The following is a 57333-nucleotide window of genomic DNA, read 5'->3' on the forward strand; positions in this document are numbered from 1 at the left end:
GGGAAGGCGGTGGCGACCTCGCCCCTGATGCGCGCGGCGATGGTGCGGCGCTGCCCGTCCGGGCGGAACTCGGCCAGGATGCGGGCGGGCTCGGGGTTCTCGCGCACGCGTTCGACATTCGCGCGCATGCTGCGATCGCTGCTGCGCAGCAGCGGGACCATCTCCACCGTCGCGCCGTCGCGCAGCCGGACCCAGCCGGCGGAGGCGACCGTCACCTGGTTCAGCTGCGCCGTCGCGACTTCCGCGTCGCTGATGGAATCGCCCTGGAGGTTGTACCAGGCGACGTAGTCCACCGCCTGCACGCGGTCGGTCGGGCTTGCCCGCACGCGCCAGGCGCCGCGCAGGTCGAGCACGACGCCATCCGTCGCCGCTTCCACCCCCCAGGCGTGGAACAGCCGGTCGAGGTTGGAGGAGGTCTGCGCCGGCGGCCGGCCGCCTGGGCCGGGGCGCCCGGCCTGGCCTTCCGAATGCGGATCGACGAAGGCAATCAGCTTGCCGCCGCGCATGACGAACTGGTCGATGGCGTACAGCGTCGCGTCGGGCAGATTCTGCGGGTGGATCACCAGCAGCACCTGGATGTCCGGCGCGATCACCTGCGCGTCCAGCGCCACGTCCTGCACAGTGTAGAACTGCCGCAGCGTCTGCATCACGGCATAGGGCTGCGCGGCCGGATTGCCGCGCATCATCATCATCATGCGCGGGTCGCCGTTGACCGGCAGGCTGGACAGCACGCCGATGGCCGGGCGGCGCGGGTTGGACAATTCGTAGACGAGGCGCGTCAGGTCGAATTCCAGGAAGCGCTCGCGCTCCGGCTGGAAGAACGGGATCGTGCGCTCATCGTCCAGCAGGTTCACGCCGGCCAGGCCGAAATAGATCTGCTCCCCGGACTGGTCGACGGGCACGCCCTGCAGGCCGAAGGCCAGCGCGCGGTCCTCGGTCTCGCTGAAGGGCTCGGGGTCGAAGACCTCAAGCCGCACGCGGCCGCCGGAGACGGCGACATATTCCTCGAGCATCGCGCGCACGCGCTCGGCATAGGCGCCATAGGCCGGCACCGCCGTGCCCAGGCGGCGCGAATAGAACAGCCGCAGCGTCACGGGGTCCGTCAGCCCCTGCAGCACGGACCGCGTGCCGTCCGACAGGGTGTAGAGCCGCTGCTGCGTCAGGTCGATGCGCGCCCGCGGCGCGACCCGGTCCACCAGCATGTTGACGCCGATGGCGAGCAGCGCCGCGGCGAGCACGCCGAGCGCCGAGGACCAGATGCGCCGCGTGCCGGGGCGCGGGGTGGGGGTGCCGCTCATCGTTCAGTCCGCCTTCCGGTGGTCGAGCACGACCGCGTTCACGAACAGGAAGAAGCCCATGAAGGTGGCGAAGAAGACGATGTCGCGCAGCGCGATGACGCCGCGCGTGATGCCGTTCAGCCTTTCCGTCAGCGACAGCCCGCGGGCGATCTCGGCCAGCATGGGGATGCGCTTCGAGAGGAACTCCGTCACCACCGGCGAACCCGCCGCGGCGAACAGGAAGCAGACCGCGACGGCGAGGACGAAGGCGATGACTTGGTTCTTCGTCATGGCCGACATGGCCGCGCCGATTGCGAGATAGGCGCCCGCGACCAGCAGGCAGCCCGCATAGCCCGCCAGGATCACGCCATTGTCCGGGTCGCCCAGGTAGTTGACCGTCAGCACCAGCGGGAAGGTCAGCACCAGCGCGATGGCGCAGAAGGCCCAGGCGGCGAGGAATTTCCCGACCACGGCCTGCCACTGGGGCAGCGGCAGCGTCAGCAGCAATTCGATCGTGCCCAGCCGCCGTTCCTCGGCCCACAGGCGCATGGTCAGCGCCGGCACCAGGAACAGGAACAGCCAGGGCACGAAGGTGAAGAAGGGCCCGAGGTCGGCCTGCCCGCGCTGGAAGAAGCCGCCGATGGTGAAGGTCAGCGCGCCCGACATCATCAGGAAGATGACGATGAACACGTAGGCGACCGGGGTGGCGAAGTAGGCGGCGAGTTCCCGCCGCGCGACCGCGATGGCACCCATCACGCGGCCTCCGCGCGCTTCGTCGTCAATTCGCGGAACACCTGTTCCAGCGTCTTGCCCGGCGCCTCGAGCGCCTTGGGCGTGGAATCCGCGAGCACCTTGCCATGCGCGATGATGATCGCGCGGGTGCAGACGGCGTCCACCTCCTCGAGGATATGGGTCGAGATCACGATCGCCTTCTCCGGCGCCATGCGGCGGATGAGTTCGCGCACCTCGTGCTTCTGGTTCGGGTCGAGCCCGTCGGTGGGTTCATCGAGCACCAGCACGGGCGGGTCGTGCAGCAGCGACTGCGCGAGGCCGACGCGCCGCTTGAAGCCCTTGGAGAGCGTCTCGATCGGCTGCAGCCGCACGCCTTCGAGCTGCGTCATGGCCATCGCGCCGGCGATGCGGTCCGCGGCCTCGCCGCCGCGATAGCCGCGGATGCGCGCGACGAAGCCGAGGAAGGCGGCGACCGTCATCTCGGGATAGGTGGGCGCGCCTTCCGGCAGGTAGCCCAGCGCGCGCTTGGCCGCGACCGGCGCATCGACCACGTCATGGCCGCAGATGCGCGCGGTGCCGGCGGTGGGCGTCACGAAGCCGGCCAGCATCTTCATCGTCGTGGACTTGCCGGCGCCGTTGGGGCCGAGGAAGCCCACGACCTCCCCGCGGCCGACGCTGAACGACACGTCGTCCACGGCCGTGAAGGCGCCGAACCGCTTGGTCAGGCGCTCGATCTCGATCAAGGCGGCCAAGGCCGGATCTCCCCTTTGATTGACCGTTCCGGACAGAAGCCTCGTCGGGCGGCGGGCGATTTGACGCGCCGGGGCCCCGGATGCAACCCCCCGGGACCGTTCTCAGCCCGCGTCGAGCGGCGCCATGCTCATGTCGTGGCCGAACAGCGCGAGCAGCTGGCGCGCCGCGCGACCGCGCGGGCCGGCCAGCGCCGGGTCCTTCTGGAGCAGCAGTTCCGCGTCGCGATGGGCGATGTCCACCAGCCGGGCATATTCCTCCGGGTCCTCCCGCGGGTCGAGCAGCCGCGCCCCCGGCAGGCCGGCCTGCCGCGCGCCGAGCGCATCGCCCCCGCCGCGCTGGCGCAGATCCTCCTCGGCGATCACGAAGCCATCCTCCGAATCGCGCAGCACCAGCAGGCGGCGCTTCTCTCCCTCGGTCAGGCCGGGGGAATGGACGAGCAGGCAGGAGGATGGGCGGGTGCCGCGCCCGACCCGCCCGCGCAGCTGATGCAGCGCGGCAAGGCCGAAGCGTTCCGCCTGCTCGATCAGCATGATCGTCGCCTCGGGCACGTCCACGCCGACCTCGATGACGGTGGTCGCGACCAGCAGGCGGGTGCGCCCCGCGGCGAAATCGGCCAGCGCCGCTTCGCGCACTTCGATGTCCTGCATGCCGTGCGCCAGGCCCACCACGCCCGGGAAGCGGGCCGAGAGTTCCGCGAAGCGATCCTCGGCGGCGACGGAGTCGTCGCGCTCGGACCCGCTGATCGCGCGCACCACCCAATAGGCGCGATCCTCCCGCGCCAGCGCCTCCCCCAGCCGGGCAACGATGTCCGCCAGACGGTCCTGGCTGACGATGCGTGTCGTGATGGGCTGGCGGCCCGGCGGCTTCCCGGCCAGCCGGCTGACCGCCATCTCCCCCCATTGCGTCAGCAGCAGCGTGCGCGGGATGGGCGTCGCGGTCATCACCAGCAGGTCCACCGCCTCGCCCTTTTCCGCCAGCATCAGGCGCTGGGCGACGCCGAAGCGGTGCTGCTCGTCCACCACGGCAAGGCCGAGGTCGCGGAACAGCACCCCTTCCTGGAACAGCGCATGGGTGCCGAGGACGAGCGGGATCGACCCGTCCGCGAGGCCGGCCAGCACGCGCTTGCGTTCCTTCCCCTTCACGCTGCCGGTCAGCAGTGCGACGGGCACGCCCGCCGCCCCGCAGAGCCTTTCGAAGGTGCGCAGGTGCTGCCGCGCGAGCAGTTCCGTCGGCGCCATCAGCGCCGCCTGGGCGCCGGCTTCGGCGGCGCGCAGCATGGCCATCAGCGCGACCAGCGTCTTGCCGGCGCCGACATCGCCCTGCAGCAGGCGCAGCATACGGCGGGGCGCGGCGAGGTCCGCGTCGATCTCCCCGATCGCCTGCCGCTGGGCTTCGGTGGGCGGGAAGCCGAAGGCGGCGAGCGCTTTCGCCCGCAGCGCGCCGTCGCCGGACAGCGCGCGCCCCGGCCTCTCCCGCGATCTCCGCCGCACCAGGCCGAGCGCGACCTGGCCGGACAGCAGCTCGTCATAGGCAAGGCGCTTGCGCGGCGGCTCGCCCGGCTCGGCGTCCGGCGCCTGCAAGGCCCGCAGCGCGGCGGCGAAGCCGGGCCAGCCTTCCCGCCGCAGCAGCGGCGCATCCTGCCATTCGGCGAAGTCGGGCAGCAGCGGCAGCGCGGCCCCCATCGCACGCGTCACCTGCGGCAGCGTCAGCGCGCCGGTCAGCGGCCAGACCGGCTGGACGCGCGGGATCGTCTCCTCCCGCGCCGCGACCTGCGGGTTGACGATGACCCAGTCGCCGTCCTCCTCCTCCTTCAGCGTGCCGGCGAGCCAGCGCGCCGAGCCGACCGGCAGCGCCTTTTCCGCCCAGGGCTTCTGCCAGTTCATCAGGAAGGCGGTGAGCCGCTCGCCGCCCGCCTCGCAGCGCACGCGGACATAGGGGCGGCCCTGCGCCGACCGCCCCGCCTTGTGGGATCCGATGACGGCCTGGACCAGCACCTCCCCGTCCGGCATCGCCTGGGACGGGCGCTCGATGCGCCGGCGCAGCAGGTAGCGCTCGGGCAGGTGGAGCAGAAGGTCGAGCACGCGCGGCCCGCCGGCCGCCTTGGCGATCAGCCGCGCCTCGTTCTCCTTCACCCCCTTGAGCGCTGCGATCGGGGCGAGCAACGGCGCCAGCGCATCGGCGCCCTGCGTCCGTTCCGGGTCTGGCTGGGCTGACACGATTCCCATCGGCCTCTATATGCCAGCGCGACCGCCATGCCCGAACCCCAGGATATCGACCCGCGCCGCCGCCGCCTCGTGTTCCGCGCGCTTCATCGCGGCACCAAGGAAGCCGACCTGATGATCGGCGGCTTCGTCCAGCGCAACATCGCCAGCTTCACCGAGGCCGAGCTCGACGAGATCGAGGCCGTTCTCGAACACTGGGATGTCGACCTCGCCGACTGGCTGTCCGGCCGCCGGCCCATCCCGCCGGAGGCCGACACGCCCATGCTCCGCCGCATGGCCGCCGAATGCGGGCGGACGGGCGCCGGCGTCCCGCCGGGGGCGGCGCGGTGAGGGCCGTTCCGGTCCACGGCGCCCCCGAAGGATTCGACGCCCTTCTGCTGTGCCGCCGCCGGGCGGAGGTCGCCGAGCCCGTCGTGCATGTCTGCCGCGACGACGCCCGCATGGCCCGGATGGCCGAGGCGATCGGCTTCTTCGCCCCCGAGGCCGAGGTGCTCCGCTTCCCGGCCTGGGATTGCCTGCCCTATGACCGCGTCTCCCCCAATCCGGAGATCGTCGCCGAGCGCGTCGCCACGCTGACAAGGCTGCTCGAGCCGCCGCCTCGGCCGCGCATCCTGCTGACGACGGTCAACGCGATCGCGCAGAAGGTGCCGCCGGCCGCGACCTTCCAGGGCGCGACGCTGCATCTGAGGAAGGGCGGGCGCGTGCAGCCGGAAGCGCTGACCGCCTTCCTCGAGGCCAATGGCTACCACCGCACCGGCACGGTGATGGAACACGGCGAATACGCCGTGCGCGGCGGAATCGTGGACCTCTATCCGGCCGGGGAGAGCGACCCGGTGCGGCTCGACCTGTTCGGCGACGAGATCGAGGACCTCCGCCGCTTCGACACGGCGACCCAGCGCAGCGGCAAGGTCGTGCCCGAGCTCCGCCTGCGGCCGGTGGGGGAGGTGTTCCTCGACGAGGCCTCCCGCGCCCGCTTCCGCACCGCCTATCGGGAGCTGTTCGGCGCGGCGGCCGCGGACGACCCGCTCTATGTCTCGGTCAGCGCGGGCCGCAAGCATCCCGGCATGGAGCATTGGGCGGGCCTGTTCCACGAGGGCATGGCGACGCTGCTCGACTACCTGCCCGGGGCGAGCGTGAGCTTCGACCACCAGGCCGAGGATGTCGCCACCGCGCGCTTCGAGATGGTGGTCGACCATTACGAGGCCCGGCGCGTGCCCGTGCGCGTCGCGGAAGGGGAGGTTCCCTACCGCCCCGCACCGCCAGCCACGCTGCATCTCGACCGCGAGGGGTGGGACGCGATGCTCGCCGGCGGCCCCGTGCTGCAGTTCATTCCCTTCGCGAAGCCGGAGGGCGGGACGGGGATCGAGGCCGGCGGCCGCCCCGGCCCCCTCCTGACCGAGGCGCGCACCGCCGGGGAGAACGTGTTCGCCGCCTATGCCGCGCTTGCCGCGGGCCAAGTGAAGGCCGGGCGCCGCCCGCTGCTCGCCGCCTGGACCAAGGGCTCGCGCGAAAGGCTCGCGAACCTGCTGCGGGAGAACGGCCTCGCCGCCACGCCGGCGGAGGATTTCCACGCCGCGCGGAAACTGCCCGAGGGTGTCGTCGGCCTCGTGGTGATGGGCCTCGAGCGCGGCTTCGTGGCCGAGGGCCTCGCGGTCACGGCGGAGCAGGACATCCTCGGCGAGCGCATCGCCCGCCCGCCGCGCCGCCGCCGCCGCGCCGACCAGTTCATCGCGGATGCGACCGAGATCGCCGAGGGCGACCTCGTGGTGCACCAGGACCACGGCATCGGGCGCTATGAAGGGCTCGTCACCATCGAGGTGAACGGCGCGCCGCATGACTGCCTGAAGCTGACCTACGATGGCGGCGACCGCCTGTTCGTCCCGGTCGAGAACATCGAGATCCTCTCGCGCTTCGGCACCGAGACGGCGGGCGTGGCGCTCGACAAGCTCGGCGGCGTCTCCTGGCAGAACCGCAAGTCCAAGGCGAAGGCGCGCATCCGCGACATGGCGGGCGAGTTGATCCGCACCGCCGCGCTGCGGCGGATGAAGGACGGCGTGCTGGCCACGCCCCCGGAAGGGCTGTGGGACGAGTTCTGCTCCCGCTTCCCCTTCGCCGAGACCGAGGACCAGTCCCGCGCCATCGCCGATGTGCTCGAGGATCTGTCCGCCGGGCGCCCGATGGACCGGCTGATCTGCGGCGATGTCGGCTTTGGCAAGACCGAGGTCGCGCTGCGCGCCGCCTTCGTCGCCGCCATGTCCGGCAGCCAGGTGGCGGTGGTGGTGCCGACCACGCTGCTCGCGCGCCAGCACGCGCGAACCTTCACCGCGCGCTTCGCCGGCTTCCCGCTGCGCGTCGCGCAACTCTCCCGCATGGTCACCGCGAAGGAGGCGGCCGAGGTGCGGGAGGCGCTGAAGGCCGGCGAGGTGAACATCGTCGTCGGAACCCACGCGCTGCTCGCGAAGGGGATCGAGTTCGACAATCTCGGCCTCGTCATCGTGGACGAGGAGCAGCATTTCGGCGTCAAGCACAAGGAAGCGCTGAAGTCGCTCAAGGCCGACGTGCATGTGCTGACGCTGACCGCCACGCCCATCCCCCGCACGCTGCAACTCGCGCTGACCGGCGTGCGGGAGATGAGCGTGATCGCGACGCCGCCCGTCGATCGGCTCGCGGTGCGCACCTTCATCATGCCCTGGGACCCGGTGGTGCTACGGGAGGCGATCCAGCGCGAGCGCTTCCGCGGCGGGCAGGTCTTCTGCGTCGTCCCGCGCATCGAGGACATGGCGAAGGTCGCCGAGCGGCTGGCCGAGATCGTGCCCGAGGCTCGAACCATCCAGGCGCATGGGCGGCTGTCGCCCACCGAGCTCGAGCGCGTCATGACCGAGTTCGGCGACGGACGGCACGACATCCTGCTGTCGACGAACATCGTGGAAAGCGGACTCGACATGCCGGCGGTGAACACGCTGCTGATCCACCGCGCGGACATGTTCGGGCTTGCCCAGCTGTATCAGCTGCGCGGGCGCGTCGGGCGCGGCAAGCTGCGCGGCTATGCCTACCTGACCTGGCCGGAATCGCACCGGCTGTCGGGCGCGGCGCAGAAGCGGCTCGAGGTGATGCAGACGCTCGACAACCTCGGCGCCGGCTTCACCCTCGCCTCGCACGACCTCGACATCCGCGGCGCGGGCAACCTGCTGGGCGAGGAACAGTCCGGCCAGATCCGCGAGGTCGGCATCGAGCTGTATCAGCAGATGCTCGAGGAGGCGGTGGCCGACATCAAGGCCGGGCAGGGGAAGGATGGCGGCGCGTCGGAACGCGACTGGACGCCGCAGATCAACCTCGGCCTGCCGGTGCTGATCCCCGAAGCCTATGTCACCGACCTGCCGGTGCGCCTCGGCCTCTATCGCCGCATCGGCGCGCTCGCGTCCGACGCCGAGACGGATGCGATGGCGGCCGAGCTGGCCGACCGGTTCGGCCCGGTGCCGGCGGAGGTCGAGAACCTGCTGGCCGTCGTCGCGATCAAGCGGCTCTGTCGCGCGGCGGGCGTCGAGAAGCTCGATGCCGGCCCGAAGGGCGTGGTGCTGTCCTTCCGCGGCAATCGATTCGCCAACCCCGGCGGGCTGGTCGCCTGGGTGCAGGGGCAGAAGGGTGCGGTGAAGCTGCGCCCGGACCACAAGGTCGCGCTGCTGGCGGAGATGGACCTGCCGCAGCGGGTGAAGGCCGCGCGACAATTGCTCGCGGCCCTGGTGCGCGTCGCGCAGCAGGCGAAGGCGGCCTAGGGGCGCGGCCGGTCTGCTGGCGGCGGCGCGCGCTGCGCCGGAACCGCATCCATGCCGCCGGAGGGCGGGTTGCCAGCGGCCGGGTGGGGCCCTAAGCCAAGGACCGTTCCGACAGAGGCCCGCGCATGACCTTCACGTTGCCCCCGGCCGCCCGGCATCTTTCGCTCGTGGCCGCCGCCATCCTGCTCGCCGCCGGGGGGCCTGCGCCCGAACGCCGCACCGTGCCGCGCGCGCAGGTCGCACCTGCCGCCGCGGCCGCTCCGGCCTCGGAGCCCGCGCCGGTGCCGGGGCCGATGACCGTCGCCGCGCCCGCCGCCGCGACGATGGCGACGCCGGATCTCTCCGGCCTGTCGCCCGGGGACCGGGCGCGCGCCCTGGCCGATGCGCGGCGCTGGTCGGGGACGCTGTTCGTCGGATCCTCCGTCGCGGACGGCAAGCTGCGCGACCTGGTCGTGGCACCCTGGACCGGGTCCTGGGGCGACGACACGCTGCTGGGCGGCGCGGTGCAGTACCGGCTCGGCCGCTTCTGGCGCTTCTTCATGGTCGATCTGGAAGCCGGCGCCGCCTATCGCTTCGGCGACACGGAAGGCGGCGAGTTCTGGGGCGCGGTCTACCTGCGCTACGACGGCTTCCCCTGGACGGACTACGTGTACACGACCTTCGGCCTCTCCATGGGTCCGGACTACGTGACGCGCCTGCCGCGCGTGGAGCGCGGCACGGATCTTCGGCCCGAGCCGAACCAGTCCAACTGGCTGAACTTCTTCTCGCCCGAGCTCACCGTCGCGCTGCCGGACTACCCGCAATACGAGCTGGCGTTCCGCTACATGCACCGCAGCGGCATCTTCGGGACGTATAACGGCGTCTATGAAGGCGCGAACAGCTTCGTGCTGGGCTTCCGCTACCGCTTCTGAACGCCCGCGCGGCGCCGCGGCAAACACCCGACGGATCGCGGCGCTGCCGTGATCCGTGCGCGGGCGCGACCTGACCGCCAGTCGCCTCAGAGGCTGCGACGCGTTTCGCGACGGATGCGGACCGCAGGGCCTCTCAGGATAAGGGCGAGCCCACCAGAAGGATCGCGACGGACGGATCGAGTCCGCGCCTCGAGGCGCGCGCACGAAGCGCGACCGCGCCCAGCCCGACCGTGATCGGCAACGCGCCATGCGAAGGCCCGCGAATGCGGGCCATGCCGGCTTCCAGGGCACGTGAGAGCGCACCGCCGGGCGGTGCAAACGGATCGAGGCGAAGCCTGGATGCGCGACCGCGCCGAGGCCGTCCGTGGTCGCCAGCGCGTCATGCCAAGGCGCGCAGCCAAGCCCCGCCAGGCGGGTCGCGCAGGCTTCCAGGAGAAGCGAGCGCGTGCCGGCAGGCGCTGCAAAACGGATCGAGGCAAAGCCTCGATCCGCGAGCGCGAAGCGCGACCGCGCCCAGACCGACCGCCGTCGCCAACGCGCCATGCCGCGGCGCGAAGCCAAGGCCCGCGGATGCGGGCCGCCCGGCGTCTGAGGGATAAAGAGAGATGGTGGGCGCACGTGGGATCGAACCACGGACCTCCTGCGTGTCAAGCAGGCGCTCATACCACTGAGCTATGCGCCCCCGGTCCCGGAGGGGCCGCCTGATTAGACGCGCGCGGCCATGTGCGCAAGGCCCCCCGAGTCAGGCCTCTGCCATCGCCACGTCGATCAGCCTTTCGAGCACTTCCGGCTCCTGCGCGCCGGCGATCGCGTGACGCCCGCCCATCACGAAGCAGGGCACGCCGTTGATGCCAAGACGATGGGCGCGGAGATTCTCCGCATGCACCGCATCGGCTTCCGAACCCGAATCCAGGAAGCGGCGGACCTGCACCGGATCCAGCCCGACGCGCGCGGCAAGCGCGACAAGCGCGATGTCGTCGCCGAGGTCGGCACCCTCGGCGAAATGCGCGTGGAACAGCGCGTCCACCATCGGCTCGGCCAGCCCGTCGCGGCTCGCGAAGCGCACCAGGCGATGCGCGTCGAGGCTCGAGGGCATGCGGCGGATGCGTTCGAAGTGGAAGGGCACGCCCTCGGCGACGCCGAGTTCGGCGATCGTCGCGTGCAGGCGCCGGGCGCGCTCCTCGCCGCCGAACTTCCGGGTGAGGAATTCGTGCCGCGGCAGCCCGCCCGCCGGGATGTCCGGATTGAGCAGGAACGGGCGCCAATGGAGGTCGGCCACGATGTCGGGCCGTGCGCGCAGCGCCCGGCGCAGGCGGCGCGTGCCGAGGTAGCACCAGGGGCAGACCAGATCGAAGACGACCTCGATCTGCAGGCGCGAGCGGGGCGGGACGAGCAGGTTCACCCGCGCAGTTTAGCGCACAGCCGTCACCGCGTCTGCCGGGGCCGGCACGGGGCGCGGCCGGCGCGGGGGCGGGGGCGGGGCGGTCTCGATCGCGTCGCCGCCCTTGGCCCGCGCCAGGGCCAGCGCCGCCTCCGCCGCGGCCATCGCTTCCTCGAGCGCCGCGGGGGCGGCGCCGTCCCCGATCTCGGCGATGGCAAGGCTGACCGTGCTGCGGCGGCCATCCATGGCCGGGTGGGGCAGCCGTGCCGCGGCCCGCGCGCGGACGCGTTCGGCGACCACGCGCGCCGCTTGCCGTCCGGTGCCGGGCAGGCAGGCCATCAGGCTGTCGGGCGCGAGGTGCCCGGCCAGGTCGCCGGCCCGGGTCGCGTCGCGCAAGGCATCGGCGAGCCCGCGGAGCATGGCCTCGGCGGCCGCCGGCCCGTGGAGGGCGGCGATGTCGGCCAGCCCGTCCGGCGTCGCGGCGACCAGCACCATCGGGCTTCCGTCCCGCCGGCAACGCGCCAGGGCGGGCAGCAGCAGCGGCGGCAGGTGCAGGCGGTTCGGCAGGTCGGTCGCGGGATTGACCCGCCGCGTGCGGGCGGCGCGGATCCGCGCGGCATCCTGCCGTCGGACGATGCGGAGCAGGATGAGGATGACGACCGGCAGGGCGGCATCCGGCAACAGTGACAGCCAGCCGTGCCAGGCGGCCGGCGGCGCGGCGAGGGTGGCGAGGTCCAGCGCGCGCGGCAGCCCCGACAGCAGGATCACGCCGGCGCCCGCCAGCGCCAGGGCGAAGCGGCGCGGGCGCTGGTGCCAGAGCAGCGCCGCGCGCAGCGCCACCCCCGCCGCCGCGATGATGAGCAGCAGCAAGATAGCCTGCAGGCCGTGATGGAGCGTGCCCAGGTCGAACATGTCGAGACCGTAACGCAAAAGCGCGAAGATTGCGTTCATGGCGATGCGTCGACGCGACGCGTGTCCTGAAACGCTTCAGCGTGAGGGTTGCGGCCCTTGGTCGCCGCCACGGTCCGGGCTGCCCGTCTTCCAGCTGGCGACCGCGGGCCGGACCAACCGCAAGCCCCGCGCCGCAGGGCAGGGATCGCGCGGCTCGGCGCTGAGGCGGCAAGGCGGGGCGCGCGCCGGTGCCCGGGGCGCGGGGTGCGCGGAGACGGCTTGTGACGCGGCGCGGCTGCCTGCCGCCGCGGCCGCCGAGGGCGTGAGGCGCGCCAGCGTTCCGGCGACGAGGAAGGAACCTTTCGACCGGCCGGGCAGCGGATGAGGGTGTCACGAAAACGAGAGGAATGCCCGCCTCGGCCGCCATGCCGCCGGACCGCGATAACGGGACCGAAACTCTTCCGCGATCATTATGAGTGATCCAATCCGGGACAAATGAGGATCCTGATGGTGAAGAAGATCGGGGCCGCCTCGATCGGCCGCGTGGCGACCGTGCTCGCCTCCCTGCTGGCGGCTATCGCCCTCATGCTGGCGGTGAAGCTCGTTCTCGAACGGGTCCAGGAATGGCGCGACGCGGATCGCCAGCGGGTCGTCTCCGTAGCTGGCACCGTTCTGACCGACGCGCTCATCGAACTCTCGACCGAGCGCTCCGTGATCCAGCTGAGCCTTGGCCAGCCCCATCCGATCCTGCCCACCTACCGGGAGATGGTGGAGACCCAGCGTCGGCGTGCCGCCGAGGGCTTCGCCGCGGCGCGCGGCCTGCTCGAATCCCTTCGCACACGGGAAGCGCGCGACCTTATCGAACAGCTCGACCGCCGTCTGGCCGCGCTGGCCGCGCTGCGTGCGGCCGCCGACGCGGAGCTCGCGCGCCCGGAGGCCGAGCGTGACCCGAACATGCTGCCGCGCTGGTCGAACGAGGTGCCCGCGCTGATCTCGAGCATCGGCAACCGACGCGCGGCGATCCGTGGACCTGACGACCTGCTGCCGGCCCGCGTCGGCCTGCTCGAGGAAATCCAGCTCGCGGGCTGGGCGCTTCGCGAATACAGCGGCCGCGACCGCACCCTGCTCGCCTCGGCGCTCGCCCGCGGCGCCCCGCTCTCGCCCGCCGCGATTGCCGCCATGCAGGGCTTCCAGGGCGCCGTCACCCGGCGGCTCGAGATGATCGAGGCGCTGGCCGAGCGACCCGGCGTCACGCCCGACATGGCCGCCCGCATCCGCGAGACGCTGGAGCGCTATCGTGGGGATCATGCCTCGATGCGGCGCGCGCTGATCGAGGCGGCGGCCGCGCGCGCGCCCTATCCGGTGACCTTCGATGCCTACTTCGCGGCGACGAACCAGACGCTCGCCATGGCGACCGCGCTGGCGCGCGCGGCGGGCGAGATGAACCGGAGCTTCTGGGACGCGACGGGGCGGCAGACGCTGCGCGCCGCGGTCTTCGCCGCCGCGGTGGCGACGCTCGCCCTGCTCGGCGCCGCCTGCCTCGTGTGGTTCGTGCGCCGCCGGGTGTCGGCACCCGCCGAAGCCCTGGCGAATGTGGTCGAGGAGATCGCGCGCGGGCGCCTCGACGCGCCGGCGCCCGAGGGCACGCTGCCGGCCGAGATGGCGCGCCTGGCCGGTGCCGTGGAAGTGCTGCGCGGCGCGCTCGCCGCCGCCCGCGAGACCGAGGCCGAGGCGGCGCGCGAGCGTGAGCAGAAGCTCCGCCGCCAGCAGGACACGGAGCGCTTCACGGCCGACTTCGCGACCGTGATCGGGGCCGTGCTGGATGATTTCGGCGCGGCGGCCGAACGGATGCGCCATTCCGCGCAATCCATGGCCGGCCTGTCCCGCGTGACGCGGGAGGAGGCCGGTGCGGTCCATGTCGCGAGCGAGGAGGGCGCCGAGGGCCTCGCGCGCGCGGCCGAAGCCGCCGAGCGGCTTGAGGAGAGCACGACGGAAGTCGCGGCCGGCATGCGCCGCACGACGGAGGATGTCGCGGCCGCGGTCGCGGCGATGGCGGGGAGCGAGCGACTTGTCGCCGACCTGTCCACCGCGACCGAGGAGATCGGGCGCGTGGTGGAGACGATCCGGGCCATCGCCGACCAGACCAACCTGCTCGCGCTGAACGCGACGATCGAGGCGGCGCGCGCGGGGGAGGCGGGCAAGGGCTTCGCGGTCGTGGCGAGCGAGGTGAAGGCGCTGGCCTCGCAGACCGCGCGCGCGACCGAGGATGTCGGCCAGCGGATCATGACGGTGCAGGCCACCGCGGCCGAGACCGCGGCATCGATCGCCCGCATCGCCGGATCCATCAGCGCGGTGCGCGAGGCGGCCGAGGTCATCGGCGCCGCGATGCGCCCGCAATCCGAGGCGATCGGGCTGATCGCCGAGCGGATCGGACGCACCGCGGAAGGCACGCGCCACGTCCTGGGCCGCGTCGGGCGCCTGAACGGCAAGGCCGACGAAGGCAGCGCCGCGGCGGAAACCGTGCTGGCCGCCGCGGGCGACCTCGGCACCCGTGCCGCCACGCTGCGGGGCGAGGTTCAGCAGTTCCTGGTCGCGCTCGAACGCGCCGGGGAACGGCGTCGCTTCGATCGCCACCCGGTCGAGTGCCCGGTGAAGGTGACCTGGCGCGGCCAGGAGATGGCGGGCCGGGCGCGGGACCTTTCGGGCGGCGGCGCCGGCCTCGACTTCACGCTGCCGGTGCCACCCGGGACGGAAGTGGCCATCGCCTTCGATGGCGGCCGCGCGCACCCGGCGCGTGTCGCGCGCCACGGCCCGGCCGGCAGCGCGCTGTTCTTCACCGCTGCCGAAGCGGCGGTGCCGGATGTGGAGCGCCTCCTCGGTGCCACGCGCAAGGCGGCGGCCTGAGGGAAGGGGCGGCGGCTGACGGGCTCGAGCGGCCTCCGCGCCGCGGGATCAGCGCCGTGACGCCGAGAGGGCATCCGCCAGGAGGTCGAACACCAGTCGCACGCGGACGCTCATGTGCAGTTCGCGATGCGTCGCGAGCCAGATCGGGAAGGTGAGCGGCGGTTCCTCCCGCAGGACGCGCAGTACGGCCGGCTCCGCCTCGCCCAGCGCCTCCGTGATCAGGCCGATGCCGAGGCCCTGCCGCACCAGGGCCCAATGCACGAGGTGGCTGTCGGCCTGGACCGGGAAGTTGCGGCGCGTCAGGTGCAGGCCCAAGGCGCGCATTCCCTCGATGAGCAACTCCGTCCGGTCGAAGCCGACGAACGGTGCTTCGGCCAGGTCCGCCCAGCGGCGAGGGCGGCCGAGGCGGCGCAGGCACTCCGGCGTGGCATAGGCCCGCGCGCGGTCATCCGCGACCTTGCGCACGATGAGCTCGGCGTCGCGCGATTCGAAGTTGCGGACGGCGATGTCGGCCTCCCGCCGCAGGAGATCGGCCGGGCGGTTGGTGGCGATGATCTCGACCGTGATGCCGGGATGCGTCTCGCGCAGCCTGGCGATGATCGGCGGCAGCAGATGCGCGGCATAGACCTCGCTCGCGGTGATGCGGATGGGCCCTTCGATGGCCTGCGACCGCCCGGCGGCCACGAGGGACACCCTGCCCGCGGCCTCGCCCATGGCGCGGACATGCTCAAGCACCTCCCGCCCCGTGGGCGTCAAGGCGAGACCGCGGCCGACGCGCTCGAACAGGACGATCCCGAGCCTGCGCTCCAGCGCCGCGACCTGGCGCCCGATCGTGGGCTGCGCCTGCCCGAGCATGCGTGCGGCCGCGGAGAGCGAGCCGGTCTCCGCCGTGGCGAGGAAGGCCCGCGCCAGCGTCCAGTCGAAGGGTGGCACGAGCCAATTCATGCATGAACGTATGGATGACCTGCAGACCTTGGCAATTCGCCATCGTCCTACGCATGGATAAGAGGGGGCTCGTCAGATCGAGGGTACGCCATGCGCGCCGCCATCCACCGCCGCTACGGGCCGCCGGAGGTGCTGCGGATCGAGGAGGTCCCGATGCCGTCCGTCGGTCGGCGGGACGTCCGCGTGCGTGTCCATGCCAGCACCGTCACCTCGGGCGACGCCCGCCTGCGCGCCGCGCGCACGGCGGCGATCTTCGCGCTGCCGATCCGCCTGGCCTTCGGCCTGCGGGGCCCGAGGCGGCCGATCCCCGGCATGGAGTTCGCAGGTGAGGTCGAGGCCGTCGGTGCCGACGTCACGCGCTTCCGCCCGGGCGAGGCGGTGTTCGGCATCGTCACGCGCGGCGCCAATGCCGAGTACCTGACGGTGCGTGACGACGCGGCGATCGTCCCGATGCCGCCGGGCCTGACCCATGCCGAGGCCGCCGCCGTGCCCTTCGGTGCGCTCGCGGCGCTGGTCTTCCTGCGCGACGTGGCGCGGCTGGTGCCGGGGGAGCGGGTGCTGGTGGTCGGCGCGGCGGGTGGCGTCGGGGTCTTCGCGGTGCAGATCGCGAAGCATCTCGGCGCGCATGTGACGGCGCTGTGCAGCGCGGAAAACGCCGCGCTGGTGCGCGGCCTCGGCGCCGATGCGGTGATCGACCGGCGGGCGGGGCCGAATGGCGCGAGCGCGGGCGGCTTCGACATCCTCCTCGACACGGTCGGCGAGACGCGGTTTGCGGAATGGCGAGCGGCACTCGCGCCGCGCGGGCGCCACCTGTTCCTCTCCTTCGGCCTGGGGGAGATGGTGCGGATGGTCCTGACGTCGGTGGGCCACGGGCCGCGCGCGCTGTGCGGTTTCGTCGCGAACGACCCTGCAGCACTCGCCGGCATCGCGGAGATGCTCGCGGCGGGTGTGCTCCGGCCGGTGATCGGGTCGCGCTATCGGCTGGACGACATCGTGGAGGCGCATCGCCACGTGGACAGCGGCCGAAAGCGCGGCAGCGCAGTGATCAGCCTCATCGATCCATGCTGAGCCGGCGCGACCGGTTTCGCCTCGGGGGGGCCAGGCCCCGGTCGTGGGTCACGGACGTGGCCACGCGAAGTTGAGCGCAGTGCCGTTTCGCGCGGCGAAGCGCGACTGGCGGACGGGGTGGGATTCGAACCCACGGTGGGCGTGAACCCACGGCGGTTTTCAAGACCGCTGCCTTAAACCGCTCGGCCACCCGTCCATCAGGGGCCGGGGATCACTCCCCGGCGAGGCGCGCCGCCATCATCGGCGCGCCAAGGCGCAGCATGCCATGCACATCCGCCGCGCGGTCGAGCGACAGCACGGCATCGGCCAGCTGCCGCGCCCGGTCGGCGCCGAGCACGGAATCGGCCAGCCCGTGGAACTTCGCGCGCAGCTCGGCTTCCGTCAGGAAGTTGCCGGGCTCGCCCTTGGGCACGTTGACCTTCTTCACGAAGGTCTGGCCGCGCGCCTTCACCGTCAGCTTGCCGGACATGAAGGTGGGGAAGTCGGCCTCCACCTCGGCATCCTCGACGGGGAGGATCTTCTTCATCAGCCCGCGCAGATCGGCATCCTGCAGCCAGGCGTAGCTGTCCCAGCCGAAATGGCCGCGGGCAAGCGCACAGGCCACGACGAAGGGGCCGGAGAACTGGCCGTCCACCACGTTCTGCGGGTTCTGCTTGTACTGCGTCGGCGCGCCGACCAGCAGCATGCCCTTGTTGGGCAGGCCCATGGTCACGCTCTCGATCTCCTCGGTCTTCAGGCCGAGCTCGGCGCGCAGCGCCAGCGCCGCGTCGACATTGGCGTGGCCGTAGCGGCAGGACGGATAGGGCTTCACCGCCGTCTCCATCAGCTCCCACTCGGTCCCGAGGCCCTGAAGCGCGCGCGCCGGGTTCGGGTTGGGGGCATAGGCGCGCAGGAAGCCCGCGCGGCCTTCCAGCGCCTCGCCCGCGCCGCGGAAGCCTTCGCGCGCCAGCGACGCCGCCGTCAGCCCGTTCAGCGCCGACCAGCCCACCTGGAAGCGCTTCGTCCAGGCGCCATTGGCCAGGAACTGAAGGCTGCCCGCGGCCTGGGAGAGCGCGATGCCGAAGGCATCCTCCACCTGCGAGGCCGAAAGCCCGAAGACGCGCGCCGCCGCCGCCGCCGCGCCGAAGGCGCCGCAGGTCGCGGTCGGGTGGTAGCCGCGGTCGTAGTGGTCCCCGCCCGGAAGCGACAGCGCGAGCCGGCAGGTCACCTCATAGCCCGCGACGATCGCCGCCAGCACGGTGCGCCCGTCGGCGCCCACCATCTCGGCCGCGGCCAGCGCCGCCGGGATCACCGGCGCGCCGGGGTGCAGCGTGCCCGCCGCATGCGTGTCGTCGAAGTCGAGCGAATGGGCGGTCGTGCCGTTCACCAGCGCCGCGCCGGCCGGCGTGTAGCGCGCCGAATCGCCGAACACGGCGGCCGAGCCGGCGGCGAGGCCAAGCGCCCGCACCGCCGTCAGCAGCGGCCCCGTGCTCTCGGCGTCGTGCCGGCCGCGCAGCATGTTGCCGACCAGGTCGAGGACCAGGAACCGCGTCCGCTCCTGCACCGCGGGTGGCAGGGTTTCGTAGCGGATCGCGGCGGTGAAGGCGGCGAGGTCGCGGGTCACGGCAGCCATGGACTTTTCCTCCGGGAACTTCCCGGTTTGTAGCACTCCGCGCGCGGCGGCCAAGCGGCGGCACGGAAGGTTTGCCTCCACCGGGGCCATGTGGCAGTCGGGCGGCATGATCAAGCGCCGCACCCTCCTCGCCGCCCTGCCGCTCGCCGGCTGCGGGGCTTCCGCGACCGGCCCGTCGGGGACCGCGGCCGCGCCAGGCCAGGCCCCGGCCTTCGAATCCGTCGCCTCGGTCCCCTTCGACCGCTTCGTCGAGGGCGTGAAGACCGAGGCGCGGCGGCGCGGCATCTCCGCCGGCACGGTGGACGCCGCCTTCGCCGGCGTGCGGCCCAACCAGCGTGTCATCGAACTCGACCGCCGGCAGGCCGAGGGCGGGATGCCCTGGGAAGAATACCGCGACCGCATCATGGTCTCCCCCACCCGCGTGCAGAACGGGCGGCGGATGTATGCCGAGAACGTCGACCTGCTGCGCCGGGTCGAGCAGCGCTACCGCGTCTCCCCCCGCGTCATCGTGGCCATCTGGGGCGTCGAGACCAATTTCGGCGGCAACACCGGCGGCTTCGGGGTGGTCGAGGCGCTGGCGACGCTGGCCTGGGAAGGCCGCCGCGCCTCCTATTTCCGCAACGAGCTCTTCGCCGCGCTGAAGATCCTCGAGGAAGGCCACATCCGCGCGGACCGCATGCGCGGCTCCTGGGCCGGCGCGATGGGCCAGCCGCAATTCATGCCGTCCAACTTCGAGCGACTTGCCGTCGACTTCGACGGCGACGGCCGGCGCGACATCTGGGAAAGCCGCGCCGACGCGCTCGGCTCGATCGCCCACTACTTCAACCGCAACGGCTGGCGGGATGGCGAGCCCTGGGGACGGGAGGTCCGCCCGCCGCCGGGCTTCAGCCTGTCCGGCGCCGATACCGAGGCGCGCCGCCCGCTGCGCGACTTCGCCCGCATGGGCTTCCGCGACGCGAATGGCGGGCCGCTGCCGACCGACGGGCCGGAAGCCTCCATCGTGCTGCCCTCCCGCGGCAGCGGGCAGGTCTTCCTGGGGCACCACAACCTGCGCGTCATCCGCCGCTACAATTCGCCGGTGAATTACGGGCTCGCGGTGGGCCTGCTGTCGGACCGGGTGGGGTGAAGGCCGCACTTCTCCTGCTGCTGCTGCTCGCCGGCTGCGGCGGGGCGGGCCCGCGCTACCTGGTGGGCGAGCCCTATCGGATGGGCGGCGTCTGGTCCTATCCGCGCGAGGATTTCTCCCTCGTCGAGACCGGCCTCGCCGCCCGCCATCCGGGCCCGGGCGGGTTCGGCGCGGCGACCGCGAACGGGGAGGGATGGAGCGGCGGCCGCGCGCTCGCCGCGCATCGCACGCTGCAACTGCCCGCCGTCGTGACGGTCACCAATCTCGAGAACGGTCGCGCGCTGACGCTGCGGGTGAACGACCGCGGGCCGGTGAATCCCGGCCGCGTCATCGGCTTGTCCGACCGCGCGGCCGAACTGCTCGGCGTGCCCGCCGGCGGCGCCGCGCAGGTGCGCGTCGCGGTCGATGGCGATCGCAGCCGCGCCTTGTCCGATGCCACGCCGGGCCGCACGGTCGAGCGCTTCGCGATCGAGACCGCGCCGCGCGCTGCGGTGGCTTCCGAAAGCCTTGCCCCGCCGCCCGGGGCGCGCGGGGCCTCGGCGGCGCCGGTCCAGCCCGTCGCGGCGCCGGCCGCCGCCGCGCCATCCGCGGCGCGGCCCGCCGACATTGCCCTGCCGGAGACGGTCGCGATCGGCGCGTCGCAGCCGGGGCGGCTGTTCGTCGAAGCCGGCACCTTCTCCCGCGCCGATGCGGCGCAGCGACTGGCCGCCCGCATCCCGGGCGCGCGCATCGAGCCCTTCGGCCTGCGCGGCGAGCGGCAGTTCCGCGTGCGCCTCGGCCCCTGGACGGATGTCGCCCAGGCCGACGCGGCGCTTGAGCGGACTCTGGCCTCGGGGGTATCGGGTGCGCGTATCCTTGTGGACTGAAGGGGAGTGCGGCGCGTGACGCACCGACGCAGCCTGCTCTGCGGCGCGGCCGCGGGGCTCGTCACCGGCGGCATGGCCGCGCCGGCGTTGGCGCAGCAGCGGCCTGGGCAGGGCCGCCGCCCGGCGCAGGGGCCTGCCGGCACGCCCGCCAGCACGCCACTCGGCCCGCTCGACGTGCTCGCGCGCCAGGCGCTGGTGGTCGATTTCGCGACCGGCGCGGTGCTGCTGGAGAAGAACGCGGACGAGCGCATGCCGCCCTCCTCCATGTCCAAGCTCATGACGATGTACGTCGTCTTCGAGCACCTGAAGTCCGGCCGGCTGCAGATGGACCAGATGCTGCCGGTCAGCGAGCGCGCCTGGCGCATGGGCGGCTCGAAGATGTTCGTCGAACTCAATGCCCAGGTGAAGGTCGAGGACCTGATCCGCGGCGTCATCGTGCAGTCCGGCAACGATGCCTGCATCGTGCTGGCCGAGGCGATCAGCGGCAGCGAGGCGCAGTTCGCCGATGCGATGAACGAGGCCGGCCGCCGGATCGGCCTGACCAACAGCACCTTCCGCAATTCGACCGGCTGGCCGGACCCGGAGCACCGGACGACGGCGCGCGACCTCGCGACGCTCGCCCGGCGGATTATCAACGATTTCCCCGAATTCTACGCCTACTACAGCGAGCGGTCCTTCCGCTTCAACAACATCAGCCAGGACAACCGGAACCCCCTGCTGGCGCGCGTCGCGGGTGCCGATGGCCTCAAGACCGGCCATACCGATGAAGCGGGCTACGGCCTGACCGGCAGCGTCCGCCGCGGCGACCGCCGCGTCATCATGGTGGTCAACGGCCTGCCCACCATGCGTGCCCGCGCCGAGGAGAGCGAGCGGCTGATGGAATGGGCCTTCCGCGAGTTCGAGGCGGTGGTGCTGTTCCGCGCCCAGGATACGATCGAGGAAGTGCCCGTCTATCTCGGCGAGCGATCCAAGGTGCCGATGGTGGGGGGGCGCGACCTGGTCCTGACCCTGCCGCGCCAGTGGCGGACCCGACTGCAGGTGCGGCTGCGCTACGACGCGCCGATCACGGCCCCCGTCGCGCGCGGCCAGCAGATCGGCGAGATGCTGGTGGGCGGCCAGGGCGTGCCGGAACTGCGGGTGCCGCTGCTCGCCGGCGCGGATGTGGAGCGGCTCGGCCTCGTCTCGCGCATCCCGGCGGTGGTCAGCCGCTGGGTCTTCGGAAGCTGACCGGGCTGGGCGGCTTCAGCGCCGCCCGATCGTGTCCGTGGCCTGCCTGAGCCGCCCGAGAATGTCGGCCAGCACCCGCGCCGCGTCGTCATGCCGCTTTTCATAGGCGCTGAGCAGGATGCCCTCGAGCGCCATCGAGGCGAGCACGAGGTGCCCGGCCTGCGACGGGTCGTCATGGTCGCCAGAGTCCGATTCAATGACCCTGGCAGCGTGCTTAGCGTGGGACATGAAGATCCTCCGACACGCCTTTCACTCAACCTGAAGCGATTTTACATGCGAGATGGATCGCAACGGGATTGTTTCAAGAGGTTGCCGCTCTCGTTCGCGTGAAATGCAGGGTCATCCGGCGCCCGCATCGCCACGCGGCGGCGGCACAAGGCGGCGACCACCTGGGCGGCGATTTGACGTCCCGCGGCGGCGCCGCCAAACCGGCCGCATGCGCGCCGAAGGCCGGTTCATCACGCTCGAAGGGGGCGAGGGGGCAGGGAAGTCCACCCAGGCCCGGCGCCTCGCCGCGCGCCTCGCCTGTTCAGGACTGCCCGTCCTCGTCACGCGCGAACCGGGCGGGACGCCAGGGGCGGAACGCATCCGCGGCCTTCTCCTCGGCCACGGGCCCTGGGATCCGGTGGCCGAGGCGATGCTCCATTTCGCGGCGCGGCGGGAACATCTGGTTCGCACCATCCGGCCCTTCCTCGCCGCCGGCGGCTGGGTGATCAGCGACCGCTTCGCCGATTCGACCCTCGCCTACCAGGGCGCCCAGGGGCTGCGGCGCGACGTCTGGGCGGGGCTGGCCGACCTCGCCCTCCAGGGCTTCGCGCCCGACCTCACGCTCATGCTCGACCTGCCGGTCGATGAGGGCATGCGCCGCGCGGCGGCACGCAGCGGAGCGGATCGCTACGAGCGCATGGGCACCGCCTTCCATGAGAAGGTCCGCGAAGGCTTCCTTGGCATCGCGGCCGGGGAACCGCGGCGGTGCGCCGTCATCGACGCGGCGCGCGATGCCGATTCCGTCGCGGCGGAGATCGCCCGCGTCGCGCGCGATCGCCTCGGCGCGCCGACATGAACCGTAGAGGGCTCCGCCCTCTCCGGGCCTCTCCCGCCGGGGGAAAGGAATTTCCCCCGGACCCCCAATCTTTTCTGGCTGCTGGGCGATGATCGAGCCGCGGGGGAACCCGGATCTTGTCGGGCATGAGGAACAGGCGCGGGCGCTCGAGCAGGCCGCCAGGTCGGGGCGGCTTCACCATGCATGGCTGATCGCGGGGCCGCCGGGGATCGGCAAGGCGACGCTCGCCTGGCGATTCGCGCGCTGGCTGCTGGCCGGGCTGCCGAAATCCGAGCCCCCGCTTTTCGTCGACCCCGCCAGCGCGGTGTTCCGGCGGGTCGCGGCGGACACGCATGCCGACTGCTTCACCCTCGAGCCCGGCACGGGGGATCGCGGCACCAAGCGCGTGCTGCGCGTCGAGGATGCGCGCGACGCGGTGCGCTTCCTGACCCAGACGGCGGCCGAGGGCGGCTGGCGCGTCGTCGTGATGGACGAGGCCGAGCGCGCCGACCAGGCCGCGGTGCAGAACACGCTGCTCAAGACGCTCGAGGAACCGCCGCCGCGCACCGTGCTGCTGCTGGTCTGCTCGGCGCCGCAGCGCCTGCTGCCCACCATCCGCAGCCGCTGCCGGCGGCTCGACCTGAATCCGCTGCCGGACGAGGCGATGGAGACGCTGCTCGCGCGCCTGTTGCCCGACAGCGGCAGGACGGACCGCGCGCGGCTTGCCGCGCTCGCGCAGGGCTCGCCAGGGCGCGCGGTCGCGCTCGCCGAGGCCGGCGGGATCGAGCTCCAGGCGATGGTCGAGAAAAGCCTGTCCGCGCTGGAGAAGGGGGAGGCGCCGCGCGACCACGCGCTGGCCGACCGCCTGGCCATGGACCGCACGGGCGGCGCCTTCGGCATCTTCTTCTCGCTGCTGCGCGGGGCGATCGCCTCGGCCCTGGGAGAGGCGGCGCGCGGGCGGGCGGCGCCGGCCTGGCTCGCCCGCCATCCGCTTGCGGTGTGGGCTTCCCTGTGGGATAGGCTCGGCACCCTCGCGGACGATACGGAGCGGTTGAATCTCGACCGCAAGCAGGCCGTGCTCACGGGCCTTACCTGGCTCGCGCGCCCCTGAGCGGACGCACGGAAGCCGGACCGGACAAGCCCATGGCGAAGATGCCCGTCTACCTCACGACGCCGATCTACTACGTCAACGACAGGCCCCATATCGGGCATGCCTACACCTCGCTCGCGACCGACGTGCTGGCGCGCTTCAAGCGCCTGGACGGGCATGAGGTCTTCTTCCTGACCGGCACGGACGAGCACGGGCAGAAGGTGGAGAAGGCGGCGAAGGATGCGGGGGAGGACCCGCAGGCCTTCACCGACCGCGTCAGCCAGGCCTTTCGCGAGCTGACGGCCACGATGGGCTTTTCCAACGACGACTTCATCCGCACGACGGAACCGCGCCACAAGGCCGCCTGCGTCGCGCTGTGGCAGGCGCTGGCGGGGAAGGGCGAGATCTACCTCGGCGACTACGAGGGCTGGTACGCGGTGCGCGACGAGGCCTTCTACGGCCCGGACGAGCTGACCGAGCGGGACGGCGTGAAGTACGCCCCGTCCGGCGCGCCGGTCGAATGGGTGCGGGAGCCCTCCTACTTCTTCCGCCTGTCGAAGTGGCTGCCCGAATTGCTGCGCCGCTACGACCTGCCCGAGGGCCATCCGGACCGCATCGACATCCAGCCGGAGAGCCGGCGGAACGAGGTGCGCGCCTTCATCCAGCAGGGGCTGAAGGACTTCGCCGAGCGGCCGGAGAAACTCGATCTCTCCGTCTCCCGCACCTCCTTCACCTGGGGGGTGAAGGTGCCGGGGGACGAGGCGCATGTGATGTATGTCTGGCTCGACGCGCTGACCAACTACATCACCGCGGCGGGCTATCCCGACACGGCGCATCCGCGCTGGCGCTTCTGGCCGGCGGATGTGCATTTCGTCGGCAAGGACATCGTCCGCTTCCACACCATCTACTGGCCCGCCTTCCTGATGGCGGCCGGGCTGCCCGTGCCGCGGCGCGTCTTCGCCCATGGCTGGTGGACGAATGAGGGGCAGAAGATCTCGAAATCCCTCGGCAACGTCATCGACCCGGTGGCCCTGGTGGAGGAATTCGGCCTCGACCCCGTGCGGTACTTCCTGCTGCGGGAGGTGCCCTTCGGGAATGACGGCGATTTCTCGCGCAAGGCGCTGGTCCACCGGCTGAACGGGGAGCTGGCGGACGCGCTGGGCAACCTCGCGAACCGGACGCTGAGCCTGATTCAGCGGAACTGCGAGGGGCGGCTGCCCGCCGAGGCCGTACGGGATGCCTCGGACGCGGCCCTGTTTGCCTCGCTCGACACGCTGCTCGCCACGGTCCGCAACCAGCTGGACCAGCAGCAGTTCCACCTGGCGCTCGAGAGCGTCTTCGCGAGCGTCCGCGACGCCAACGGCTACATCACCCAGCAGGCGCCCTGGGCGCTGAAGAAGACCGACCTCGTGCGGATGGCCGCCGTGCTGCGCCACCTGCACACCGCCCTGCGCGCCTATGCGACGGTGCTGCAGCCCTTCATGCCGGCGACCATGGCCGCGCTGCTCGACCAGCTGGGCGTGCCGGCGGATGCGCGGGACTTCGGCGCCCTGGCCACGCCGCTGCCCGAAGGCACGCCGCTGCCGCCGCCGGCGCCGCTGTTCCGCAAGCTGGACCTGCCGGCCTGATGCTCGTCGATAGCCACTGCCATCTCGACTACTACGTCGAGGACGAGATCGAGCAGGTCCTGGACCGCGCGCGCGAGGCCGGGATCGGCCGGATGGTCACCATCGGCGTCCGCATGTCCCAGGCGGCGCGGGTGAAGGAGATCGCCACGCGCTTCCCAGACGTCTGGGGGACGGTCGGCATCCACCCGCACAATGCCGGGGAGGGGCCGCTGCCCACGCCGGAGGAGATCGCGGCCGAGGCCGACCACCCCCGCATCGTCGGCATCGGGGAAAGCGGCCTCGACTATTTCTACGACAAGGCGCCACGGGACGCGCAGGCGGAGAACTTCGCCCGGCACATCCGCGCCGCTCGGCTCGCCGGCCTGCCGCTGGTGGTGCATGCACGGGACGCGGATGACGACATCCTCGCCATCCTGCGGCGCGAAAGGGAGACGGGGGGGGCGTTCGACTTCCTGCTGCATTGCTTCAGCAGCGGCCGGGATCTCGCGGAAAAGGCGGTGGAGATGGGGGGGTATGTCTCCTTCTCCGGCATCCTGACCTTCCCCAAGTCTCAGGAGATCCGGGACATCGCCCGCGACCTGCCCGCCGAGCGGCTGCTGGTCGAGACGGATGCGCCCTACCTTGCGCCCGTGCCGTTCCGCGGCAAGCGCTGTGAGCCCGGGATGGTCGCGCATACGGCGAAAGTGCTGGCGGAGGTGCGGGGGCTGGAGATGGCGGCGCTCGCCGACCTGACCACCGCGAACTTCATGCGTCTTTTCAGGAAGGCCTCTTAGAGTCTTGTTGAAGGTCACGATCCTCGGCTGCGGGGCTTCGAGCGGCGTGCCGCAGATCGGCGGCGAGGATGGCCGCGGCTGGTGGGGCGCCTGCGATCCGGCGAACCCGCTGAACCACCGGACGCGCTCCTCGATCCTGGTCGAGGGCGGCGGGGGTGGGCGCCTGCTGGTCGATACCGGGCCTGATCTGCGCACCCAGATGCTGGCCTGCGGCGTGCCAGCTGTGGATGCAATCTTGTATACACACGACCACGCCGACCATGTGATGGGGCTGGACGAGGTCCGCATCGTCAACCGGCTCGTCGGGCGCCCGATGCAGGCCTTCGCCACCGCGCGGACGCTGGACAGCCTCAAGCGCCGCTTCGACTACGCCTTCCTGCCCTCGACCGAGCCGCTCTTCTTCCGCCCGGCGGTCGACCCGGTGCCGATCGTGACAGGGGAGACGGTCGCCATCGCCGGCCACCGGGTCGAGACCTTCTCCCAGGACCATGCGGTGATGGAGACGCTCGGCTTCCGGATCGGCGCCTTCGCCTATTCGACCGACGTGGTGCATCTGCCCGAGGAGAGCCTCGCCCGCCTTCACGGCCTGGATACCTGGGTGGTGGGATGCTTCCAGCGCCGCCCCCACAAGGTCCATGCGAATCTCGATCAGGTGCTGGACTGGGTGGGGCGGATCAGGCCGCGCCGGACGGTCCTGACGCATATGAGCCCCGACCTCGACCACGGATGGCTGCTCGCCAACCTGCCGCCGGGGATCGAGCCGGGGCATGACGGGATGGTGCTGGCCGTGCCGGGCTGACACCGTCCGGGGCAGCCCTTTCGCGACCGCGAGGGATGCCCCACATTCGCAGGAACGACGGCGGGCTGATTCGGCCCCGCCGGAACGAAAGGATACGCCGATGATTCGCGATCGCGACCCGGTCGAGGTCTACAACAACACCCTGGTTCCGATGGTCATCGAGCAGACCGCGCGGGGCGAGCGGGCCTTCGACATCTATTCGCGCCTGTTGAAGGAACGCATCATCTTCCTGACGGGCCCGGTCTTCGACCAGGTGTCCTCGCTGATCTGCGCCCAGTTGCTGTTCCTGGAAAGCGAGAACCCATCCAAGGACATCGCCTTCTACATCAATTCTCCCGGTGGCGTGGTTTCTGCCGGTCTCGCGATGTACGACACCATGCAGTACATCCGTTCCCCGGTCAGCACGGTCTGCATCGGCCAGGCGGCCTCGATGGGCTCGTTGCTGCTTTGCGCGGGGGAAAAGGGCAAGCGCTACGCCCTGCCCAACAGCCGGATCATGGTGCACCAGCCCTCGGGCGGGGCGCAGGGCCAGGCGACGGACATCGAGATCCAGGCGCGCGAGATCCTCAAGCTGCGCCAGCGCCTGAACGAGATCTACGTGAAGCACACCGCCCAGCCGATCGAGGCGATCGAGAAGAAGCTGGACCGCGACAGCTACATGTCCGCCGAGGAGGCCCGCGACTTCGGCCTGGTGGACCATGTGGTCGAGGAGCGTCCGGTCCCGGCCTCCGAAACCGCCAAGGCGTGACCTTCGCGCCGCACCGGGCGCCGGGGACGGGGCCCGGGGCCGCCTTTCGCTTTCCCTTAGGGGTCCTGAGGGCTACATATACGTTGCAGTCCCCCGCACCGGCGGGGGACACGGAGACCGCATGAGCAAGTCCGGAGATTCGAAGAACACCCTGTATTGCTCGTTCTGCGGCAAGTCGCAGCACGAGGTCCGGAAGCTCATCGCCGGGCCGACGGTGTTCATCTGCGACGAATGCGTCGAACTCTGCATGGACATCATCCGCGAGGAGCACAAGACGACCCTTGTGAAGTCCCGCGACGGGGTGCCGACGCCCAAGGAGATCTGCAAGGTCCTCGACGACTACGTCATCGGGCAGGACCATGCGAAGAAGGTTCTCTCGGTCGCGGTCCACAACCACTACAAGCGCCTCGCCCATGGCGGGAAGAATCCCGACATTGAGATCGCCAAGTCGAACATCATGCTCGTCGGCCCCACGGGCTCGGGCAAGACGCTGCTGGCGCAGACGCTCGCGCGCATCCTCGACGTCCCCTTCACCATGGCGGACGCCACGACGCTGACCGAGGCGGGCTATGTCGGCGAGGATGTCGAGAACATCATCCTCAAGCTGCTGCAGGCGGCGGACTACAACGTCGAGCGCGCGCAGCGCGGCATCGTCTACATCGACGAGGTCGACAAGATCAGCCGCAAGTCGGACAACCCCTCCATCACCCGCGACGTGAGCGGGGAGGGCGTCCAGCAGGCGCTGCTCAAGATCATGGAGGGCACGGTCGCCTCCGTTCCGCCGCAGGGCGGGCGGAAGCATCCGCAGCAGGAATTCCTCCAGGTCGACACCTCGAACATCCTGTTCATCTGCGGCGGCGCCTTCGCCGGGCTCGAGAAGATCATCGGCGCCCGCGGCAAGGGCTCAGGCATGGGCTTCGGCGCCGAGGTCCGCGACCCGGATGAGCGCCGCACCGGCCAGATCCTGCGCGAGGTCGAACCCGAGGATCTTCTGAAGTTCGGCCTGATCCCGGAATTCATCGGCCGCCTGCCGGTCGTCGCGACGCTCGACGACCTGGACGAGAAGGCGCTGATCGAGATCCTGACCAAGCCCAAGAACGCGCTGGTCAAGCAGTATGCCCGGCTGTTCGAGATGGAGGGGGCGAAGCTCACCTTCACCGATGACGCGCTGAAGGCGGTCGCGACCCGCGCGATCCAGCGCAAGACCGGGGCGCGCGGCCTGCGCTCGATCATGGAGGCGATCCTGCTGTCGACCATGTTCGACCTGCCGGGCCTCGAATCGGTCGAGGAAGTTGTGGTGAACCGGGAAGTGGCCGAGGGCCGCGCCCAACCCTTGTTCATCCACGCCGAACGGCCGGCCGAGCAGACCTCGGCCTGATCCGGCGGGGCGGCGCTGCGGCGTCGCCCTGTCAAGTCCTTGAGCGGGCGTCCGGGGCCTCCCACATCCGAGGTTACCGTGGCGCCCCGCCCGTGCCGCCATCTGGGCGGGCCGGGCGTCGACTGTCCCAGTGAGGTCACATGACGGACACCATCCGCGGCGAACTCCTTCCGGTGCTGCCCCTTCGGGACATCGTGGTGTTCCCGCACATGATCGTCCCGCTTTTCGTCGGCCGCGAGAAATCGGTCCGCGCGCTTGAGGCGGTGATGAAGGACGACAAGCAGATCCTGCTCGTCGCCCAGAAGAACGCCGCGCAGGACGATCCGGGCGCGGACGACCTGTATCAGATCGGCACCGTCTCGACGGTCCTGCAGCTGCTGAAGCTGCCCGACGGCACCGTGAAGGTGCTGGTCGAGGGCGGCCGCCGTGCGCGCATCGCCGCCTTCAAGGAAACGGCGCAGTATTTCGAGGCCTTCGCCGAGCCGATCGAGGAGGAACTCGCCGAGCCGCGCGAGGCCGAGGCGCTGGCACGCACCGTCGTTTCCCAGTTCGAGCAGTACATCAAGCTCAACAAGAAGATCGCGCCGGAAGTGCTCGTCTCGATCAACCAGATCGAGGAGCCGGCGAAGCTCGCCGACACCGTCGCCTCCCATCTCGGGCTCAAGATCCCCGAGAAGCAGGAACTGCTCGAGACGCCGTCCGTCACGCAGCGGCTCGAGAAGGTCTTCGCCCACATGGAGGGCGAGATCGGCGTGCTGCAGGTGGAAAAGCGCATCCGCAACCGCGTCAAGCGGCAGATGGAGAAGACGCAGCGCGAGTACTACCTGAACGAGCAGCTCAAGGCGATCCAGAAGGAGCTTGGCGAAGGCGAGGACGGCAAGGACGAGGCCGCCGAGCTGGAGGCCAAGATCAAGGCCACCAAGCTGTCGAAGGAAGCGCGCGAGAAGGCGCTGGCCGAGCTCAAGAAGCTGCGGACCATGTCGCCGATGAGCGCCGAGGCGACAGTGGTGCGCAACTACCTCGACTGGATCCTCTCCATCCCCTGGAAGAAGCGCTCCAAGGTCCGCAACGACATCGTGGTGGCCGAAGGCGTGCTGGAGGCCGACCACTACGGCCTCGAGAAGGTGAAGGAGCGGATCATCGAGTACCTGGCGGTGCAGAGCCGCAGCCCGAAGATCCGCGGGCCCATCCTTTGCCTCGTCGGCCCGCCCGGCGTCGGCAAGACCTCGCTCGGCAAGTCCATCGCCAAGGCGACGGGGCGGAACTTCGTGCGCATGTCGCTCGGCGGCGTGCGGGACGAGGCCGAGGTGCGCGGCCATCGCCGGACCTATATCGGCTCCATGCCCGGCAAGGTGATCCAGGGCATGAAGAAGGCGAAGACGTCCAACCCGCTCTTCCTGCTGGATGAGATCGACAAGCTCGGCGCCGATTGGCGCGGCGACCCGTCCTCGGCGCTGCTCGAGGTGCTGGATCCGGAGCAGAACTCGACCTTCGCCGACCATTACCTCGAGGTCGACTACGACCTGTCGGACGTGATGTTCGTGACGACGGCGAACTCCCTGCGCATGCCGCAGCCGCTGCTCGACCGCATGGAGATCATCCGCATCCCCGGCTACACTGAGGATGAGAAGATCGAGATCGCCAAGCGCCACCTGATGAAGAAGGTGAGCGAGGCGAACGGGCTGAAGGATGGCGAGTGGTCGCTGTCCGACAGCGCGATCCGCGACCTGATCCGCTACTACACGCGCGAGGCGGGCGTTCGGAACCTCGAGCGCGAGATCGCCGGCCTGGCCCGCAAGGCGGTCAAGGAGATCGTCTCGAAGAAGGCAAAGAAGGTCGCGATCACGCACAAGAACCTCGACAAGTTCGCGGGCGTGCAGAAGTTCCGCTACGGCGAGGCCGAGGCGGAGGACATGGTCGGCGTCGTCACCGGCCTCGCCTGGACCGAGGTGGGCGGCGAGATCCTGACGATCGAGTCGGTGATGCTGCCCGGCAAGGGCAACGTGAAGCAGACCGGCAAGCTCGGCGACGTGATGCAGGAAAGCGTCTCGGCGGCGATGTCCTACGTGCGCAGCCGCTCGACTACCTTCGGCCTCAAGCCGACGATGTTCGAGAAGCGTGACATCCACGTGCACGTGCCCGAGGGCGCGACGCCGAAGGATGGGCCTTCGGCCGGCATCGCCATGGCGACGTCGATCGTCTCGGTGCTCACGGGCATCCCTGTGCGGCGGGACGTCGCCATGACGGGCGAGATCACGCTGCGCGGCCGCGTGCTGCCGATCGGCGGGCTGAAGGAGAAGCTGCTGGCGGCGCTGCGCGCCGGCATCAAGACGGTCTTCATCCCGAAGGACAACGAGAAGGACCTCGCCGAGATCCCTGACAATGTGAAGAAGGGGCTCGAGCTGGTCGTCGTCTCCCATGTCGACGAGGTGATCGGGAAGGCGTTGGTGAAGAAGCCCGAGCCGATCACCTGGGAGGAGCCGGAGGAGACCCCGGCCCCGCGCGGGCCGGAGCAGGGGGATGTGGGTTCGGCCCGCCCCCACTGACGATTCGCATCGTCGGCTGCCAGTGAAAAACCCCGGCGGAGCGCGGCTTCGCCGGGGTTTTCTGTGGAAAACCCAGGGTTCCGTTGCAGTTTTGCCGCAGCATGCGGCGCAAATGGCGGTTTTCCGCCGCGAATCGGATGCTCTCTCGTTGACGCTGCGAAATCTGCGCTCCTACTCTCCGGCCCGACCTGGTTGGCCGACTCGCCGACCCGTCATCCGCACCCAACGGAGGGATACCCAGTGAACAAGCAGGACCTGATTTCCGCGGTCGCCGAGGCCGCTGATCTCCCCAAGGCCAAGGCCGGCGACGTCGTCGACGCCGTGTTCGAGGCGATCCAGAAGTCGCTCAAGAAGAAGCAGGAAGTCCGCCTCGTCGGCTTCGGCACCTTCTCGACGTCCAAGCGCAAGGCCGGCAAGGGCCGCAACCCGCGCACGGGCGAGGAGATCAAGATCCCCGCCTCGACGACCGTCCGCTTCAAGGCCGGCAAGGGCCTGAAGGACGCCGTGAACTGAACCTGTCCGTCTGGACGGGTTTGCGTTGGGCCGGTCCGCAAGGACCGGCCCTTCGTGCTATCAGGGGGCCGTGCGGGCGCTTAGCTCAGTGGTAGAGCGGCGGTTTTACACACCGTTGGTCGGCGGTTCGAATCCGTCAGCGCCCATACGCCTCCGGCGCCTTCGCGCCGGAGAAGCATTCCCCGGAAGGTAAGCGAAGCGACCCGCATCGCGGTCCAGGGTTGCGGGCGCCGGAGCGGCATGCGCGGATGGGGCATCGAGCGGCACGCGTCACCGCGCCGCAGCGCCATTCGCGAAAGCTCTCACGCCACGGCTTGACTAACCCCCCGCCTGGCCCTATCCCCCGCCACCTGTCGCGCAAGCGGGTGTAGCTCAGTTGGTTAGAGCGCCGGCCTGTCACGCCGGAGGTCGCGGGTTCGAGCCCCGTCACTCGCGCCACGCGGCGGCAGAACGGAAAGCGGCGTCCTTCGGGGCGCCGCTTTCGTTTCCGCCCCGCGGCTTCAGCGCATCGTAACGCATATCCTTGAAAACATGACGTCGCGGCCTATGGCGAAGCGCGAGAAGGGCGGCTAATGTCCGGCCGCGCTGCGCTGCGTCATGACGCTTCGCGCGGCGACCACATGCCCGGCAAAAGGGCAGGGGAGTGAAGGTTGAGATGACGCAGCCACTGCTGGCCGAGTACTTCCCTGTGCTCGTCTTCCTGGGCATCGCGGCGGGAATCGCGATCGCGATGGTGGGCGGCGCCTTCATCGCGGCACGGCAGAAGCCGAATGCCGAGAAGCTCTCCACCTATGAATGCGGCTTCGCGCCGTTCGACGACACGCGCCGTCGCTTCGACGTGCGATTCTACCTCGTCGCCATCCTCTTCATCATCTTCGACCTGGAAGTGGCGTTCCTGTTCCCCTGGGCGATCGCGCTCGGGGACATCGGCTGGCTCGGCTTCGGCTCGATGATGGGCTTCCTCTTCGTCCTGACGGTCGGCTTCGTCTACGAGTGGCGCAAGGGCGCCCTGGATTGGGAGTGAGCCCGGCATGAGCGGCTCGAGCAACATCGCCTGGAACAGCCAGGCCCTTCCGCCCGGCCCGGCGCAGGATGCCGTGATCGGCGCCGTGACCGACGAGATGGCCGAGAAGGGCTTCGTCGTCGCCAACATCGACAAGGTGGTGAACTGGGCGCGCACCGGCTCGCTCTGGCCGATGACATTCGGGCTGGCCTGCTGCGCGGTGCCGATGATCCACGCCTACATGGCGCGCTACGACCTCGACCGCTTCGGCATCATCCCGCGCGGGTCGCCGCGGCAGTCCGACGTGATGATCGTGGCCGGCACGCTGACCAACAAGATGGCGCCCGCGCTGCGCAAGGTCTACGACCAGATGAGCGAGCCGCGCTGGGTCATCTCGATGGGCTCCTGCGCGAATGGCGGCGGCTACTACCACTATTCCTACAGCGTGGTGCGCGGCTGCGACCGCGTCGTGCCGGTCGATGTCTACGTGCCGGGCTGCCCGCCGACGGCCGAGGCGCTCGTCTACGGCATCCTCCAGTTGCAGAAGAAGATCCGGCGGACGGGGACCATCCTGCGTGGCTGAGAACGAGACCGCGGTCGAACCCGCCGCGCCCGAGAACCCGCTGCGCACTCTTGGCCTGGCCATCGCGGCCGCGGCCGGCGGCGCGGTGAACGAGGTCGAGCTCGCCCGCGGCGGGCATGAGCTGGTGCTGCGCGCGCGGCGCGACGCGCTGCCCGCGCTGATGCTGCTGCTGCGCGACGATCCGCGATTCGCCTGCGAGCAATGCGTCGACATCTGCGGCGTGGACTGGCCCGAGCGGCCGGAGCGGTTCGAGATCGTCTACAACCTGCTCAGCCTCGCCCATAACCACCGCATCCGCGTGATCGTCACGACGGACGAGGCGACGCCGGTCCCCTCCGTCGCCGGCATCTGGGCTTGCGCCACGTGGTACGAGCGCGAGACCTGGGACATGTATGGCGTGGTCTTCGACGGCCAGACGGATCTGCGCCGGCTGCTGACCGACTACGGCTTCGAAGGCCATCCGCTGCGCAAGGACTTCCCGCTGACCGGCTTCGTCGAGCTGCGCTACGACGAGGAGCTGAAGCGCGTCGCCTACAGCCCCGTGCAGCTCACCCAGGAATTCCGCAACTTCGACTACATGAGCCCGTGGGAGGCGATGACGACGCTGCCCGGGGACGAGAAGGTCCACCTCAAGCGCCTGGAGGGGCCGGCATGAGCGGCCAGGCCATCCTTCCCGCCGGCGCCGCCGCGCCCGAGACCGTGCGGCCGCGTGACGAGGCGGAAAGCCACACCATCAATTTCGGCCCGCAGCACCCGGCCGCGCACGGCGTGCTGCGCCTCATCCTCGAGATGAAGGGCGAGGTGGTCGAGCGCGCCGACCCGCATATCGGCCTGCTGCACCGCGGCACCGAGAAGCTGATCGAGCACAAGACCTACATCCAGGCGCTGCCGTACTTCGACCGCCTCGACTACGTCAGCCCGATGTGCATGGAGCATTCCTTCGCGCTGGCGACGGAAAGGCTGCTGGGCATCGAGGTGCCGGAGCGCGGGCAGTACATCCGCGTGCTGTTCGCCGAACTGACGCGGGTGCTGAACCACCTGCTGAACGTGACGACCTACGCGCTCGATTGCGGCGCCATCACGCCCGCGCTCTGGGGCTTCGAGCAGCGCGAGACGCTGCTGGAATTCTACGAGGCGGTGAGCGGCAGCCACTACCACGCCAACTACTTCCGCCCGGGCGGCGTCGCGAAGGACCTGCCCGCGGACATGGAGGCGAAGATCGCCGTTTGGGCGAAGCAGTTCCCGGCCTTCCTGAAGGACCTGGAAGGGCTGCTGACCGAGAATCGCATCTTCAAGCAGCGCACCGTCGACATCGGCATCATGAGCGCCGAGCAGGCGATGGAATGGGGCTTCAGCGGCCCCTGCCTGCGCGCATCCGGCTGCGCGTGGGACCTGCGCAAGGCCCAGCCCTACGACGTCTACGAACGGATGGAATTCGACGTGCCGGTCGGCACGCGCGGCGACTGCTACGACCGCTACCTGATCCGCATGCTGGAGATGCGCGAGAGCCTGCGCATCATCGACCAGTGCCTGAAGCAGATGAAGCCGGGCCCGGTGAAGGTACAGGACAACAAGATCGCGCCGCCCAAGCGGGGCGAGATGAAGCGCTCGATGGAAGCGCTGATCCACCACTTCAAGCTCTACACCGAGGGCTACCACGTGCCCGCCGGCGCGACCTACACGGCCACCGAGGCGCCGAAGGGCGAGTTCGGCGTCTACCTGGTCGCCGACGGCGGCAACAAGCCCTACCGCTGCAAGATCCGCGCGCCCGGCTATGCGCATCTGCAGGCGATGGAAGTGCTGTCCAAGGGCCACATGCTGGCCGATGCCGTCGCGATCATCGGGTCGCTCGACATCGTCTTCGGGGAGATCGACCGGTGAGCGCCGAGCACGCCGAACCCGCTTCCTTCGCCTTCGACGCGGAGAGCGAGGCGAAGATCGCAACCATCCTCAAGCGCTACCCGGAAGGGAAGCAGGCGAGCGCGGTGATCCCGCTGCTGTACGTCGTGCAGAAGCAGATGGGCCTGCAGACCGGCAGCGCCTGGGTGCCGCGCGTGGCGATGGACGTGGTGGCGGACCGGCTCGGCATGGCGCCGATCCGCGTCTACGAGGTCGCGACCTTCTACTTCATGTTCAACACCAAGCCGATCGGGCGCTTCCACCTGCAGGTCTGCGGCACGACGCCGTGCTGGCTGCGCGGGTCGGACGAGGTGCTGCGCGCCTGCAAGGATGCCGGCCACCTCAAGGGCTATGGCGACACCAGCCCCGACGGCCTGTTCACGCTGACCGAGATGGAATGCATGGGCGCCTGCGTGAACGCGCCGATGATCGCGGTCGACGACGACTACTACGAGGACCTCGACTACGAGAGCACGGTGAAGCTGATCGAGGCGCTGAAGCGCGGCGAGCGCCCGACGCCCGGCAGCGCGACCGGACGCCGTTCGAGCGAAGCGGCCGGGGGTGCGACCGCGCTCACCGGCTCGGAGACCGAGTGACATGGCCCTTTCCGACAAGGACCGCATCTTCCGCAACCTCTACGGCTTCGAGCCGTGGAACCTGCCGGCGGCGCGCATGCGCGGCTGCTGGGACGGCACGGCCGCGATCATCGCCCGGGGCCGCGACGCGATCATCGAGGAGATGAAGGTCTCCGGCCTGCGCGGCCGCGGCGGCGCGGGCTTCCCGACCGGCATGAAGTGGTCCTTCATGCCGAAGCAGTCCGATGGCCGGCCTTCCTACCTCGTCGTCAACGCGGACGAATCCGAGCCCGGCACCTGCAAGGACCGCGACATCATCCGCCACGACCCGCACACGCTGGTCGAAGGCTGCCTGATCGCCGGCTTCGCGATGGGTGCCAACGCCGGCTACATCTACATCCGCGGCGAGTACTACAACGAGAGCGTCGTGCTCGAGGCGGCGATCGCCGAGGCCTATGAGGCCGGGCTGCTCGGCAAGAACGCCGCCGGGTCGGGCTGGGATTTCGACCTGTACGTCCATCGCGGCGCGGGCGCGTATATCTGCGGCGAGGAAACCGCGCTGATCGAGAGCCTCGAGGGCAAGAAGGGGATGCCGCGGCTGAAGCCGCCATTCCCCGCCGCCGTCGGCCTCTATGGCTGCCCCACCACGGTGAACAACGTCGAGACCATCGCCGTGGTGCCGGAGATCCTGCGTCGCGGCGGCGCGTGGTTCGCCTCCTTCGGCCGGCCGAAGAACTCGGGCACGAAGATCTTCTGCATCCAGGGCCATGTGAACAAGCCCTGCAACGTGGAAGCGGAGATGAGCATCCCCATGCGGGAACTCATCGAGCGCTACGCCGGCGGCGTGCGCGGCGGATGGGACAACCTGCTCTGCGTCATCCCGGGCGGATCGTCGACGCCGCTGCTGCCCAAGCACATCTGCGACGACGTGCTGATGGATTTCGACGCGCTGCGCGAGCACCGCTCGGGCCTCGGCACCGCGGGCGTGATCGTGATGGACAAGTCGACCGACGTGATCAAGGCGATCGCCCGCCTGTCCGCCTTCTACAAGCATGAGAGCTGCGGCCAGTGCACGCCCTGCCGCGAAGGCATGGGCTGGGTGAAGCGCATGATGGACCGCATGGTGACGGGCGAGGCGGAGGTCGAGGAGATCGACGTGCTCGAGAACGTCACGCGGCGCATCGAGGGGCACACGATCTGCGCGCTGGCCGATGGCGGCGTCTGGCCGGTGCAGGGGCTGATCCGGCACTTCCGCCCGCTGATGGAAGAACGGATCGCGGCGTACAAGGCGCGCAACACGCGCCTGGCGGCGGAGTAGGCGCCATGGCGAAGGTCACCGTCGACGGCATCGAGGTCGAGGTCCCGAACGGCGCCTCCGTGCTCCAGGCCTGCGAGGCCGCGGGCAAGGAGATCCCGCGCTTCTGCTACCATGAACGCCTGTCGGTCGCCGGCAATTGCCGCATGTGCCTGGTCGAGGTCGAGAAGGCGCCGAAGCCCGTCGCGTCCTGCGCCTTCCCGGTCGCGGACGGGATGAAGGTGTTCACCGACACGCCCGTGGTGCGCAACGCGCGCCGCGGCGTGATGGAATTCCTGCTGATCAACCACCCGCTCGACTGCCCGATCTGCGACCAGGGCGGGGAATGCGACCTGCAGGACCAGGCCTATGCCTACGGCCATGATTCGTCCCGCTACGGCGAGGCGAAGCGGGCTGTGAAGGACAAGGACATCGGTCCGCTGGTGAAGACGGTGATGACGCGCTGCATCCAGTGCACGCGCTGCGTCCGCTTCGCCGCCGAGGTCGCGGGCACGCCGGAACTCGGCGGGACGAACCGCGGCGAGAACATGGAGATCGGCACCTATGTCGAGAAGGCGCTGAGCTCGGAGCTCAGCGGCAACCTGATCGACATCTGCCCGGTCGGCGCGCTGACGAGCCGCCCCTACGCCTTCGTCTCCCGCCCCTGGGAGCTCAAGAAGACCGACAGCATCGACGTGCTGGACGCGGTCGGCGCGAACATCCGCGTCGACAGCCGCGGGCCCGAGGTGCTGCGCATCATCCCCCGCGTGAATGAAGCCGTGAACGAGGAATGGATGGCCGATCGCGGCCGCTTTTCCTTCGACGGGCTGAAGCGGCGCCGGCTCGACCGCCCCTGGGTGCACAAGGACGGCAAGATGGTCGCGGCCACCTGGCCGGAGGCCTTCGCGGCCATCGCGCATCGCCTCGCGGGCCTGCCCGGCGAGCGCATCGGCGCGGTCGCCGGCGCGCTGGCGGATGCGGAGAGCGTCGTCGCGCTGAAGGATCTGATGGCGGCCTATGGTTCGGCCAATCTCGACTGCCGCGACGATGGCGCGGCGATCGACGCCTCCCGCCCGGACTATTGGCGCTTCAACACGACGATCGAGGGAATCGAGGAAGCCGACGCGCTGCTGATCATCGGCAGCGACATCCGGCGCGAGGCGCCGGTGCTGAACGCGCGCATCCGCAAGCGCTGGGCGGCTGGCAGGTTCCCCGTGGCCTATGTCGGGCCGCGCGGGCTCGACCTGACCTATCCGGCGACGCATCTCGGCGACGGGCCCGGCGCGATGGGCGCCTTCGCCGAGACGCTGAAGGCCGCTCAGAAGCCCATGGTCATCGTCGGCCGTGGCGCCTTGCAGCGACCCGATGGCGCGGCGGTGCTGGCGGCGGCGTGGAAGCTGGCAGCGGAGGTCGGCGCGCTGACGCCGGACTGGCACGGCTTCAACCTGCTGCACCTGTTCGGCGGCCAGGTGGGCGCGCTGGAACTTGGCTTCGTGCCGGGGCAGGGGGGCAAGGACCTTGCGGCGATGCTCGCCGGCGGCGTCGACGCCCTGTGGCTGCTGAACGCGGACGGGTTCGACCCGGCGCGCATCCCCGCGAGCACCTTCGTGGTCTACCAGGGCCACCATGGCGATGCGATGGCCGGGCGCGCCGACGTGATCCTGCCGGGCGCGGCCTATACCGAGAAGGACGCCACCTGGGTGAACACGGAAGGGCGCGCGCAGCGCGGGCGCCTCGCCATCCATCCGCCTGGGGAGGCGAAGGAGGATTGGCGCATCGTCCGCGCCTTCAGCGAGGGCGTGGGCAAGACGCTGCCCTACGACGACGCGGGCGCGATCCGCGCGCGGCTGGCCGAGGCGAGCCCGGTCTTCGCCCGCATCGGCGAAGTCGCGCGCGGTGGCTGCGCGGACCTGGCCGGGCCCGCGGCGACCGCCGCCCCGACCGACGCCGCCTTCGTGCTGCCCATCCCGGTCTACCACCAGGCCGACGTGATCAGCCGCGCCTCCGACACCATGGCGAAGTGTGCCGAGGTCTACGGCCCCCAGACGGCGCTGGCGGCGGAGTAGGGCGATGGACTTCTTCTTTCAGAACCCGATCGGGATCCTGATCCTGACCGTCGTGAAAGCGCTGGCGCTGCTGGTGCCGCTGCTGGTGGGCGTCGCCTACCTGACCTACGCGGAACGCAAGGTCCTGGCGGCGATGCAACTGCGCAAGGGGCCGAACGTCGTCGGGCCGCTCGGCCTGTTCCAGCCCTTCGCCGACGCGATCAAGATGCTGATGAAGGAAACGATCGTGCCCACGGGCGCGAGCCGCGTCCTGTTCCTGCTCGCGCCGATGCTGACCTTCATGCTGGCGATGCTCGCCTGGGCGGTCATCCCGGTGAACGACGGCTGGGCGATCGCGGACATCAATGTCGGCATCCTGTACCTGTTCGCGATCAGCAGCCTCGGCGTCTATGGCGTGATCATCGCGGGCTGGGCATCGAATTCGAAATACGCCTTCCTCGGCGCGCTGCGCTCGGCGGCGCAGATGGTCTCCTACGAAGTCTCGATGGGCTTCGTGATCGTCACCGTGCTGCTCTGCGTGGGCTCGCTGAACCTGACCGAGATCGTGCGCGCGCAGCAGACGGTGTGGTTCGTGATCCCGCTGTTCCCGATGGCGGTGATTTTCTTCATCTCGACGCTCGCCGAGACGAACCGCGCGCCCTTCGACCTGCCGGAAGGGGAGTCGGAACTCGTCGCGGGCTTCTTCGTCGAATACAGCTCGATGTCCTTCGCGCTGTTCTTCCTCGGCGAATACGCGAACATGATCCTGATGTCGGCGCTGACGACGATCCTGTTCCTCGGCGGCTGGCTGCCGCCGATCGACATCGCGCCGTTCAACTGGGTGCCCGGGCCTATCTGGTTCGTGCTGAAGATCTGCTTCTGCCTGTTTGTCTTCATCTGGGTGCGCGCGACCTTCCCGCGCTACCGCTACGACCAGCTCATGCGGCTCGGCTGGAAGGTGTTCCTGCCCTTCTCGCTGGTGTGGCTGGTGCTGACCGCGACGGTGCTGAAGCTGACCGGCTGGCTGCCGGCATGATGGGGTCCTGAACATGGCCGCTCTCGACCGCGTCGCGCGCAGCCTGCTGCTCTCCGAGCTCGTCTCGGGGATGGCGCTGACGCTGAAGTACTTCTTCAAGAAGAAGGTGACGCTCAACTACCCCTTCGAACGCGGGCCGCTCGGGCCGCGCTTCAAGGGGGAGCACGCGCTGCGCCGGTATCCCAACGGCGAGGAACGCTGCATCGCGTGCAAGCTGTGCGAGGCCGTCTGCCCCGCACAGGCCATCACCATCGAGGCCGAGCCGCGCGAGGACGGATCCCGCCGCACCACGCGCTACGACATCGACATGACGAAGTGCATCTACTGCGGCCTCTGCGAGGAGGCCTGCCCGGTCGATGCGATCGTCGAGGGTCCGAACATGGAATTCGCCGCCGAGACGCGCGAGGAGCTGATCTACAACAAGGAGAAGCTGCTCGATAACGGCGACCGCTGGGAGCCGATGCTGGCCGAGCGGCTGCGCCTCGACGCGCCCTACCGGTGATGCGCCCATGATCGCGACCCTCGCCTTCTACGTCTTCGCGGCCATCCTGATCGCATCCGCGGTCATGGTGGTGACCAGCCGGAACCCCGTGCATTCGGTGCTGTTCCTGATCCTCGCCTTCTTCAACGCGGCGGCGCTGTTCCTGATCGCGGGGGCCGAGTTCCTCGCGATGATCCTCGTGATCGTCTATGTCGGCGCGGTCGCGGTATTGTTCCTGTTCGTCGTGATGATGCTGGACATCGACTTCGCGCAGCTGCGCGAGGGCTTCCAGCGCTACGCGCCGCTCGGGGCGATCATCGGCGGCATCCTGCTGCTCGAGCTGTTCATGGTGCTCGCCACCTGGCGCTTCGCGCCGGAGGCGGCCGCGCTCCGGATGAACCCCAACCCGCCCGGCGTGACGAATGCCGAGGCGCTGGGCCGCATCCTCTATACGGACAACATCTTCCTGTTCCAGGGCGCGGGGCTGATCCTGCTGGTCGCCATGATCGGCGCGATCGTGCTGACGCTGCGCGACCGGCCCGGCACGCGCCGGCAGGACATCGCGGCGCAGGTCTCGCGCGCGGGGTCCGTCAGCGTGCGCTCCGTCCCCCAGGGTGCGGGGCTGAAGGAGATCGGCATCCTCCGTCCCCCCTCGCCCGAGGAGGAGAAGCCGAAGCAGGTCGAGCACCATCACGGGGGGCATCACTGAGATGGCCGTCTCGCTCGCGCACTTCCTGACCGTCTCGGCGATCCTGCTTGTCCTCGGCGTGTTCGGCATCTTCCTCAACCGGAAGAACGTCATCGTCATCCTGATGTCGGTCGAACTGATCCTTCTTGCGGTGAACCTGAACCTGGTCGCCTTCTCGGCCGCGCTCGGGGACCTGACCGGCCAGGTCTTCACCATGTTCATCCTGACGGTGGCCGCGGCCGAGGCCGCGATCGGCCTTGCCATCGTCGTCATCTACTTCCGCAACCGCGGAACGATCGAGGTCGAGGACATCTCGACCCTGAAGGGCTGAGCGATGCTCGTCGGCGCCGTCTTCTTCCCCCTGCTGGGTGCCAGCATCGCGGGCTTCTTCGGCCGCTGGATCGGCGACCGGGCCGCGCAGTGGGTGACCGTGGCCTGCATGGCGCTGGCCGCGGCCTGCGGCATGACCGCCTTCGTGCAGGTGGCGCTCGGCCATGCGCCGGCGACGGTCGAGATCCTGACCTTCCTCGACGTCGGCGGGTTCGAGGTCTCCTGGGCGCTGCGCTACGACACGCTGTCGGCCGTGATGGTCGGCATGGTCACGCTGATCTCGACGCTGATCCACATCTACAGCGTCGGCTACATGCACCACGACCCGACGACGCCGCGCTTCTTCGCCTACCTGTCGCTCTTCACCTTCATGATGCTGATGCTGGTGACGGCGGACAACCTGGTACAGCTCTTCTTCGGCTGGGAAGGCGTCGGCCTCGCGAGCTACCTCCTCATCGGCTACTGGTACGAGAAGGAGAGCGCCTGCGCCGCGGCGATGAAGGCCTTCATCGTCAACCGGGTCGGCGACGTCTTCTTCATGCTCGGCCTGGCGCTGACCTTCTGGGTGTTCGGCTCGGTCGAGTTCAACGCGATCTTCGCCGCCATCGACCAGCATAAGGACGCGACCTTCGCCGGACTGCCCGCCTATGAGGTGATCTGCGTCCTGCTGTTCCTCGGCGCCTGCGGCAAATCGGCGCAGCTCGGCCTGCACACCTGGCTGCCGGACGCGATGGAAGGGCCTACGCCCGTCTCCGCGCTGATCCACGCGGCGACGATGGTGACGGCTGGCGTCTTCCTCGTCGCGCGCATGTCGCCGGTGTTCGAATGGGCGCCCGGGGCGCTCGCCCTGGTCACGGTCGTCGGCGCGTCGACGGCCCTGTTCGCGGCGACGATCGGCTGCGTGCAGAACGACATCAAGCGCATCATCGCCTATTCGACCTGCTCGCAGCTCGGCTACATGTTCTTCGCGGCCGGCGTCGGCGCCTACCAGGGCGCGATCTTCCACCTGTTCACCCACGCCTTCTTCAAGGCGCTGCTCTTCCTCGGCGCGGGGGCGGTCATCCATGCGATGAGCGAGGAGCAGGACATCCGCAAGATGGGCGGCATCTGGCGCAAGATCCCCGTCACCTACGCGGTGATGTGGATCGGCTCGCTCGCGCTGGCCGGCGTGCCCTTCTTCGCCGGCTACTATTCCAAGGACTTCGTCCTGGAAGCCGCCTTCGCGGCGCATTCCGGCGTCGGCATGTACGCCTTCGTCTGCGGGCTGCTGGCGGCCTTCCTGACCGCCTTCTACTCCTGGCGCCTGATCATCCTGACCTTCCACGGCGCGCCGCGGGCCGATGCGCACACGATGGAGCACGTGCACGAAAGCCCGGCGGTGATGCTGGTGCCGCTGCTGGTGCTGGCCGCCGGCGCCATCGCGACCGGCGCTGTCTTCGCCCCGCACTTCATCGGCCATCACTGGGAGCAGTTCTGGAACGGCGCCATCGTCAACGCGCCGCACAACCACATCATGCACGCGGCGCACGAGGTGCCGTCCTGGGTGCCGCTCGCGCCGACCGTGGTGGGGCTCTCCGGCATCGCGCTCGCCTACCTGCTCTACATGGCGATGCCGGGCGTTCCGGCGAAGCTCGCCGCGACCTTCGGCGGCCTGTACCGGTTCCTGCTGAACAAGTGGTACTTCGACGAGCTGTACGACTTCCTCTTCGTCCGCCCGGCGCGTCGCCTCGCGCGCATGCTGTGGCAGACGGCCGATGCCCGGATCATCGACGGCGTGCCGAACGGGGCGGCGGCGATCGCGGCGGATGTCGCGCGGGGCGCGGTGCGCCTGCAGACCGGGCGCGTCGCCAACTACGCCTTCGTCATGATCGCGGGCCTCGCGGTCTTCGTCACACTGCTCGTCTTCGGAGCCGCCCGATGAACGCCGCCGGCTTTCCGCTTCTCAGCCTGCTGACGTTCCTGCCGCTGGCCGGCGCCGTCTTCATCCTGACGCTGCGGGGCGATGAGAAGGTCATCGCCGCCAATGCCCGCTGGGCGGCGCTGTGGACAAGCCTGATCGTCTTCGCGCTTTCGCTGATCCTCTGGTTCCGCTTCGACAAGGCGGACCACGGCTTCCAGTTCGTCGAGCGGCTCGACTGGCTGACCGACTTCGGCATCACCTACCACATGGGCGTGGACGGCATCTCGGTGCTTTTCATCCTGCTCTCCACGCTGCTGACGCCGATCTGCATCCTCGCCTCCTGGGAGTCCGTGCAGACCCGCGTGCGGGAATACATGGTCGCCTTCCTGGTGCTCGAGACGATGATGGTCGGCATGTTCGCCGCGCTCGACTTCATCGTCTTCTACGTCTTCTTCGAAGGCGTGCTGATCCCGATGTTCCTCATCATCGGCGTCTGGGGCGGCAAGCGGCGGGTCTACGCATCGTTCAAGTTCTTCCTCTACACGCTGCTCGGCTCCGTGCTGATGCTGCTGGCGATCCTGCTGCTGTGGTACCGCGCGGGCACGACGGACATCCCGGACCTGATGCGCCACGCCATTCCGCCGGGGCTGCAGACCTGGATCTTCCTGGCCTTCTTCGCCTCCTTCGCGGTGAAGGTGCCGATGTGGCCCTTCCACACTTGGCTGCCGGATGCGCATGTGGAAGCCCCGACCGCGGGCTCCGTCATCCTGGCCGGCGTGCTGCTCAAGATGGGCGCCTACGGCTTCCTGCGCTTCAGCCTGCCGATGCTGCCGCATGCGAGCGCTGACTTCGCGCCCTTCATCTACGTCCTGTCCATCGTCGCCATCGTCTACACCTCGCTCGTTGCGCTGGCGCAGGAGGACATGAAGAAGCTCATCGCCTATTCCTCCGTGGCGCATATGGGCATCGTGACGCTCGGCATCTTCACCTTCTCGGTGCAGGGGCTGTCGGGCGCGCTCTTCACCATGCTCAGCCACGGCGTCGTCTCGGGCGCGCTCTTCCTCTGCGTCGGCGTGCTGTACGACCGCGTCCATTCGCGGGAGATCGCGCGCTACGGCGGGGTCGCGAAGATCATGCCGGCCTATGGGCTGGTCTTCATGCTCTTCACCATGGCCTCGGTCGCGCTGCCGGGCCTCGCGGGCTTCCCCGGCGAATTGCTGGTGATCGTCGCGGCCTGGAAGGTGAACGCCTGGGTCGCCTTCGGCGCGGCGCTCGGCATGATCCTCGGCGCCGCCTACGCGCTCTATCTGTACAAGCGCGTCGCCTTCGGACGGGTCACCAAAGACGACCTGCGCGGCCTGCTCGACATGTCGCCGCGGGAACACGCGGTGTTCGCCCCGCTGGTCCTGCTCGCGATCTGGATGGGCGTCTATCCGCAATCCTTCCTCTCCTTCTTCGAAGCCTCGGTGACCGCGCTCGTCGTGCGGCATGAGGCGGCGCTCGGTGCCGCGCGCCTGGCCGCAGGGATGTGATCCGATGAACTGGACCCTCGCCCTGCCGGAGCTCGCTCTCGCGCTGTCCGGCCTCGCCATCCTCGGCATCGGCGTCCTGCCGAAGCGCAACACGCATTTCGCCTGCGCCATGGCCGCCGTCGGCGCGCTGCTGCTCGCCGCGGCGCTGACGCTCGGCACGCCGGAAGGCACGGCCTTCGGCGGGCAGTTCGTCTCCGACGGCTTCGCCCGCTTCTCGAAGGTGCTGGTGCTGCTCGGTGCCGCCGCCGGCATCGTGCTGGCGATCGACTTCAACGCGAAGGAAGGGCTCGACCGCTTCGAGTATCCGGTCCTGCTGCTTTTCGCGACGCTCGGCATGATGGTCATGGTCTCGGCCAACGACCTGATGTCGCTCTACATCGGGCTCGAGCTGCTCTCGCTGAGCCTCTATGTCGTCGCCGCCTTCAACCGGGACGACGAACGCTCGGCGGAAGCGGGGCTGAAGTACTTCGTGCTCGGCGCGCTCGCCTCAGGCCTGCTGCTCTACGGCTCCTCGCTCGTCTACGGCTTCACCGGCACGACGAATTTCGACCGCATCGCCGATGCGCTGACCGATCCGTCCAAGGCGAGCCCGGGCCTCATCGTCGGCCTCGTCTTCGTCATCGTCGGCTTGGCCTTCAAGGTCTCGGCCGTGCCCTTCCACATGTGGACGCCCGACGTGTATGAGGGCGCGCCGACGCCGGTCACCGCCTTCTTCGCCGCCGCCCCGAAGGTCGCGGCCATCGCGCTGTTCGCGCGCGTGCTGGCTGGGCCCTTCGGCGACCTGTCCGGCCAGTGGCAGCAGGTGATCGTGCTGATCGCGCTGCTCTCGATGGTGCTCGGCGCCTTCGCCGCCATCGGGCAGCAGAACATCAAGCGGCTGATGGCCTATTCCTCGATCGGCCATGTCGGCTACGCGCTGGTCGGCCTCGCCGCCGCCTCGGAAGCGGGGCTGCGCGGGGTACTTGTCTACATGGCGATCTACCTGCTGATGAACCTCGGCGCCTTTGCCGTGCTGGTTGCGATGCGCCGCCAGGGCCGCGCGGCGGAGCGGGTGGACGACCTCGCCGGGCTTGCGAAGACCGACCTCGGCATGGCGGTCTGGATGGCGATCTTCATGTTCTCGATGGCCGGGATCCCGCCACTCGCCGGCTTCTTCGGCAAGATGTTCGTCTTCAAGGCGGCGGTCGATGCGGGGCTGTGGACGCTCGCCATCGTCGGCATCCTCTCCTCCGTCGTCTCGGCCTTCTACTACCTGCGCATCGTCAAGGTGATGTTCTTCGACGAGACGGCCGGCGCGCTCGACCCGCGGCCCGCGACCGTCTCCTTCGTCATGGCGGGGTCGGGTCTCTTCACCGCGCTGTTCTTCCTCTGGCCCGCGCCGCTCGTCGCCGCGGCGCAGGCCGCGGTCGCAGCCCTTCTCGGGTGATCCCTCCGCCGTTCAGGCTGGAGGCGCATGAGAGCCTGCCCAGCACCTCCGACCTGCTCGCCGCCCGCGCGGCGGCGGGGGAGGCGGAGGGCCTCGCGATCCTCGCCCGCCGCCAGACCGCCGGGCGCGGCACCCAGGGGCGCGCCTGGGAAAGCCCGCCGGGCAACCTGCACATCTCCATCCTGCTCCGCCCCGCGGCGCCGCTGGCCGAGGCGCCGCGCTGGGGGCTGCTCGCCGCCGTGGCGCTGGCCGATGCCGCGGCCGCGCTGCTGCCGCCGGGTGCGCCGCTGGCGCTGAAATGGCCGAACGACCTGATGTTCGGCGACGCGAAGGCCGCCGGCATTCTGGCCGAGGCGGTGGGGGAGGGTGCGGCGATCGCCTGGCTCAGCCTGGGGATCGGCGTGAACCTCTCCCACGCGCCCTCGGTGCCGGGCCGCGCCACGGCCTGCCTCGCGGATGCCGGAATCGCCCCGCCCGCGCCGGAGGCCTTCGCCGCAGGGCTGCTCGCGGCCATCGCGCGGCGCCGGGCGCAGTACGCCGCGCAAGGCTTCGGCCCCATCCGGGACGCATGGCTGGCCCGCGGCCCGCGGCCCGGTGCGCCCCTTTCCATCACCCGGGGCGGGGCGGCATTCAGCGGGACTTTCGCGGGCCTCGCCGAGGATGGCAGCCTGCTGCTCGCGACGGCGGACGGGGTCCGCGCGATCGCCTCGGGGGAGGTCGCCTGAGCCATGCTGCTCGCCATCGATGCCGGCAACACCAATGTCGTCTTCGCGGTCCATGACGGGCGCGAATGGCGCGGCCGCTGGCGCATCGCGACGCGCGCCGACCGGACATCGGACGAATACGCGGTCTGGCTGCTCGCGCTGTTCCAGCATGTCGGGCTCAACCCGAACGACATCCATCGCTGCGTCATCGGCACGGTCGTGCCGGCCGCGCTGTACAACCTCCGCCGCGTCTGCCGCGACTGGTTCGACACGGAACCGCTGATCGCGCGCTCGACGCTCGACTGGGGCTTCGAGATCCGGGTCGACCAGCCGAGCGAGGTCGGCGCCGACCGCCTGCTGAACGCGCTGGCGAGCCACCACCACTACAAGGGCCCGCTCGTCGTCATCGATTTCGGCACGGCCACCACCTTCGACGTGGTGGACGCTGACGGCGCCTATCTCGGCGGCGTCATCGCGCCGGGCATCAACCTGTCGATCGAGGCGCTGCACAAGGCGGCCGCCCGCCTGCCGCGCATCGGCATCGGCCGGCCGCAGGCCGTGATCGGCCGATCCACCGTGCCGGCCATGCAGTCCGGCATCTACTGGGGCTATGTCGGGCTGATCGAGGGCATTGTCTCCCGCATCAAGGCGGAGTACGGCAAGCCTCTCAAGGTCATCGCGACGGGCGGCCTCGCGCCGCTCTTCGCCGAAGGCACCCTTGTCATCGAGAAGACCGACCCCGACATCACCCTCGAGGGTCTGAGGCTGCTCTCCGACCGCAACCCCGTGCCCGTCTTCCACCACAGCGCGCTGCGCGACCCCCTGAGATCGGAATCCGACTGAACACGATGATGGACCCGATGGGCGACCTCGCCTTCATTCCGCTGGGCGGGACCGGCGAGATCGGCATGAACCTCAACGTCTATCGCTGCGACGGCGCGCTGCTCGCGGTCGATTGCGGGATCGGCTTCGCCGGATCGGAAGCGCCGGAGGTCGATGTCATGGTCCCCGACATCGCCTGGCTGGCCGAACGGCGCGACAAGCTGCTGGGCCTCGTGATCACCCATGCGCATGAGGACCATATCGGCGCCGTCGTGCACCTGTGGCGCCAGATGCGCTGCCCGGTGCACGCCACGCCCTTCGCCGCCGCGGTGCTGACGCGTAAGCTGACCGAAGCGGGGATGCTGCAGGAGGTGCCGCTCGTCACCGTCCTTCCGCGCAGCCGCTTCACCCTTGGCCCCTTCGGCTGCGAATTGCTGCCCGTCGCGCATTCCATCCCGGAGGCGCAGGCGCTGGTGCTGCGCACGCGGCACGGCATCGTGCTGCACACCGGCGACTGGAAGCTCGACCCCGACCCGCTGATCGGCCCCCGCACGGATGAGGCCGCCTTCGCCGCGCTGGGCGAGGAAGGCGTGCTCGCCATGGTCTGCGATTCCACCAACGCCATGGTGGAAGGCCATTCGGGCAGCGAGGCCGATGTCCGGCGCAACCTCGCGGCGCTGGTCCGCGGCATCAAGGGGCGCATCGCCGTCACGGGCTTCGCCTCCAACGTCGCGCGCCTCGAATCGATCGCGCTCGCGGGCCGTGCGGCGGGGCGGCAGGTCTCGCTGTTCGGGCGTTCGCTCCGCAACATCGAGGCCGCGGCGCGCGACTGCGGCTACCTCAAGTCCGTCCCCCCCTTCGTGCCGGAGGAGGAAGCCGGCTACCTGCCGGATGAGGAGATCCTGCTGATCTGCACCGGCAGCCAGGGCGAGCCGCGATCGGCCATGTCCAAGATCGCCGAGGACACGCACCCCAACATCGCGCTCGGGGAGGGGGATACGGTCATCTTCTCCTCCCGCCGCATCCCGGGGAACGAGAAGGCGATCCAGCGCGTCCAGGACGGGCTCGCGCGGCGCGGCTGCCAGGTGATGACGGATGAGGACCACATGGTCCATGTCTCCGGCCACCCGGCGCGGGACGAGCTGAAGCGGCTCTATGCGCTGGTGAAGCCGCGCCATGCCGTGCCGGTGCATGGCGAATGGCGCCACCTGCAGGAACATGCCGCCCTGGCGCGTGAATGCGGCAGCGTGCCGCACCTGGTCGAGGATGGCGACGTGCTGCGCCTGTCGGGCAACCGGCCGGAGGTGGTGGAGGGCGTGCCGACCGGCCGCCTGGCGGTCGATGGGGACCGCCTGCTGCCGATGGATGGCGCCGTCATCGCCGCCCGCCGGCGCATGCTTTTCAACGGCGTGGTGATGGCCTCCTTCGCCGTGGACGGGCAGGGCAGGGTGCTTGGCGACCCGCAGGTCTCGGCCCCCGGCCTGTTTGACAGCGGCGACATCGAGCCGGGCGCGATCGCGGGAGAGCTCCGCCGCGCCGTGTCCGAGATGCCCGCGGCGCTGCGGCGGGAGGATGACGCGCTGCGCGAAGCCGCCCGCAGCGCCCTGCGCAAGGCGGTCGGGCGCCGGCTGCGCAAGCGGCCGACGGTCGAAGTCCACCTTCTGCGCGTCTGATCGCGCGCCCCCCCTGGCAGGACCGGCGGGGGCGGTGCACATGCAGGCCATGACAATCTTCACGGGAATCATCGTCTACCTGCTGATCTGGTGGACGGCCTTGTTCTGCGTCCTGCCCATCGGCACGCGGCCCGATGCGGAGGGCGATCCCGCCGCGGGGGGCTGGCGCGGGGCGCCTGTCGCCGCGAATCTGGGCTGGAAGGTGCTGGGGACGACCGTGCTGTCGGCGGTCCTGTGGCTCGGCGTCTGGCTGATGGTGGAGAGCGAATGGCTCTCCTTCCGGACCGGCATCCTGGCTCGGCCAGGGCAGTGATTACGGATAAGGCAAAGTCTGGGCGGGATGCGAAGGGACTGCGCAGTTATTGGCTGGAAGCCGCTTTTTTGATCTGTTCCAGCCGGCTTTTTCGTTGTCCGACACCCCGCCCCACGGCATCTTCAATTCCAGGAAGAGTTTGGTTCTCTTCCTGCCGTGTGACTGGCGTTTCCTCCCTAAACTTGGGCCGCGACCTTCGGGGCGCGGCCCTTTCTTTGTCTTAACGACCCCTGCTTGCCGCCACAAGGCGAAAATGAGCAAGCGGCGCCGTTGCTTGAACGAAAATTTCGTGATTCGGCGACGTCGCGCATGATTGCTTGCGATGCCGCAGCGGTTCCCGCCCCCTTCCGGCGCCGCGCCCGGGCCGGTAGGTTCCGCGCCCATCCGATGCCCCTCGCCACGTAAGGACCGCCCGTGCGCCTGTCCCGCGCCTTCCTGCCCACGCTGAAAGAGACCCCGGCCGAGGCGCAGATCGCCTCCCACCGCCTGATGCTGCGCGCGGGGCTGATCCGCCAGACCTCCGCCGGCATCTATGCCTGGCTGCCCGCGGGCCTGCGCGTGCTGCGCAACATCGAGCAGATCGTGCGGGAGGAGCAGGACCGCGCCGGCGCCCAGGAAATCCTGATGCCGACGATCCAGCCGGCCGAGCTCTGGCGCGAATCCGGCCGCTACGACGACTACGGCAAGGAGATGCTGCGCCTTCGCGACCGGCATGAGCGGGAGATGCTGTTCGGCCCGACCAACGAGGAAATGGTCACCGACATCTTCAAGGGCTTCGCCAAGTCCTACCGCGACCTGCCGCGCAACCTGTATCACATCCAGTGGAAGTTCCGTGACGAGGTGCGCCCTCGCTTCGGCGTCATGCGCGGCCGCGAATTCCTGATGAAGGACGCCTATTCCTTCGACCTGACGCGGGAAGCCGCGCAGCATTCCTACCGCCAGATGTTCCTTGCCTACCTGCGCACCTTCCAGCGCATGGGCCTGACCGCGGTGCCGATGCGCGCGGATACGGGCCCGATCGGCGGCGACCTCTCCCACGAATTCATCATCCTGGCCGAGACGGGCGAGAGCGCGGTCTTCTACGACGCTGCCTACGAGACCACGGACTGGGCCGGCGCCGGCGTGTCCTTCGACGACGTGGATGGCCTCAAGGCCTTCTTCGCGCGCGTGACCGGAACCTACGCCGCGACCGAGGAGATGCACGACGCCGCCGCCTGGGCCGCGGTGCCCGAGGCGCGCCGGCGCGAGGGCAGGGGCATCGAGGTCGGCCACATCTTCTACTTCGGCACCAAGTACAGCGCCGCGATGGGGCTTTCCGTCGCCGGGCAGGACGGCACGGCCGTAGTCCCGGAGATGGGCTCCTACGGCATCGGCGTCTCCCGCCTGGTGGGCGCGCTGATCGAGGCCAACCACGACGAGGCCGGCATCAAGTGGCCCGACGCCGTCGCCCCCTGGGCCGCCGCGATCCTCAACCTTCGCCCCGGCGACGCGGCGACGGATGCGATGTGCGAGGACCTCTACGCGCGCCTCGGAGACGCCGCCGTCTATGACGACCGTGCCGCGCGCGCGGGCGAAAAATTCGCCGATGCGGACCTGATGGGCTTCCCCTGGCAGGCGATCGTCGGGCCGCGCGGCGCGGCGGCGGGGAAGGTCGAACTCAAGCGCCGGGCCACCGGCGAGCGGGCGGAACTCTCGGTCGAGGACGCGATCGCGCGGATCCGCGGCGGCTGACCCCCGCATGTTCGACGCCTTCGAGCGCGCCGTCGCCTTCCGCTACCTGCGCGCGCGCCGGGGCGAGCGATTCGGCTCGCTGATCGCGTTGTTCTCGCTGCTTGGCATCATGCTCGGCGTGGCGACGCTCATCATCGTCACCTCGGTGATGAACGGCTTCCGGCAGGACCTGATGGGGCGGATCATCGGGCTGAACGGGCATCTGGCCATCGAGCCCGAGCGCGGCCGCGCGCTGCCCGACCCGGCTTCGATCCTCGCCCGCCTCGGCGCCGTGCCCGGACTGGTGCAGGCGGCGCCGGTGGTCGAGGGCCAGGTGCTGCTCAGCACCGCGACGGGCGGCGCGGGGGCGGCGCAGCTGCGCGGCCTGCCGCCGGAGGCGCTGGCAGGACGCGAGGTCATCCAGCGCGGCCTGCGCTTCGGCGACATGGCGGGCTTCGGCGCGGAGGACGGCGCCATCATGGGCGCGCGGCTCGCGCAGCGGCTGCGGCTCTCGGTGGGCGACACCTTCACTTTGCTGCTTCCTCAGGCGCGCGGCGGCGACTTCACCGCCGCGCCGCGCCAGCGCAGCCTGATGCTGCTCGCCACCTTCGATGTCGGCATGCCGGAGGTCGACGGGCGCAGCCTGTTCGTCCCGCTGGCGACGGCGCAGGGGCTGTTCGGGCTGGAAGGCGCCGTGACGCAGGTCGAACTCCTGCTCGACGACCCGACCCGCATCGCCCCCGCGCGCGCCGCCCTGCGCGCCGCGCTGGATGGCCAGCCGCTGCGCATCGTCGACTGGCAGTCGGCCAACAGCGCGATCTACGCCGCGGTGCTGGTCGAACGGCAGGTGATGTTCCTGATCCTGACGCTGATCGTGCTGGTCGCCGCCTTCAACATCCTCTCCTCCCTGACCATGCTGGTGAAGGACAAGGGGCGGGACATCGCCATCCTGCGCACCATGGGCGCGGGGCGCGGAGCGGTGCTGCGCATCTTCCTGCTGTGCGGGGCGGTGATCGGCTGCGGCGGGACGCTGGCGGGCCTCGGGCTCGGGCTCGGCATCGCGGCGAATTTTGACGGGCTGCGCGGGATGCTGGTCGCGCTGGAGGATACCGGGCTGTTCGGTGCCGAGCTCCGCTTCCTCATCGGCCTGCCCTCGGTGATCGAGGCGCGGGACGTCGCCGTCATCGCCGCGACCGGCTTCGGGCTGTCCATCGCCGCGACGCTCTGGCCGTCCTGGCGCGCCGCGCGCATCGATCCGGCCGAGGCGCTGCGCCATGGCTGAGGCCGGCATCTTCGGTGCCTTCGAACGCGCCGTCGCGGGACGCTACCTGCGGGCGCGGAAGGGCGAGCGCGCGGTCTCGCTGATCGCCGGCGCCTCGCTGCTCGGCATCGCGCTCGGCGTCGGCACGCTGATCGTGGTGCTGTCGGTCATGGGCGGGTTCCGGCAGGAATTGCTGGGGCGGATCCTCGCGCTGAACGGGCATCTCGGCATCGTCACGGAAGGCGCGCCGCTGACCAACTACCAGGAAGCCGCGGCGCGCATCCGCGCCATCCCGGGCGTGACGCTGGCCACACCGGTTGTGGAAGGCCAGGTGCTGGTCACGACCGATGCCGGTGCGTCCGCCGGCGGGCTGCTGCGCGGCATGGCGCCGGAGGAATTGCGCGCCCGGCCGATCATCGCCGGCAACATCCGCGCCGGCAGCCTGGCGGAATTCGGCGGGCGCGACGGCATCGCGATCGGCACGGTGCTCGCGCGCCGGCTCGATGTCCGCGCCGGCGACCGCATCACCCTGGTCTCCCCCGAAGGCCGCGTGACGGTGTTCGGCACGGTGCCGCGCGTGGCGTCCTATCGCGTCGCGGCGATCTTCGAGGTCGGGATGCAGGACTACGACGGGTCCTTCATCTTCCTGCCGCTCGAGGCCGCGCAGCTCTTCCTCCAGCGCCGCGGCGTGGCGAACCAGATCGAGGTGCATCTCGCCGACCCCGCCGCCGCCTGGACCGTGGCCGGGGCGATCCGCGCGGCGATGGCGCCGCAGCGGGTCACGCTGCTCGACTGGCAGCGCGCCAATGCCGGCTTCTTCCAGATCGTCGAGGTGCAGCGGAACGTGATGTTCCTCATCCTCGCGCTCATCATCCTGGTCGCCGCCTTCAACATCGTCTCCTCCCTGATCATGCTGGTGAAGGACAAGGGGCGGGACATCGCCATCCTGCGCAGCATGGGCGCGCGGCGGGGCGCGGTGATGCGCATTTTCCTGCTCTGCGGGGCCGCGATCGGCGGCCTGGGCACCGCCGCCGGCGTGGCGCTCGGCCTGCTGTTCTGCGCGAACATCGAATCGATCCGCCAGGGGCTGATCAGCCTGACCGGCACGGTGATCTTCGACCCTGAGATCTACTTCCTCACCCGCATCCCGGCGGTGGTCGACCCGTGGGAGGTGGCGCAGGTCGCCGGCCTCGGGCTCGGCCTCTCGCTGGTCGCGACCCTGTTCCCGAGCTGGCGCGCCGCGCGGCTCGACCCGGTGGAGGCGCTGCGCCATGAGTGAACCGCCGCTGCGGCTCGCCGCCGTCGAGCGCCGCTACCGGACCGAGGCGGGCGAACTGCCCGTGCTGCGCGGCGCCGACCTCACCCTCGCGGCGGGGGAGATTGTGGCCCTCGTCGCCCCCTCCGGCACCGGCAAGTCGACGCTGCTGCACCTTGCGGGGCTGCTCGAGAAGCCGGACGGGGGCGAGGTCTATGTCGAGGGCCGCGCCGCCGGGACGCTCTCGGACGATGCGCGCACGGCGATCCGCCGCGCGACGATCGGCTTCGTCTACCAGTTCCACCATCTGCTGCCGGAATTCACGGCGGAGGAGAACGTCGCGCTGCCGCAACTCGCCGCCGGCGCGGCACGCGGTGCGGCGCGCGACCGCGCACGCGGCCTGCTCGCCGCCTTCGGCCTGACGGGGCGGGAGGATCACCGGCCGGGCAAGCTTTCGGGCGGGGAGCAGCAGCGGGTCGCGATCGCGCGGGCGCTGGCGAACCAGCCGCGCGTGCTGCTGGCGGACGAGCCGACGGGCAATCTCGATGTCGGCACGGCCGACCGGGTCTTCGCCGAGTTGCTGGACCAGGTGCGCCACCACGGCGTCGCGGCACTGATCGCCACGCACAATCCGGAGCTCGCGCGGCGGATGGACCGGATCGTGACGCTGCGGGAGGGCAGGGTCGTCGAGGGCTGAACGCGGCCCGGCGGCAACATCCGATCACACCGGCCCAGTGTGATCGCAGTTCGTGCCGAAGCGCTGGAGGCTTCCGGGGGAGGAAATCCGAACAGCCGTGCCCGGCAACTCGCCTCCTGGACTACCCGGCGAGCAGGATCATCACGCCCACCGAGGCCATCGCCGCGCCGCTCGCCCGCACGAAGACGTCGCGCCGCGCCAGGCCGCGCGCCGCGAAGAAGCCGAGCGCATGCAGCGCCACCGAGGCGGCGAGCATGCCGAGCGCGGTGAGAAGCGGCGCACCGCCGATCTCGACCCCGTGAACCGACCCATGCACCAGCCCGAACAGGGCCGCGGCGGGAAAGGCGATCCCCGCGCGGACGCGCGCCGTGATGGCGACCATCACGCCGAGCACCACCAGCGTCCCGGCCACAGTCTGCTCCAGCGGAGGGATCGCCGCGGCGACGCCGAGCCCGATGCCGACGGCCATGCCGCCCAGGAAGCAGGCCGGCAGCGCCCAGGGGCGCGGCAGCCCGCCCCGCGCCGCCCAGATGCCGATCGCGACCATGGCGAGCAGGTGGTCGATGCCGAGCAGGGGGTGGACGAAGCCCGCCCCGAAGCCCAGGACGTGGCCGCCATGGGCAAGCGCCGGGCCGGCGGAAAGCAGCGTCGTGACAAGCGCGGCGGCGCTGAGGGCGAAGCGGGTCATCGGGAGTCCTCGTCGTTCCGGGCCCATCCTGGCAAGCCCCCCGAAGGCCGACAAGCGCGGAGGATGGTATGCTCCGACGTCCCCCCGAGTCCGCCATGACAGACGCCCGATCCTTCATCCATTTGCACGTGCATTCCGCCTATTCGCTGAGCGAAGGGGCGATCAAGGCCGAGAAGCTCGCGAGCCTGGCGGCCGACAACGGCATGCCGGCGGTCGCGCTGACCGACAGCGCGAACATGTTCGGCGCGCTGGAATTCGCCGAGGCCTGCGCGAAGAAGGGCGTGCAGCCGATCATGGGCTGCCGGCTGTTCCTCACCCGCGCGGCCGCCGACCCGGACAGGCCGGAACTCCATCGCCTGATGCCCGAACCGCTGGTGGCGCTGGCGATGGACGGGATGGGGCTCGACAACCTGCAGCGGCTCTCCTCGAAGGGCTTCCTGCGGGACGATCCCTCGGGCCGGCCCGCCGTCACGCTGGACCTCCTGGCCGAACACGCGGCGGGGCTGTTCCTGCTGACCGGCGGCACACAGGGCATGATCGCGCGGCTGGTGGGCGAAGGGCGCCGCGACGCGGCGGCGCGCATCCTCGACGCGCTGCGCGAAGCCTTCCCGGACCGGCTGGCGGTCGAACTGCATCGCCACGGTCTGCCGCAGGAAAAGGCGATCGAGGCCGGGCTGCTGTCCCTGGCCCAGGCGCGGGACCTGCCCATCGTCGCCGCGAACGACGTGTATTTCGCGAAGCGGGAGATGCATGAGGCGCATGACGCGCTGCTCTGCATCGCCGAGGGCCGCACCATGGCCGAGCGCGACCGCCGGCGCGTGACGCCCGAGCATTGGTTCAAGCCGGCCGAGGCGATGCGCGCCCTGTTCGCCGACCTGCCGGACGCGGCCGACAACACGCTCGCCATCGCCCGCATGTGCGCCGTGATGGCCGAGCAGAAGAAGCCCGAACTGCCGGTCTGCCCCAAGGTGAAGCCCGGCATGACCGAGGCCGAGACGGTGCGGTCCATGGCCGCCGAGGGGCTCGAGCGCCGGCTCGACGCCATGCGTCCCGTGCCGGATGAGGCGACGCGCAAGACCTATCGCGACCGGCTCGACTACGAGCTCTCGGTCATCGAGAAGATGGGCTTCTCGGGCTACTTCCTGATCGTCGCGGACTTCATCCAATGGGCGAAGGCGCAGACGCCGCCCATCCCGGTGGGACCGGGGCGCGG

General features: G+C 70.4%; 50 protein-coding genes and 4 tRNA genes (2 of these 54 only partly in view). 42 read left to right on the forward strand and 12 right to left on the reverse strand.

What is annotated here, in order from left to right:
• From J5Y09_RS02930 to recG, 4 genes are all read right to left on the reverse strand, one after another.
• Positions 1-1298: the 5' portion of a GldG family protein gene (locus tag J5Y09_RS02930; RefSeq protein ID WP_209350256.1), read on the reverse strand. It extends 640 nt beyond the left edge of the window; the window shows 1298 of its 1938 coding nt (coding positions 1-1298); its start codon is at positions 1296-1298; the stop codon falls past the left edge of the window.
• 3 nt (positions 1299-1301) lie between these two features.
• Positions 1302-2030, reverse strand: a complete 729-nt coding sequence (locus tag J5Y09_RS02935; protein WP_209350257.1) for an ABC transporter permease — start codon at positions 2028-2030, stop codon at positions 1302-1304.
• Entirely contained in the window at positions 2030-2761 is a 732-nt protein-coding gene (locus J5Y09_RS02940) for an ABC transporter ATP-binding protein (protein WP_209350258.1), read from the reverse strand. Before J5Y09_RS02940 ends, J5Y09_RS02935 begins: the two co-directional genes overlap by 1 nt.
• A 102-nt stretch (positions 2762-2863) precedes the next feature.
• Positions 2864-4987 carry an ATP-dependent DNA helicase RecG gene (gene recG, locus J5Y09_RS02945; protein ID WP_209350259.1) on the reverse strand — a complete coding sequence of 708 codons (2124 nt, stop codon included), beginning with the start codon at positions 4985-4987 and terminating at the stop codon, positions 2864-2866.
• 27 nt (positions 4988-5014) lie between these two features.
• Here recG and J5Y09_RS02950 point away from each other — a divergent pair, with 27 nt between their 5' ends.
• The 3 genes from J5Y09_RS02950 to J5Y09_RS02960 all read left to right on the forward strand — a co-directional run bounded on the left by J5Y09_RS02950 (position 5015) and on the right by J5Y09_RS02960 (position 9668).
• The gene (locus J5Y09_RS02950; protein WP_209350260.1) at positions 5015-5314 is read left to right on the forward strand and encodes an FAD assembly factor SdhE; all 300 of its coding nucleotides are present in this window, start codon (positions 5015-5017) and stop codon (positions 5312-5314) included.
• Positions 5269-8757, forward strand: coding sequence for a transcription-repair coupling factor (gene mfd, locus J5Y09_RS02955; protein WP_209350261.1), 3489 nt, complete (start codon positions 5269-5271; stop codon positions 8755-8757). Before J5Y09_RS02950 ends, mfd begins: the two co-directional genes overlap by 46 nt.
• A gap of 125 nt (positions 8758-8882) precedes the next feature.
• On the forward strand, positions 8883-9668 hold the full coding sequence (locus J5Y09_RS02960) for a hypothetical protein (RefSeq protein WP_209350262.1): 786 nt from the start codon (positions 8883-8885) through the stop codon (positions 9666-9668).
• A gap of 606 nt (positions 9669-10274) precedes the next feature.
• Here the strand turns inward: J5Y09_RS02960 and J5Y09_RS02965 are convergent.
• From J5Y09_RS02965 to J5Y09_RS02975, 3 genes are all read right to left on the reverse strand, one after another.
• Positions 10275-10350: transfer RNA gene (locus J5Y09_RS02965), tRNA-Val, on the reverse strand.
• Positions 10351-10410: 60 nt separating this feature from the next.
• Positions 10411-11070: a DsbA family oxidoreductase gene (locus J5Y09_RS02970; protein WP_209350263.1), complete on the reverse strand. Its 660-nt coding sequence runs from the start codon at positions 11068-11070 to the stop codon at positions 10411-10413.
• Between the two features lie 9 nt (positions 11071-11079).
• A complete protein-coding gene (locus tag J5Y09_RS02975; protein WP_209350264.1) occupies positions 11080-12000 on the reverse strand; it encodes a diguanylate cyclase domain-containing protein in 921 nt (306 codons plus the stop codon).
• A gap of 447 nt (positions 12001-12447) precedes the next feature.
• On the opposite strand from J5Y09_RS02975, the gene J5Y09_RS02980 reads away from it, so the two are divergent.
• Entirely contained in the window at positions 12448-14844 is a 2397-nt protein-coding gene (locus J5Y09_RS02980; protein WP_209350265.1) for a methyl-accepting chemotaxis protein, read from the forward strand.
• A gap of 48 nt (positions 14845-14892) precedes the next feature.
• Here the strand turns inward: J5Y09_RS02980 and J5Y09_RS02985 are convergent, their stop codons facing one another.
• Positions 14893-15789 (reverse strand): LysR family transcriptional regulator, encoded by an 897-nt coding sequence (locus J5Y09_RS02985; protein ID WP_209350266.1) that lies wholly within the window; start codon positions 15787-15789, stop codon positions 14893-14895.
• Between the two features lie 90 nt (positions 15790-15879).
• Here J5Y09_RS02985 and J5Y09_RS02990 point away from each other — a divergent pair, with 90 nt between their 5' ends.
• Positions 15880-16857: an NAD(P)-dependent alcohol dehydrogenase gene (locus tag J5Y09_RS02990; protein ID WP_209350267.1), complete on the forward strand. Its 978-nt coding sequence runs from the start codon at positions 15880-15882 to the stop codon at positions 16855-16857.
• 106 nt (positions 16858-16963) lie between these two features.
• On the opposite strand, the gene J5Y09_RS02995 is transcribed toward J5Y09_RS02990, so the two are convergent.
• Together J5Y09_RS02995 and J5Y09_RS03000 are read right to left on the reverse strand one after the other, a co-directional pair.
• Positions 16964-17053, reverse strand: a tRNA-Ser gene (locus J5Y09_RS02995).
• A gap of 15 nt (positions 17054-17068) precedes the next feature.
• Positions 17069-18469, reverse strand: a complete 1401-nt coding sequence (locus tag J5Y09_RS03000) for an MmgE/PrpD family protein (RefSeq protein WP_209350268.1) — start codon at positions 18467-18469, stop codon at positions 17069-17071.
• Between the two features lie 106 nt (positions 18470-18575).
• On the opposite strand from J5Y09_RS03000, the gene J5Y09_RS03005 reads away from it, so the two are divergent.
• Genes J5Y09_RS03005 through J5Y09_RS03015 form a run of 3 tightly spaced genes read left to right on the forward strand, consistent with a single transcriptional unit; the run spans position 18576 to position 21688 of the window.
• Positions 18576-19595, forward strand: a complete 1020-nt coding sequence (locus J5Y09_RS03005) for a lytic murein transglycosylase (protein ID WP_209350269.1) — start codon at positions 18576-18578, stop codon at positions 19593-19595.
• Positions 19592-20461 (forward strand): septal ring lytic transglycosylase RlpA family protein, encoded by an 870-nt coding sequence (locus J5Y09_RS03010; RefSeq protein ID WP_342451394.1) that lies wholly within the window; start codon positions 19592-19594, stop codon positions 20459-20461. The genes J5Y09_RS03005 and J5Y09_RS03010 overlap by 4 nt, the downstream gene beginning before the upstream one ends.
• Positions 20462-20476: 15 nt before the next feature.
• Positions 20477-21688, forward strand: a complete 1212-nt coding sequence (locus J5Y09_RS03015) for a D-alanyl-D-alanine carboxypeptidase family protein (protein WP_342451395.1) — start codon at positions 20477-20479, stop codon at positions 21686-21688.
• A gap of 15 nt (positions 21689-21703) precedes the next feature.
• On the opposite strand, the gene J5Y09_RS03020 is transcribed toward J5Y09_RS03015, so the two are convergent.
• Complete coding sequence (locus J5Y09_RS03020) at positions 21704-21916, reverse strand: hypothetical protein (protein WP_209350270.1); 213 nt, start codon at positions 21914-21916, stop codon at positions 21704-21706.
• A 208-nt stretch (positions 21917-22124) separates the two neighbouring features.
• Here J5Y09_RS03020 and tmk point away from each other — a divergent pair, with 208 nt between their 5' ends.
• The 33 genes from tmk to J5Y09_RS03185 all read left to right on the forward strand — a co-directional run bounded on the left by tmk (position 22125) and on the right by J5Y09_RS03185 (position 55432).
• Positions 22125-22751, forward strand: a complete 627-nt coding sequence (gene tmk / locus J5Y09_RS03025; RefSeq protein WP_209350271.1) for a dTMP kinase — start codon at positions 22125-22127, stop codon at positions 22749-22751.
• Between the two features lie 88 nt (positions 22752-22839).
• The gene (locus J5Y09_RS03030; RefSeq protein WP_209350272.1) at positions 22840-23841 is read left to right on the forward strand and encodes a DNA polymerase III subunit delta'; all 1002 of its coding nucleotides are present in this window, start codon (positions 22840-22842) and stop codon (positions 23839-23841) included.
• A gap of 32 nt (positions 23842-23873) precedes the next feature.
• Positions 23874-25448: a methionine--tRNA ligase gene (metG, locus tag J5Y09_RS03035; protein WP_209350273.1), complete on the forward strand. Its 1575-nt coding sequence runs from the start codon at positions 23874-23876 to the stop codon at positions 25446-25448.
• The gene (locus J5Y09_RS03040) at positions 25448-26221 is read left to right on the forward strand and encodes a TatD family hydrolase (protein WP_209350274.1); all 774 of its coding nucleotides are present in this window, start codon (positions 25448-25450) and stop codon (positions 26219-26221) included. The genes metG and J5Y09_RS03040 overlap by 1 nt, the downstream gene beginning before the upstream one ends.
• A 7-nt stretch (positions 26222-26228) precedes the next feature.
• Positions 26229-27020 carry an MBL fold metallo-hydrolase gene (locus J5Y09_RS03045; RefSeq protein WP_209350275.1) on the forward strand — a complete coding sequence of 264 codons (792 nt, stop codon included), beginning with the start codon at positions 26229-26231 and terminating at the stop codon, positions 27018-27020.
• 100 nt (positions 27021-27120) lie between these two features.
• A complete protein-coding gene (gene clpP, locus J5Y09_RS03050; protein WP_209350276.1) occupies positions 27121-27768 on the forward strand; it encodes an ATP-dependent Clp endopeptidase proteolytic subunit ClpP in 648 nt (215 codons plus the stop codon).
• Between the two features lie 121 nt (positions 27769-27889).
• Positions 27890-29146, forward strand: coding sequence for an ATP-dependent Clp protease ATP-binding subunit ClpX (clpX, locus tag J5Y09_RS03055; protein WP_209350277.1), 1257 nt, complete (start codon positions 27890-27892; stop codon positions 29144-29146).
• A gap of 140 nt (positions 29147-29286) precedes the next feature.
• A complete protein-coding gene (gene lon / locus J5Y09_RS03060; RefSeq protein ID WP_209350278.1) occupies positions 29287-31692 on the forward strand; it encodes an endopeptidase La in 2406 nt (801 codons plus the stop codon).
• 192 nt (positions 31693-31884) lie between these two features.
• Entirely contained in the window at positions 31885-32205 is a 321-nt protein-coding gene (locus tag J5Y09_RS03065; protein WP_198374362.1) for an HU family DNA-binding protein, read from the forward strand.
• 74 nt (positions 32206-32279) lie between these two features.
• Positions 32280-32351: transfer RNA gene (locus tag J5Y09_RS03070), tRNA-Val, on the forward strand.
• 215 nt (positions 32352-32566) lie between these two features.
• Positions 32567-32643, forward strand: a tRNA-Asp gene (locus tag J5Y09_RS03075).
• A gap of 217 nt (positions 32644-32860) precedes the next feature.
• Positions 32861-33229 (forward strand): NADH-quinone oxidoreductase subunit A, encoded by a 369-nt coding sequence (locus J5Y09_RS03080; protein WP_198374363.1) that lies wholly within the window; start codon positions 32861-32863, stop codon positions 33227-33229.
• Positions 33230-33236: 7 nt separating this feature from the next.
• Entirely contained in the window at positions 33237-33791 is a 555-nt protein-coding gene (locus J5Y09_RS03085) for a NuoB/complex I 20 kDa subunit family protein (protein ID WP_209350279.1), read from the forward strand.
• Complete coding sequence (locus J5Y09_RS03090; RefSeq protein ID WP_408904047.1) at positions 33784-34446, forward strand: NADH-quinone oxidoreductase subunit C; 663 nt, start codon at positions 33784-33786, stop codon at positions 34444-34446. The genes J5Y09_RS03085 and J5Y09_RS03090 overlap by 8 nt, the downstream gene beginning before the upstream one ends.
• Entirely contained in the window at positions 34443-35672 is a 1230-nt protein-coding gene (locus J5Y09_RS03095; protein WP_209350281.1) for an NADH-quinone oxidoreductase subunit D, read from the forward strand. Before J5Y09_RS03090 ends, J5Y09_RS03095 begins: the two co-directional genes overlap by 4 nt.
• Positions 35669-36286, forward strand: a complete 618-nt coding sequence (locus J5Y09_RS03100; protein ID WP_209350282.1) for a complex I 24 kDa subunit family protein — start codon at positions 35669-35671, stop codon at positions 36284-36286. Before J5Y09_RS03095 ends, J5Y09_RS03100 begins: the two co-directional genes overlap by 4 nt.
• Before the next feature lies 1 nt (position 36287).
• Positions 36288-37583, forward strand: a complete 1296-nt coding sequence (gene nuoF / locus J5Y09_RS03105) for an NADH-quinone oxidoreductase subunit NuoF (RefSeq protein ID WP_209350283.1) — start codon at positions 36288-36290, stop codon at positions 37581-37583.
• 5 nt (positions 37584-37588) lie between these two features.
• The gene (gene nuoG / locus J5Y09_RS03110) at positions 37589-39625 is read left to right on the forward strand and encodes an NADH-quinone oxidoreductase subunit NuoG (protein ID WP_209350284.1); all 2037 of its coding nucleotides are present in this window, start codon (positions 37589-37591) and stop codon (positions 39623-39625) included.
• A gap of 4 nt (positions 39626-39629) precedes the next feature.
• A complete protein-coding gene (gene nuoH, locus J5Y09_RS03115; RefSeq protein WP_209350285.1) occupies positions 39630-40640 on the forward strand; it encodes an NADH-quinone oxidoreductase subunit NuoH in 1011 nt (336 codons plus the stop codon).
• A gap of 13 nt (positions 40641-40653) precedes the next feature.
• A complete protein-coding gene (nuoI, locus tag J5Y09_RS03120; protein ID WP_198374371.1) occupies positions 40654-41142 on the forward strand; it encodes an NADH-quinone oxidoreductase subunit NuoI in 489 nt (162 codons plus the stop codon).
• Between the two features lie 7 nt (positions 41143-41149).
• Positions 41150-41830: an NADH-quinone oxidoreductase subunit J gene (locus J5Y09_RS03125; RefSeq protein ID WP_209350286.1), complete on the forward strand. Its 681-nt coding sequence runs from the start codon at positions 41150-41152 to the stop codon at positions 41828-41830.
• Between the two features lies 1 nt (position 41831).
• Positions 41832-42140, forward strand: coding sequence for an NADH-quinone oxidoreductase subunit NuoK (gene nuoK, locus J5Y09_RS03130; protein WP_198374373.1), 309 nt, complete (start codon positions 41832-41834; stop codon positions 42138-42140).
• A gap of 3 nt (positions 42141-42143) precedes the next feature.
• Complete coding sequence (gene nuoL, locus J5Y09_RS03135) at positions 42144-44060, forward strand: NADH-quinone oxidoreductase subunit L (protein ID WP_209350287.1); 1917 nt, start codon at positions 42144-42146, stop codon at positions 44058-44060.
• Entirely contained in the window at positions 44057-45571 is a 1515-nt protein-coding gene (locus tag J5Y09_RS03140) for an NADH-quinone oxidoreductase subunit M (protein WP_209350288.1), read from the forward strand. Before nuoL ends, J5Y09_RS03140 begins: the two co-directional genes overlap by 4 nt.
• 4 nt (positions 45572-45575) lie before the next feature.
• The gene (gene nuoN / locus J5Y09_RS03145) at positions 45576-46997 is read left to right on the forward strand and encodes an NADH-quinone oxidoreductase subunit NuoN (protein WP_209350289.1); all 1422 of its coding nucleotides are present in this window, start codon (positions 45576-45578) and stop codon (positions 46995-46997) included.
• Entirely contained in the window at positions 46994-47722 is a 729-nt protein-coding gene (locus tag J5Y09_RS03150) for a biotin--[acetyl-CoA-carboxylase] ligase (RefSeq protein WP_209350290.1), read from the forward strand. The genes nuoN and J5Y09_RS03150 overlap by 4 nt, the downstream gene beginning before the upstream one ends.
• A 3-nt stretch (positions 47723-47725) precedes the next feature.
• Positions 47726-48544, forward strand: a complete 819-nt coding sequence (locus tag J5Y09_RS03155; protein ID WP_209350291.1) for a type III pantothenate kinase — start codon at positions 47726-47728, stop codon at positions 48542-48544.
• A gap of 5 nt (positions 48545-48549) precedes the next feature.
• Positions 48550-50196, forward strand: a complete 1647-nt coding sequence (locus J5Y09_RS03160; protein ID WP_209350292.1) for a ribonuclease J — start codon at positions 48550-48552, stop codon at positions 50194-50196.
• Positions 50197-50236: 40 nt separating this feature from the next.
• On the forward strand, positions 50237-50509 hold the full coding sequence (locus tag J5Y09_RS03165; RefSeq protein WP_245216789.1) for a DUF1467 family protein: 273 nt from the start codon (positions 50237-50239) through the stop codon (positions 50507-50509).
• A gap of 414 nt (positions 50510-50923) precedes the next feature.
• Positions 50924-52240 (forward strand): proline--tRNA ligase, encoded by a 1317-nt coding sequence (proS, locus tag J5Y09_RS03170; protein WP_209350293.1) that lies wholly within the window; start codon positions 50924-50926, stop codon positions 52238-52240.
• Between the two features lie 7 nt (positions 52241-52247).
• Positions 52248-53501 (forward strand): lipoprotein-releasing ABC transporter permease subunit, encoded by a 1254-nt coding sequence (locus tag J5Y09_RS03175; protein WP_209350294.1) that lies wholly within the window; start codon positions 52248-52250, stop codon positions 53499-53501.
• Positions 53502-53508: 7 nt separating this feature from the next.
• On the forward strand, positions 53509-54759 hold the full coding sequence (locus tag J5Y09_RS03180; protein ID WP_209350519.1) for a lipoprotein-releasing ABC transporter permease subunit: 1251 nt from the start codon (positions 53509-53511) through the stop codon (positions 54757-54759).
• A complete protein-coding gene (locus J5Y09_RS03185) occupies positions 54752-55432 on the forward strand; it encodes an ABC transporter ATP-binding protein (RefSeq protein ID WP_209350295.1) in 681 nt (226 codons plus the stop codon). The genes J5Y09_RS03180 and J5Y09_RS03185 overlap by 8 nt, the downstream gene beginning before the upstream one ends.
• Before the next feature lie 121 nt (positions 55433-55553).
• On the opposite strand, the gene J5Y09_RS03190 is transcribed toward J5Y09_RS03185, so the two are convergent.
• A complete protein-coding gene (locus tag J5Y09_RS03190) occupies positions 55554-56120 on the reverse strand; it encodes a HupE/UreJ family protein (RefSeq protein WP_209350296.1) in 567 nt (188 codons plus the stop codon).
• Between the two features lie 95 nt (positions 56121-56215).
• Between J5Y09_RS03190 and dnaE the strand changes: the two genes are divergently transcribed.
• On the forward strand, positions 56216-57333 hold the beginning of the coding sequence (dnaE, locus tag J5Y09_RS03195; protein WP_209350297.1) for a DNA polymerase III subunit alpha. Its footprint extends 2341 nt past the window's final position; 1118 of the gene's 3459 nt are visible here — the first part of the coding sequence; its start codon is at positions 56216-56218; the stop codon falls past the right edge of the window.

This window comes from Roseomonas nitratireducens, assembly GCF_017813355.1.
Lineage (GTDB): Bacteria > Pseudomonadota > Alphaproteobacteria > Acetobacterales > Acetobacteraceae > Neoroseomonas > Neoroseomonas nitratireducens.

Bases quoted from the DNA above. Each gene is read 5' to 3' on its own strand.
- J5Y09_RS02935 (WP_209350257.1), bottom strand. From the start codon at position 2,030: ATGGGTGCCATCGCGGTCGCGCGGCGGGAACTCGCCGCCTACTTCGCC.
- recG (WP_209350259.1), bottom strand. From the start codon at position 4,987: ATGGGAATCGTGTCAGCCCAGCCAGACCCGGAACGGACGCAGGGCGCC.
- J5Y09_RS02950 (WP_209350260.1), top strand. From the start codon at position 5,015: ATGCCCGAACCCCAGGATATCGACCCGCGCCGCCGCCGCCTCGTGTTC.
- mfd (WP_209350261.1), top strand. From the start codon at position 5,269: ATGCGGGCGGACGGGCGCCGGCGTCCCGCCGGGGGCGGCGCGGTGAGG.
- J5Y09_RS02960 (WP_209350262.1), top strand. From the start codon at position 8,883: ATGACCTTCACGTTGCCCCCGGCCGCCCGGCATCTTTCGCTCGTGGCC.
- J5Y09_RS02975 (WP_209350264.1), bottom strand. From the start codon at position 12,000: ATGAACGCAATCTTCGCGCTTTTGCGTTACGGTCTCGACATGTTCGAC.
- J5Y09_RS02980 (WP_209350265.1), top strand. From the start codon at position 12,448: ATGGTGAAGAAGATCGGGGCCGCCTCGATCGGCCGCGTGGCGACCGTG.
- J5Y09_RS02985 (WP_209350266.1), bottom strand. From the start codon at position 15,789: ATGAATTGGCTCGTGCCACCCTTCGACTGGACGCTGGCGCGGGCCTTC.
- J5Y09_RS02990 (WP_209350267.1), top strand. From the start codon at position 15,880: ATGCGCGCCGCCATCCACCGCCGCTACGGGCCGCCGGAGGTGCTGCGG.
- J5Y09_RS03000 (WP_209350268.1), bottom strand. From the start codon at position 18,469: ATGGCTGCCGTGACCCGCGACCTCGCCGCCTTCACCGCCGCGATCCGC.
- J5Y09_RS03005 (WP_209350269.1), top strand. From the start codon at position 18,576: ATGATCAAGCGCCGCACCCTCCTCGCCGCCCTGCCGCTCGCCGGCTGC.
- J5Y09_RS03020 (WP_209350270.1), bottom strand. From the start codon at position 21,916: ATGTCCCACGCTAAGCACGCTGCCAGGGTCATTGAATCGGACTCTGGC.
- tmk (WP_209350271.1), top strand. From the start codon at position 22,125: ATGCGCGCCGAAGGCCGGTTCATCACGCTCGAAGGGGGCGAGGGGGCA.
- J5Y09_RS03030 (WP_209350272.1), top strand. From the start codon at position 22,840: ATGATCGAGCCGCGGGGGAACCCGGATCTTGTCGGGCATGAGGAACAG.
- metG (WP_209350273.1), top strand. From the start codon at position 23,874: ATGGCGAAGATGCCCGTCTACCTCACGACGCCGATCTACTACGTCAAC.
- J5Y09_RS03040 (WP_209350274.1), top strand. From the start codon at position 25,448: ATGCTCGTCGATAGCCACTGCCATCTCGACTACTACGTCGAGGACGAG.
- clpP (WP_209350276.1), top strand. From the start codon at position 27,121: ATGATTCGCGATCGCGACCCGGTCGAGGTCTACAACAACACCCTGGTT.
- clpX (WP_209350277.1), top strand. From the start codon at position 27,890: ATGAGCAAGTCCGGAGATTCGAAGAACACCCTGTATTGCTCGTTCTGC.
- lon (WP_209350278.1), top strand. From the start codon at position 29,287: ATGACGGACACCATCCGCGGCGAACTCCTTCCGGTGCTGCCCCTTCGG.
- J5Y09_RS03080 (WP_198374363.1), top strand. From the start codon at position 32,861: ATGACGCAGCCACTGCTGGCCGAGTACTTCCCTGTGCTCGTCTTCCTG.
- J5Y09_RS03085 (WP_209350279.1), top strand. From the start codon at position 33,237: ATGAGCGGCTCGAGCAACATCGCCTGGAACAGCCAGGCCCTTCCGCCC.
- J5Y09_RS03095 (WP_209350281.1), top strand. From the start codon at position 34,443: ATGAGCGGCCAGGCCATCCTTCCCGCCGGCGCCGCCGCGCCCGAGACC.
- nuoF (WP_209350283.1), top strand. From the start codon at position 36,288: ATGGCCCTTTCCGACAAGGACCGCATCTTCCGCAACCTCTACGGCTTC.
- nuoG (WP_209350284.1), top strand. From the start codon at position 37,589: ATGGCGAAGGTCACCGTCGACGGCATCGAGGTCGAGGTCCCGAACGGC.
- nuoH (WP_209350285.1), top strand. From the start codon at position 39,630: ATGGACTTCTTCTTTCAGAACCCGATCGGGATCCTGATCCTGACCGTC.
- nuoI (WP_198374371.1), top strand. From the start codon at position 40,654: ATGGCCGCTCTCGACCGCGTCGCGCGCAGCCTGCTGCTCTCCGAGCTC.
- J5Y09_RS03125 (WP_209350286.1), top strand. From the start codon at position 41,150: ATGATCGCGACCCTCGCCTTCTACGTCTTCGCGGCCATCCTGATCGCA.
- nuoK (WP_198374373.1), top strand. From the start codon at position 41,832: ATGGCCGTCTCGCTCGCGCACTTCCTGACCGTCTCGGCGATCCTGCTT.
- nuoL (WP_209350287.1), top strand. From the start codon at position 42,144: ATGCTCGTCGGCGCCGTCTTCTTCCCCCTGCTGGGTGCCAGCATCGCG.
- J5Y09_RS03140 (WP_209350288.1), top strand. From the start codon at position 44,057: ATGAACGCCGCCGGCTTTCCGCTTCTCAGCCTGCTGACGTTCCTGCCG.
- nuoN (WP_209350289.1), top strand. From the start codon at position 45,576: ATGAACTGGACCCTCGCCCTGCCGGAGCTCGCTCTCGCGCTGTCCGGC.
- J5Y09_RS03155 (WP_209350291.1), top strand. From the start codon at position 47,726: ATGCTGCTCGCCATCGATGCCGGCAACACCAATGTCGTCTTCGCGGTC.
- J5Y09_RS03160 (WP_209350292.1), top strand. From the start codon at position 48,550: ATGATGGACCCGATGGGCGACCTCGCCTTCATTCCGCTGGGCGGGACC.
- J5Y09_RS03165 (WP_245216789.1), top strand. From the start codon at position 50,237: ATGCAGGCCATGACAATCTTCACGGGAATCATCGTCTACCTGCTGATC.
- J5Y09_RS03175 (WP_209350294.1), top strand. From the start codon at position 52,248: ATGTTCGACGCCTTCGAGCGCGCCGTCGCCTTCCGCTACCTGCGCGCG.
- J5Y09_RS03185 (WP_209350295.1), top strand. From the start codon at position 54,752: ATGAGTGAACCGCCGCTGCGGCTCGCCGCCGTCGAGCGCCGCTACCGG.
- J5Y09_RS03190 (WP_209350296.1), bottom strand. From the start codon at position 56,120: ATGACCCGCTTCGCCCTCAGCGCCGCCGCGCTTGTCACGACGCTGCTT.